The 57,671-nt window shown below is 66.0% G+C and carries 52 protein-coding genes and 1 pseudogene (1 of these 53 running past the window's edge); 33 read left to right on the top strand and 20 right to left on the bottom strand.

Annotated elements, in window-relative coordinates:
* Positions 1-276, top strand: partial view of an ABC transporter permease gene (locus M2319_RS18515; protein WP_264602951.1) — the end only. 846 nt of this gene lie to the left of the window's left edge; only the last 276 of its 1,122 coding nucleotides appear in the window; the start codon falls outside the window, past its left edge; the stop codon is at positions 274-276.
* Between the two features lie 88 nt (positions 277-364).
* Here the strand turns inward: M2319_RS18515 and M2319_RS18510 are convergent, their stop codons facing one another.
* From M2319_RS18510 to M2319_RS18485, 6 genes are all read right to left on the bottom strand, one after another.
* On the bottom strand, positions 365-2,722 hold the full coding sequence (locus M2319_RS18510; RefSeq protein ID WP_264602950.1) for a pyrroloquinoline quinone-dependent dehydrogenase: 2,358 nt from the start codon (positions 2,720-2,722) through the stop codon (positions 365-367).
* Positions 2,723-2,769: 47 nt separating this feature from the next.
* A complete protein-coding gene (locus M2319_RS18505; protein WP_264602949.1) occupies positions 2,770-3,168 on the bottom strand; it encodes a hypothetical protein in 399 nt (132 codons plus the stop codon).
* A 215-nt stretch (positions 3,169-3,383) separates the two neighbouring features.
* Positions 3,384-3,632 (bottom strand): hypothetical protein, encoded by a 249-nt coding sequence (locus tag M2319_RS18500; protein WP_264602948.1) that lies wholly within the window; start codon positions 3,630-3,632, stop codon positions 3,384-3,386.
* A gap of 91 nt (positions 3,633-3,723) precedes the next feature.
* Entirely contained in the window at positions 3,724-4,236 is a 513-nt protein-coding gene (locus tag M2319_RS18495) for an MgtC/SapB family protein (RefSeq protein WP_319801798.1), read from the bottom strand.
* Between the two features lie 24 nt (positions 4,237-4,260).
* On the bottom strand, positions 4,261-4,719 hold the full coding sequence (locus M2319_RS18490) for a DUF305 domain-containing protein (protein WP_264602947.1): 459 nt from the start codon (positions 4,717-4,719) through the stop codon (positions 4,261-4,263).
* Between the two features lie 181 nt (positions 4,720-4,900).
* Positions 4,901-5,161 carry a hypothetical protein gene (locus M2319_RS18485; RefSeq protein ID WP_264602946.1) on the bottom strand — a complete coding sequence of 87 codons (261 nt, stop codon included), beginning with the start codon at positions 5,159-5,161 and terminating at the stop codon, positions 4,901-4,903.
* A gap of 153 nt (positions 5,162-5,314) precedes the next feature.
* Here M2319_RS18485 and M2319_RS18480 point away from each other — a divergent pair, with 153 nt between their 5' ends.
* The 3 genes from M2319_RS18480 to M2319_RS18470 all read left to right on the top strand — a co-directional run bounded on the left by M2319_RS18480 (position 5,315) and on the right by M2319_RS18470 (position 8,965).
* Positions 5,315-6,148, top strand: coding sequence for an SDR family oxidoreductase (locus M2319_RS18480; protein ID WP_264602945.1), 834 nt, complete (start codon positions 5,315-5,317; stop codon positions 6,146-6,148).
* A gap of 175 nt (positions 6,149-6,323) precedes the next feature.
* Positions 6,324-8,489, top strand: coding sequence for a malate synthase G (locus tag M2319_RS18475; protein WP_264602944.1), 2,166 nt, complete (start codon positions 6,324-6,326; stop codon positions 8,487-8,489).
* Positions 8,490-8,545: 56 nt separating this feature from the next.
* On the top strand, positions 8,546-8,965 hold the full coding sequence (locus tag M2319_RS18470) for a GlcG/HbpS family heme-binding protein (protein WP_264602943.1): 420 nt from the start codon (positions 8,546-8,548) through the stop codon (positions 8,963-8,965).
* 468 nt (positions 8,966-9,433) lie between these two features.
* On the opposite strand, the gene M2319_RS18465 is transcribed toward M2319_RS18470, so the two are convergent.
* Entirely contained in the window at positions 9,434-10,417 is a 984-nt protein-coding gene (locus M2319_RS18465; RefSeq protein WP_264602942.1) for a 2-hydroxyacid dehydrogenase, read from the bottom strand.
* A 621-nt stretch (positions 10,418-11,038) separates the two neighbouring features.
* Between M2319_RS18465 and M2319_RS18460 the strand changes: the two genes are divergently transcribed.
* The 3 genes from M2319_RS18460 (at position 11,039) to M2319_RS18450 (ending at position 15,362) form a co-directional block, all read left to right on the top strand.
* Positions 11,039-12,307: a porin gene (locus M2319_RS18460; protein ID WP_264602941.1), complete on the top strand. Its 1,269-nt coding sequence runs from the start codon at positions 11,039-11,041 to the stop codon at positions 12,305-12,307.
* A gap of 296 nt (positions 12,308-12,603) precedes the next feature.
* A complete protein-coding gene (locus M2319_RS18455) occupies positions 12,604-14,403 on the top strand; it encodes an OmpA family protein (protein WP_264602940.1) in 1,800 nt (599 codons plus the stop codon).
* Positions 14,404-14,531: 128 nt separating this feature from the next.
* Entirely contained in the window at positions 14,532-15,362 is an 831-nt protein-coding gene (locus M2319_RS18450; RefSeq protein WP_264602939.1) for a hypothetical protein, read from the top strand.
* Between the two features lie 36 nt (positions 15,363-15,398).
* Here M2319_RS18450 and M2319_RS18445 read toward each other — a convergent pair whose 3' ends face one another.
* Positions 15,399-16,382 (bottom strand): alpha/beta fold hydrolase, encoded by a 984-nt coding sequence (locus tag M2319_RS18445; RefSeq protein ID WP_264602938.1) that lies wholly within the window; start codon positions 16,380-16,382, stop codon positions 15,399-15,401.
* A 47-nt stretch (positions 16,383-16,429) separates the two neighbouring features.
* The gene (locus tag M2319_RS18440) at positions 16,430-18,670 is read right to left on the bottom strand and encodes a transglycosylase SLT domain-containing protein (protein ID WP_264602937.1); all 2,241 of its coding nucleotides are present in this window, start codon (positions 18,668-18,670) and stop codon (positions 16,430-16,432) included.
* 303 nt (positions 18,671-18,973) lie between these two features.
* Here M2319_RS18440 and dapA point away from each other — a divergent pair, with 303 nt between their 5' ends.
* Positions 18,974-19,852 (top strand): 4-hydroxy-tetrahydrodipicolinate synthase, encoded by an 879-nt coding sequence (gene dapA / locus M2319_RS18435; RefSeq protein WP_264602936.1) that lies wholly within the window; start codon positions 18,974-18,976, stop codon positions 19,850-19,852.
* 23 nt (positions 19,853-19,875) lie between these two features.
* Positions 19,876-20,349, top strand: coding sequence for an SsrA-binding protein SmpB (gene smpB / locus M2319_RS18430; protein ID WP_264602935.1), 474 nt, complete (start codon positions 19,876-19,878; stop codon positions 20,347-20,349).
* A gap of 9 nt (positions 20,350-20,358) precedes the next feature.
* On the opposite strand, the gene M2319_RS18425 is transcribed toward smpB, so the two are convergent.
* Positions 20,359-21,000 carry a uracil-DNA glycosylase gene (locus M2319_RS18425; protein ID WP_264602934.1) on the bottom strand — a complete coding sequence of 214 codons (642 nt, stop codon included), beginning with the start codon at positions 20,998-21,000 and terminating at the stop codon, positions 20,359-20,361.
* Between the two features lie 196 nt (positions 21,001-21,196).
* Positions 21,197-21,787: a LabA-like NYN domain-containing protein gene (locus tag M2319_RS18420; protein ID WP_264602933.1), complete on the bottom strand. Its 591-nt coding sequence runs from the start codon at positions 21,785-21,787 to the stop codon at positions 21,197-21,199.
* Positions 21,788-22,175: 388 nt separating this feature from the next.
* On the opposite strand from M2319_RS18420, the gene rpoZ reads away from it, so the two are divergent.
* The 10 genes from rpoZ to parC all read left to right on the top strand — a co-directional run bounded on the left by rpoZ (position 22,176) and on the right by parC (position 33,896).
* A complete protein-coding gene (rpoZ, locus tag M2319_RS18415) occupies positions 22,176-22,586 on the top strand; it encodes a DNA-directed RNA polymerase subunit omega (RefSeq protein WP_264602932.1) in 411 nt (136 codons plus the stop codon).
* A gap of 142 nt (positions 22,587-22,728) precedes the next feature.
* Positions 22,729-24,939 (top strand): RelA/SpoT family protein, encoded by a 2,211-nt coding sequence (locus tag M2319_RS18410; protein ID WP_264602931.1) that lies wholly within the window; start codon positions 22,729-22,731, stop codon positions 24,937-24,939.
* Positions 24,940-25,204: 265 nt separating this feature from the next.
* The gene (gene pyrE / locus M2319_RS18405) at positions 25,205-25,786 is read left to right on the top strand and encodes an orotate phosphoribosyltransferase (RefSeq protein WP_264602930.1); all 582 of its coding nucleotides are present in this window, start codon (positions 25,205-25,207) and stop codon (positions 25,784-25,786) included.
* A gap of 165 nt (positions 25,787-25,951) precedes the next feature.
* On the top strand, positions 25,952-26,503 hold the full coding sequence (locus tag M2319_RS18400) for a DUF2062 domain-containing protein (protein WP_264602929.1): 552 nt from the start codon (positions 25,952-25,954) through the stop codon (positions 26,501-26,503).
* 137 nt (positions 26,504-26,640) lie between these two features.
* A complete protein-coding gene (gene lepB, locus M2319_RS18395) occupies positions 26,641-27,402 on the top strand; it encodes a signal peptidase I (protein ID WP_264602928.1) in 762 nt (253 codons plus the stop codon).
* Positions 27,363-28,118, top strand: coding sequence for a ribonuclease III (rnc, locus tag M2319_RS18390; protein ID WP_264602927.1), 756 nt, complete (start codon positions 27,363-27,365; stop codon positions 28,116-28,118). Before lepB ends, rnc begins: the two co-directional genes overlap by 40 nt.
* A complete protein-coding gene (gene era / locus M2319_RS18385; protein WP_264602926.1) occupies positions 28,115-29,038 on the top strand; it encodes a GTPase Era in 924 nt (307 codons plus the stop codon). The genes rnc and era overlap by 4 nt, the downstream gene beginning before the upstream one ends.
* A gap of 388 nt (positions 29,039-29,426) precedes the next feature.
* Complete coding sequence (recO, locus tag M2319_RS18380) at positions 29,427-30,146, top strand: DNA repair protein RecO (protein WP_264602925.1); 720 nt, start codon at positions 29,427-29,429, stop codon at positions 30,144-30,146.
* 85 nt (positions 30,147-30,231) lie between these two features.
* A complete protein-coding gene (locus tag M2319_RS18375) occupies positions 30,232-31,185 on the top strand; it encodes a proline dehydrogenase family protein (RefSeq protein ID WP_264602924.1) in 954 nt (317 codons plus the stop codon).
* Positions 31,186-31,628: 443 nt separating this feature from the next.
* Positions 31,629-33,896, top strand: coding sequence for a DNA topoisomerase IV subunit A (parC, locus tag M2319_RS18370; RefSeq protein ID WP_264602923.1), 2,268 nt, complete (start codon positions 31,629-31,631; stop codon positions 33,894-33,896).
* A gap of 347 nt (positions 33,897-34,243) precedes the next feature.
* Here parC and M2319_RS18365 read toward each other — a convergent pair whose 3' ends face one another.
* The 9 genes from M2319_RS18365 to M2319_RS18325 all read right to left on the bottom strand — a co-directional run bounded on the left by M2319_RS18365 (position 34,244) and on the right by M2319_RS18325 (position 43,468).
* The gene (locus tag M2319_RS18365; RefSeq protein ID WP_264602922.1) at positions 34,244-35,710 is read right to left on the bottom strand and encodes a protein adenylyltransferase SelO; all 1,467 of its coding nucleotides are present in this window, start codon (positions 35,708-35,710) and stop codon (positions 34,244-34,246) included.
* 162 nt (positions 35,711-35,872) lie between these two features.
* Positions 35,873-37,012: an FAD-dependent monooxygenase gene (locus M2319_RS18360; protein WP_264602921.1), complete on the bottom strand. Its 1,140-nt coding sequence runs from the start codon at positions 37,010-37,012 to the stop codon at positions 35,873-35,875.
* An 88-nt stretch (positions 37,013-37,100) separates the two neighbouring features.
* Complete coding sequence (locus tag M2319_RS18355) at positions 37,101-37,838, bottom strand: arginyltransferase (RefSeq protein WP_264602920.1); 738 nt, start codon at positions 37,836-37,838, stop codon at positions 37,101-37,103.
* An 82-nt stretch (positions 37,839-37,920) separates the two neighbouring features.
* Complete coding sequence (locus M2319_RS18350) at positions 37,921-39,747, bottom strand: SLC13 family permease (protein WP_264602919.1); 1,827 nt, start codon at positions 39,745-39,747, stop codon at positions 37,921-37,923.
* Between the two features lie 198 nt (positions 39,748-39,945).
* Positions 39,946-40,467 (bottom strand): RDD family protein, encoded by a 522-nt coding sequence (locus M2319_RS18345; protein WP_264602918.1) that lies wholly within the window; start codon positions 40,465-40,467, stop codon positions 39,946-39,948.
* Between the two features lie 84 nt (positions 40,468-40,551).
* Positions 40,552-40,815 carry a hypothetical protein gene (locus M2319_RS18340; protein ID WP_264602917.1) on the bottom strand — a complete coding sequence of 88 codons (264 nt, stop codon included), beginning with the start codon at positions 40,813-40,815 and terminating at the stop codon, positions 40,552-40,554.
* Between the two features lie 27 nt (positions 40,816-40,842).
* The gene (locus M2319_RS18335; protein WP_264602916.1) at positions 40,843-41,631 is read right to left on the bottom strand and encodes a hypothetical protein; all 789 of its coding nucleotides are present in this window, start codon (positions 41,629-41,631) and stop codon (positions 40,843-40,845) included.
* 167 nt (positions 41,632-41,798) lie between these two features.
* Entirely contained in the window at positions 41,799-42,761 is a 963-nt protein-coding gene (gene hemB, locus M2319_RS18330; protein WP_264603085.1) for a porphobilinogen synthase, read from the bottom strand.
* Between the two features lie 206 nt (positions 42,762-42,967).
* Positions 42,968-43,468 (bottom strand): protoglobin domain-containing protein, encoded by a 501-nt coding sequence (locus M2319_RS18325; protein ID WP_264602915.1) that lies wholly within the window; start codon positions 43,466-43,468, stop codon positions 42,968-42,970.
* Between the two features lie 716 nt (positions 43,469-44,184).
* On the opposite strand from M2319_RS18325, the gene M2319_RS18320 reads away from it, so the two are divergent.
* The 14 genes and pseudogenes from M2319_RS18320 to nusB all read left to right on the top strand — a co-directional run bounded on the left by M2319_RS18320 (position 44,185) and on the right by nusB (position 57,412).
* Positions 44,185-46,122, top strand: coding sequence for a methyl-accepting chemotaxis protein (locus M2319_RS18320; protein WP_264602914.1), 1,938 nt, complete (start codon positions 44,185-44,187; stop codon positions 46,120-46,122).
* Between the two features lie 145 nt (positions 46,123-46,267).
* Entirely contained in the window at positions 46,268-47,407 is a 1,140-nt protein-coding gene (locus tag M2319_RS18315; RefSeq protein ID WP_264602913.1) for an isobutyryl-CoA dehydrogenase, read from the top strand.
* 100 nt (positions 47,408-47,507) lie between these two features.
* Positions 47,508-48,560, top strand: coding sequence for an enoyl-CoA hydratase/isomerase family protein (locus M2319_RS18310; RefSeq protein WP_264602912.1), 1,053 nt, complete (start codon positions 47,508-47,510; stop codon positions 48,558-48,560).
* A 15-nt stretch (positions 48,561-48,575) separates the two neighbouring features.
* Positions 48,576-48,995 (top strand): DUF6163 family protein, encoded by a 420-nt coding sequence (locus M2319_RS18305; RefSeq protein ID WP_264602911.1) that lies wholly within the window; start codon positions 48,576-48,578, stop codon positions 48,993-48,995.
* A gap of 54 nt (positions 48,996-49,049) precedes the next feature.
* A pseudogene (mmsB, locus tag M2319_RS18300) lies at positions 49,050-49,967 on the top strand (3-hydroxyisobutyrate dehydrogenase); the annotation flags it as partial.
* Positions 49,968-50,135: 168 nt separating this feature from the next.
* Positions 50,136-50,648 carry a transcriptional regulator LdtR gene (gene ldtR / locus M2319_RS18295; protein ID WP_264602909.1) on the top strand — a complete coding sequence of 171 codons (513 nt, stop codon included), beginning with the start codon at positions 50,136-50,138 and terminating at the stop codon, positions 50,646-50,648.
* A gap of 397 nt (positions 50,649-51,045) precedes the next feature.
* Positions 51,046-52,314, top strand: a complete 1,269-nt coding sequence (locus tag M2319_RS18290) for a L,D-transpeptidase family protein (protein ID WP_264602908.1) — start codon at positions 51,046-51,048, stop codon at positions 52,312-52,314.
* Positions 52,315-52,350: 36 nt separating this feature from the next.
* Positions 52,351-52,596: a DUF6898 family protein gene (locus M2319_RS18285; RefSeq protein ID WP_264602907.1), complete on the top strand. Its 246-nt coding sequence runs from the start codon at positions 52,351-52,353 to the stop codon at positions 52,594-52,596.
* Between the two features lie 195 nt (positions 52,597-52,791).
* On the top strand, positions 52,792-54,057 hold the full coding sequence (gene glyA, locus M2319_RS18280; RefSeq protein WP_264603084.1) for a serine hydroxymethyltransferase: 1,266 nt from the start codon (positions 52,792-52,794) through the stop codon (positions 54,055-54,057).
* Between the two features lie 4 nt (positions 54,058-54,061).
* A complete protein-coding gene (gene nrdR / locus M2319_RS18275; RefSeq protein ID WP_264602906.1) occupies positions 54,062-54,544 on the top strand; it encodes a transcriptional regulator NrdR in 483 nt (160 codons plus the stop codon).
* 22 nt (positions 54,545-54,566) lie between these two features.
* The gene (ribD, locus tag M2319_RS18270; RefSeq protein WP_264602905.1) at positions 54,567-55,703 is read left to right on the top strand and encodes a bifunctional diaminohydroxyphosphoribosylaminopyrimidine deaminase/5-amino-6-(5-phosphoribosylamino)uracil reductase RibD; all 1,137 of its coding nucleotides are present in this window, start codon (positions 54,567-54,569) and stop codon (positions 55,701-55,703) included.
* Position 55,704: 1 nt separating this feature from the next.
* A complete protein-coding gene (locus tag M2319_RS18265) occupies positions 55,705-56,310 on the top strand; it encodes a riboflavin synthase (RefSeq protein ID WP_264602904.1) in 606 nt (201 codons plus the stop codon).
* A gap of 110 nt (positions 56,311-56,420) precedes the next feature.
* Positions 56,421-56,873 carry a 6,7-dimethyl-8-ribityllumazine synthase gene (ribH, locus tag M2319_RS18260; RefSeq protein WP_264602903.1) on the top strand — a complete coding sequence of 151 codons (453 nt, stop codon included), beginning with the start codon at positions 56,421-56,423 and terminating at the stop codon, positions 56,871-56,873.
* Positions 56,874-56,893: 20 nt separating this feature from the next.
* Positions 56,894-57,412 (top strand): transcription antitermination factor NusB, encoded by a 519-nt coding sequence (nusB, locus tag M2319_RS18255; RefSeq protein ID WP_264602902.1) that lies wholly within the window; start codon positions 56,894-56,896, stop codon positions 57,410-57,412.
* Positions 57,413-57,671 lie beyond the last annotated feature (259 nt).

The raw sequence follows: 57,671 nt of genomic DNA, 5'->3' as shown, positions 1-57,671 counted from the left end.
ATGCCCCAGTTCGGGCTCCTGATGCTGCTGACGCTGTTGCCGCTGCAGATGCTTTCCGGCAGCACCACGCCGCGCGAGAGCATGCCCGACTTCGTCCAGGCGATCATGATGGCGGCGCCCAACACCCATTTCGTCATCATCGCCCAGGCGGTGCTGTTCCGCGGCGCGGACGGCTCGGTGATCTGGCCGAACCTCCTGGCGCTGGCGGCCATCGGCACGGCGCTGTTCACCTTCGCGCTCGCCCGCTTCCGCAAGGCCATCGTGACGATGGCGTAAGCGGGAGGCCGAAACGCAAACGGCCCGCACGGCGCGACCGATATCGCTTCCGTGCGGGCCGCGGTTTTCCGCCGGCGTTGCCGTTCCGTCAGTCGCCGTTGGGCAGGGCGTAAGCGATAACGTAGTCGCCGACCGGCGTTTCCATGAAGTGGTGGCCGCCGGCCATGATCAGCACGTATTCGCGGCCGTCCTGCTCATAGACGATCGGGTTGGCCTGGCCGCCGGCCGGCAAGACGTCGCTCCAGACCACCTTGCCGGTCTTGATGTCGATCGCGCGGAACAGGTTATCGGTTGCCGCGCCGATGAAGACGAGGCCGCCCGCGGTGACGACCGGGCCGCCATTGTTCGGCGTGCCGATCTGGAACGGCAGCATGCTGGAGATGCCGAACGGGCCGTTGCGCCGTGCCGTGCCGATGGGCTCGTCCCAGAGCGTCTTGCCGGTGGCGAGGTCGATCGCCTGGATGCCGCCATAGGGCGGCTTGGTGCAGGGCACGCCGGTGAACGGCACGCGCCAGCCGGCATTGACCTCGATGGCGTAGGGCGAGCCGGTCTGCGGGTCGCCGTCGCCTTCCGCGTTGCTGCCGGAACTCTTCTCCTGGTCCTCGTAGATCGGGCGCAGGTTCCGCTTGTCGGCTTCGTCGCGGGAGAGCAGCCGGTTGTGGTTCGGGATGTGATTGTAGTTGGCGATGATGACGCCGCGGTCGGGATCGACGGCGATCGAACCCCAGTCCGAGCCGCCATTGTAGCCCGGATACTGGATCCAGTGCTTGTCGACGGTCGGCGGGGTGTAGAGCCCGTCATAGGTCGCCTCGCGGAACTGGATGCGGCACCAGAGCTGGTCGATGGGGCTGAACCCCCACATGTCCTTTTCCGTAAGGCGTTCGCGCGGCAGCACGTGGTAGCCGGAGACCGGCTGGGTGTCGGAAAGGCTGCTCGTCTCCACGCCGCCCTTCGGCGCCTTCATCGCCTTGACCGGGAACAGCGAGTCGCCGGTCCTGCGGTCCAGCACGTAGATGTCGCCCTGCTTGGAGGGCAGGATCACCGCCGGCACCTTCTCGCCGCCGACCGGCACGTCGACCAGCGTCGGCTGCGAGCCGAGATCGTAGTCCCAAAGGTCATAGTGGACGGTCTGGAAGTGCCAGACCGGCTTGCCGGTGGTGACGTCCAGCGCGACCAGCGAGCTGGCGTATTCGTTCTCCGCGTCGGTGCGGTTGCCGCCATAATAGTCGACGGCGGAGTTGCCGAGCGGCAGGTAGACGTAGCCGAGGTCCTCGTCGCCGACCGGCGCGGTCCACATGTTCGGGGTGCCGCGGGTATAGGTCTCGCCCTCCGGCGGCAGACCGGTCAGTTCCGGATTGCCGAGGTCCCAGGCCCAGGCAAGCTCGCCGGTGATCGCGTCATAGCCGCGGATGACGCCGGACGGCGCGTCCTCGGCCTGGCCGTCCTTGACCTGCGCCCCGGTGACGACGATGCCACGCACGATTGCCGGCGGCGCGGTGACGGCGTACCAGCCGGGCACCTTGTCGCCGATGCCGGCCCAAAGGTCGACGGAACCGTTCTCGCCGAAGTCCTCGCACGGCTCGCCGGTTTCCGCGTCGACAGCGATAAGGCGCGCGTCGAGCGTGCCCTCGATGATGCGGGTGGCGCAGGCATCGCCCTCGGCGGCCTCAGGATTGGTGTAGGCGGAAACGCCCCGGCAGGTCGCGCCATAGGGGATGGCGTCGGGCGAGACCTTCGGATCGTAGCGCCACTTTTCCTTGCCCGTGGCCGCATCGAACGCGACCATCTTGTTCATGGCCGTGCACATATAGAGCGTGCCGCCGATCTTCAGCGGCGTGTTCTCCGGCGAATACTTGCCCTTGGTCTCCTTGGTCGGCATGTCGCCGGTGCGGTAGACGAAGGCGCGCTTCAGCTTGGAGACGTTGTCCGGGGTGATCTGGTCGAGCGGCGAATAGCGCGTCGCGCCCGGGCCGCCGCCATAGAACGGCCAGTCGGCGCCGGCCTCGGGAAGCGTTGCCGGCTCGCTGCGGGCAAGGCTTTCCGGGGCGGCCGCCTCGTTGGTCTCGGTATCGGAGGCTTCCTGCTGCTCCGTGCCGGTCTCGCTCGCTGCCGGGGCGGCGGCATCCGTCTGGGGCGTAGCGTCCTCAGTCGCGGTGTCGTCGGACGCTGGATCAACGACATCGGAGGTCGGGGCAGGGACCGGCGGCGTGTTCGCGTCGTCCCCGGTTTCAGACGCAGCCGTATCGCCGCCCTCCGCCGCGGGTTGGCTGTCGGGCCGCATCTCGGCCGAATCCGGGCTCGACGGCGTTGCCGGCGCCTCGGACTCCTGCATCTGGGTTTGGTTCTGCGGCGCTTCGGGCGTCTGCGATTTCGCCGCCCCGGCCGCGGCGCCGACGAACAGCGTGCCGGCGATCAGAATCCGGGAGATATTGGAAAGCGGTAACATGGGGTCACCTTTCGGTCGGTCGTTCGGAAAATATGTCGGAAAGCGCGTCAGAGCGTGGTCTCGGCCGGCGGCCGGTAGGGCCTGCGCAGAAGCGCCGGGATCGTCAGCAGCACAAGGATGAGGAGGACGGTCGGCGCGACGATGCGCGGGACCTGCGCCCACCAGTCGGTGCCGACCTCCCAGAACGCCCACAGCACCGTGCCGCACCAGACGGCGGCATAGATCCACACGCCCGTGATCGACAGGCGGAACAGGAAAAACGCGGAGAGGAGAAGGCCGACGCCGGCGACGAGGTAGTACCAGGAGCCGCCGAGGCTGGCGAGCCAGATGCCGCCGACGAGAAGGATCGCGCCGCAAACGGCAAGGACGGCGCCGAGGACGATGGTCGCCCATTTCGCCGCCGCGGACGGCTTTCGATAGACGTGGATGTGGGGGTCGTGGGTCATGGGGCTCTCCCGCCTTTGATTATTGGGAGGAGCGCTCTGGCGGAGTCAGTTGGTCGACCGGGCAACAGCGCTCTTGCGAGGGCCAACGCGCCGGATCGGGCAATGTTCCTGAAGAAAATGTGAATTGTCTGTAACGTTTGACCGTCCCCAAAGGCAGCGGGCCGGCGCTCGAAACGGCGCCGGCCCGGCTCAAGTCGTCAGGCTCTCGTCTGCGATCAGCTATCGGTTTCGCTCTTGCGGTTTCCTTTGCCGAGGTCGCGGCGGGCACGCGTTTCCTTGTCCAGCTTCTCGAAGGATTCGATGACGCCGTCGGTCTCCGTCTTCACGTCGGGCTGGCTGTGGCGCTGGTTGCGCACGCTTTCCTGGTCGTTGCCCTGGAGCCGGTTGTTGCCCATGCGCTCGTTTGCGAGATCGGCTTCGCTGATCGTCTCGGTCCGGTCGGACTTTTTGGCCTGTTCGCCCATGTGAACCTCCTCCTGGTTGCCCGGCCGCATGTCGTGCCGGCTTCAGGGGAAAACGAGCCGCCGCGGAAATCGTTCCTCGGGAGGGGGAGTGCTATTCCTCGGTCTTCCTGGAGCGCCGGCCCTTGAACTTCAGCCGGACTTCGAGCCGGCGCAAAAGCACGACGACGATTGCCCCGGCAATACAGGCAAGGAACGCCAGCGCGAAAAGGCCGAGCCCTGAGGCAAGCCCGATACACGCCGCCAGCCACATCCCGGCGCCGGTCGTCACGCCGTGCACCTCGCCCTTGTGGAAGATGATGAAGCCGGCGGCGAGGAACGCGACGCCGGAGGTGATCGCTTCGACGAGGCGCAGCGGATCGGCGCGCATGTTGTCGCCGGAAAACAGTGGCAACTGCACGATCTCGATCGTGATCATCGCGAAGGTGGCGCTGGCGATCGCCACCAGGATGTGGGTCCGGAGCCCGGCCGGCCGGTCGCGCCATTCGCGCTCGAACCCGATGACGGCCGCAAGGGCCGCCGCGACGACGAGCCGGACCACCATTTCGACCGGCGGAATGGCGGACGCAAAGCCGTCGCTCAATATTGTCTGGACTGTATCGATCACCTGGCGCGCTCCGCCGTTGGGACGTCAGCGGCTTTCTTTGCTTTCCAGATCTGCGATCAGCGCCTTCATTTCGGCGATCTCGCGCCGCTGGGTCGCAATGATGCCGTCGGCGAGCTCGCGCACCCGCGGATCGGATATGTTCGCCCGCTCACTCGTCAATATGGCGATGGAGTGGTGCGGAATCATCGCCTTCATCCAGCTGACATCGGCAACGGTGTCCTGGCTTCGCACCAGATAGAGCGCGCCGGCAAAAACAACGATCGCCGCGACGACGATGCCGATATTGATGCCCGTGCTCGGATACATGCCGCGCATGAAGCCGAGCATGACGATGGCCATGGCCGCCCCCATCACCAGCGCCATATAGGCCCGCGTTTCGCTCCAGAACACGTGGTCGAGGGCGTAGGTGTTGAGATACATGAGCACCAGCATGACCGCTGTCGACGTGGCGATCATGGCGGCAAAACGCAGATATTTGGTCATGTCGGGTGTTCCTGGGCGGTAAGGGGCTGTGGCGAGAAGAGGCGTTGTCGTGGAGACGAAAAGCCCGCCCGCCGGGTGAAGCCATGGACGGGCGGGCCGCTGCGATGACGAACCGGCGGCACCGGAAGTCTTTCGGTACCGCTCAGGGCCTATCCGCCGGGCGCAGTGTTGTTGCGTAGTGTCAGCGGGCGCCGCGATGGGCATGCATGTGCTCGCCCGAGCCGTGGTCGCGGTCCTCGTCCCGGTCGGACTGCAGATAGGGGGCGATGCGCCAGGCGAGGGCGGGTGTTGCGGCGATCGCCACGATGATTCCGATCGGCAACAGATAAGCGGCAAAGACCTCCAGCGCCGGAACGCTGTAGAGAAGGCCGATGGCGATCCCGACCAACACCGCATTCACGACCAGCGCCAGTGCGAGCGTCAGATAGGTGTGGGGTCTCATCTCGGAGTCCTTTCGTCTTCCGGCTGTCTCCCGGGACCAACGCAACAAAGTTAATGCCGGTTCCGCCGATTACCGGAACAAATCCCCGGTAATGGCCGTTTGCCCCTGAAATATCTGGCAAATACCGCCATGAAAAAGGGAGGGAAAAACACCATGGGAACGGCGCAGGCCCGCCAGCCCGGCTACGAATATGTGATGGATCCGCTGCCCGACTACCGGCCCCGCTACGCCGGGGCGGGACGGCTGAAGAACAAGGTGGCGCTGGTCACCGGCGGCGATTCCGGCATCGGCCGCGCGGTCGCCGTGCTCTTTGCCCGAGAAGGCGCAAGGCTCGCGCTCTCCTACAAGGACGAGCGGCGCGACGCGGAGGAAACGCGCAAGCTGGTCGAGAAGGAGGGATCGACGGCGATCCTCCTTCGCGGCGATATCGGCGACAAGACGTGCTGCGAGAGGATCGTAGAGGAGACCGTGGAGGCGTATGACCGCCTCGACGTGGTCATCGGCAACGCGGCAGAGCAGCATGCTCGCGAGAATGTGGAGGATATCTCCGAGGAGCAACTGCGCAGGACCTTCGACACCAACATCTTCGGCAATGTCTTCCTCGTCCAGGCGGCGCTGCCGCATCTGAAAGAGGGATCGTCGATCATCCTGACGACGTCCGTCACCGCCTATCGCGGCCAGGATGTCCTTCTCGACTACGCCTCGACCAAGGGAGCGATCCTCTCGCTGGTGCGGGGGCTGGCGTCGAAGCTCGCCGACAAGGGCATCCGCGTGAACGGCGTTGCGCCGGGGCCGATCTGGACGCCGCTGATCCCGGCCTCCTTCCCGCCGGAAAAGGTGGAGACCTTCGGCACCAACACGCCGCTCGGCCGCCCCGGCCAGCCGAACGAGGTGGCGCCGTCATATCTCTTTCTCGCCTGCGAGGACGGCAGCTACATGAGCGGCCAGGTGCTGCATCCGAACGGTGGCGAGGCGGTTTCCAGCTAGCCATGGCGGCATTGCAAACGACGGTCTGAAACGGCGAGGGCGGCATCCGGCGGGTGCCGCCGCAACGCATTCAGGTTTGACAATCCGGCAAAAATCATTGAACCAGCGGAGATGCGCAGTTTCCCGTAAGCAGGGGAGATCGCCGCGCGTCATGATGAGAAGCGGGACGGACAGAATGAGCGAACGGATCGATATCGGCGGCCTCCACGTGGCGCCGGAGCTGCACGCCTTTATCGAGAACGAGGCCCTGCCGGGAACGGGCGTTGCGCCGGAAAAATTCTGGCAGGGACTGGTCGGCCTCATCCGCGACTTCGCCCCGAAGAACCGCGAGCTCCTTCAGGTTCGCGAGCGCCTGCAGGCCGAGATCGACGCATGGCACGTCGCGCGCCGCGGCAAGGAGCACGACGCGGCGGCGTACAAGACCTTCCTGGAAGAGATCGGCTACCTGAAGCCGGAGGGCGCGCCGTTTTCCGTCGAGACAAGGAACACCGACAGCGAGATCGCCGACGTCGCCGGCCCGCAGCTCGTCGTGCCGGTGATGAACGCCCGTTATGCGCTGAACGCCGCCAATTCCCGCTGGGGCAGCCTCTACGACGCGCTCTACGGCACCGACGCCATCCCCGGCGAGATCGGATCCGGCTACGATCCCGAGCGCGGCGCCAACGTCATCGCATGGGCAAAGAGCTTTTTGGACGACGCCGCGCCGCTCGCGGGCGGATCGCATGCGGACGCCACCGGCTACCGGGTCGAAAACGGCGCCCTCGTCGTCTCCATGCCGGAGGGTGAGACCGGCTTGAAAGAGCCGGAAAAATTCGCAGGCCACCGGGGCGATGCAGCGTCTCCCGACGCGATTCTTCTGAAGAACAACGGCCTTCACATCGAGATTTCCATCGACCGCGGCCATCCGATCGGCAAGGACGATCCGGCCGGCGTTGCCGACATCGTCCTGGAGGCAGCGCTCTCCACCATCATGGACTGCGAGGATTCCGTCGCCGCCGTCGATGCCGAGGACAAGGTCGTCGCCTACCGCAACTGGCTCGGCTTGATGCGCGGCGACCTCACCGACACTTTTGAGAAGGGCGGCAAGACCGTCGAGCGCAAGCTCAATCCCGACCGCACCTATGTGGCGCCGGACGGCAGCGAATTGCGCCTGCAGGGCCGCAGCCTGATGCTGGTGCGCAATGTCGGGCACCTGATGACGACGCCGGCCGTCGTCGATGCGGATGGCAACGAAGTCCCAGAAGGCCTTCTCGACGGCTTGATGACGACGCTGATAGCCCTGCACGACCTGAAGAAGGCGCCGGACGCGGCCATGCGCAATTCGCGCCGCGGCTCGGTCTATATCGTCAAGCCGAAGATGCACGGCGCCGACGAGGTGGGGTTTGCCTGCGCGTGCTTCTCGCGCATCGAGGAGGTCCTCGGCCTTCCCGCCAACACCATCAAGGTCGGCATCATGGACGAGGAACGGCGCACGACCGTCAACCTGATGGAATGCATCCGCGCGGCCAAGGACCGGGTGTTCTTCATCAATACCGGCTTCCTCGACCGCACCGGCGACGAGATGCACACATCGATGGAAGCCGGCCCCATGATCCGCAAGGGCGAGATGAAGGCCTCGACCTGGATTTCCGCCTATGAGGACTGGAACGTCGACGTCGGCCTCGCCTGCGGCCTGCGCGGCAAGGCCCAGATCGGCAAGGGCATGTGGGCAATGCCGGATCTGATGGCGGCGATGCTGGAGCAGAAAATCGGCCACCCGAAGGCCGGCGCCAACACCGCCTGGGTGCCGTCGCCGACGGCCGCCACCCTGCACGCCACCCACTATCACCGCATCGACGTCGCCGCCCGCCAGGAGGAGATCGCGACGGGCGGGCGCCGCGCTGGCCTCGACCAGCTCCTCACCGTCCCGCTCGCCGACCGGCCGAACTGGTCCGACGAGGAGATTAAGGCCGAGCTCGACAACAACGCCCAGGGCATTCTCGGCTATGTGGTGCGCTGGATCGACCAGGGCGTCGGCTGCTCCAAGGTGCCGGACATCCACGATGTCGGCCTGATGGAGGACCGCGCCACCCTGCGCATCTCCAGCCAGCACATGGCCAACTGGCTGCACCACGGTGTGGTCGGCGAAGACAAGGTCAAGGAGACGATGCAGCGGATGGCCGAGGTCGTCGACCGCCAGAACGCCGGCGATCCGGCCTATGAGAATATGGCGCCGGGCTTCGACGGCGTCGCGTTCAAGGCCGCCTGCGACCTCGTCTTCAAGGGCCGGGAACAGCCCTCCGGCTATACCGAGCCGATTCTCCACGCCCGCCGCCGCGAAAAGAAGGCGGAAAAGGGCTGAGTCGACCGAACGTCACTGAACATCCGGGCAGCGATCCGGGGAGGGGAGCAAGAAACATGCAGACCATCAAAAGGCTGTCGCACGCCGAGGCCCGGATCCTGATCGCCGGCGCCCGCGACAAGGCCATGCAGATCGGCGTGCCGATGTGCATTTCCATCGTCGACGAGAGCGGCAACCTGATCGCCTTTGAGCGCATGGACGGCGGCAAGGTCCATTCCATCCAGCTTTCCATGGACAAGGCCTTCACGGCCGCTTCCGCCCGAAAGGCGACCCACGAATACAACGCCGCCTGCACGCCGGGCAGCCTCGTCTTCGGCATCCATACCGCGCTCGGCGGCCGCATTTCCGTGGTCGGCGGCGGATTTCCGGTGGTCGTCGACGGCGAAGTGGTCGGCGGCATCGGCCTCTCCTCCGGCACGCCGCAGCAAGACATGGAATGCGCCGAGGCGGGCCTGGCGGCGTTCGCGTCGGCTTAGGGCCTATCAGGTAAGGGCAGATCCAGATCAGAGAATCCCGTCATCGCGAGGAGGCCGCAAGGCCGACGCGGCGATCCAGGAGCCGTTGGCTAAGGAGCGTGCGGCGCCTGGATTGCCGCGCTCGCTTCGCTCACTCGCAATGACAGCAGAGGTCTTTTTCTGCCTTTGCCACAACTTCTCCCCGTCATCCCGGCCGCAGCGAAGCGGAGAGCCGGGACCCATTGTCCGTCTCCGCCCTGTAGCCCGCTACGGTTCTTGAACTGACCGAAAACCACGCCAGGACTTTCTTCCGACAACCGAAGACATACCGTGTCGACAGGGGCAATAGGCCCCGGGTCAAGCCCGGGGTGACGGCTGAGTGGCAGGCGCGAATTCCGGCCGGCCACTTTGCTCGATCCACCCCGAGGATCGCCGCGCTCGCTCAGCCCGCGCGCGATGACGACGCTGCACCATCGCGACGCGCTGCCGTCAAGCCACCCGATCCGGCGGCGTCTTGCCGGCAAAGAACGCATCGAGATTGTCGACGGCGCGAAAGCCCATGGCGTCGCGGGTCTCCACCGTGGCGCTGCCGAGATGGGGCAGGAGGAAGGCGTTCTCCAACTCCCGGTAGCCGGGATGGATGTCCGGCTCATTGTTGAAGACGTCGAGCCCGGCGGCGGCCAGCTTGCCGGATTTCAGCGCCGCGATCAGCGCCTCGTCGTCGACGACGCCGCCGCGCGCGGTGTTGACGACGATCGCCCCGTCCGGCAGCAGCGCCAGCCGTTCCGCATTGAGGAGGCCCGTCGTCTCCGCGGTCAGCGGGCAGTGGATCGAGAGCACGTCGCAAAGCGGCAGCATCTCTTCCAGGCTCTCGTGAAAGACGGCATCGCCGGCAAGGTCCGCATCGAGCGGGCGGCGATTGTGATAGTGGATCTCCATGTCGAAGCCGCGCGCGCGCCGCGCGGTGATCTGGCCGATCCGGCCCATGCCGACGAGACCGAGCCGCTTGCCGGTGATTTCCGTGCCGAGGTGAAAGGTCGGGCTCCAGCTATTCCAGCGGCCGGACCGCACGAGGCGCTCGCCTTCTCCGGCCCGCCGCGCCGCGCCGAGCATCAGGAGAATCGCTATTTCCGCCGTGGCGTCGGACAGGACGTCGGGCGTATTGGTGACGATGAGGCCGCGCTTTTTCGCGGCGGCAAGGTCGACATGGTCGACGCCGACGGAAAAGCACGCGACCATCTTCACCCGCTCCGGCAGCGCCGCGATCACCTCCGCCGTCATCTTTTCCGTCGGACAGATAAGGAGCGCGTCGGCCGCTTCGGCGCGCCGCAGCAGTTCCTCGCGCGACAGCACGACGTCCTCCTCGTTGAGGTCTGCCGAATAATCCCTGGCAAGCCGCGCCCGGACATTGTCCGGCAGCCTTCGGGTCGCGAGAACGGATGGCAATTGGGATTCGGGCGCGCTGGACAGCATGGTCGACCTCTTTTTCCGAACGGGATGATGGGCGCTCCGGGAGCGCCGCGTGCATCTTGACCGAGCCCGGCGCGGAAATCGATCCCTGGCGGGCCGCGGCCGCAGGTCCCCGCCCGATTCCCGCACCGGGACCGTCTGCGGCCCTGATTCCGTCTCCCGGCAAGCCCGATTCCTTAACGCCCGGCAACGCGCCCCGGTCGCCCATGTTGCGATTCGGCAACAGCAACCCTTTCCGGCGTGGCCCGGCCCGAATTTTCCGCCCCTCGGGTGTTCGTCCCGTTAGGATTTTGTTAGGAATTCGAGGTCCTGAGGTATTGAAATTCCGGGCTTTTTCGCCGGAACAGGGTAAAAGCCTACGCATAAAGACGTAGGCCGGTCCGCACCTCGTGACATTCCTGCAACATAGGGGTCCAAAAGCCGAAAACCGGCCCTGTTGTATGTTGATCGGAAAGAACGTTCAGATATGTTGACCCTGCGACTGACGCGAATGAGCGTTGGGTGCCGTTACGCTTATAAGCCGAACAGGTGGACCGCGGGCGGCAGTTTCGCGGGGAATAGGGACAGGTTTCGGTCGACAGACATCAACCTCTTCCTGGTAACTTTGACTTTGGAGGTCAGGAAATGAAAATCAAAAGCCTTCTCCTCGGTGCTGCGGGCGCGCTCGCCATCACTGGGGCCCAGGCGGCAGATCTTCCGGTCGCCCCGGAACCGGTCGACTACGTTCGTGTCTGCGACGCGTTCGGCACCGGTTTCTTCTACATCCCGGGCACCGAGACCTGCTTGCGCGTCGGCGGTCGTATCCGCGCCGACTACTATGTGTGGGGCACCGATGTGACCTACGATCGTTCCGCCAACGCCCTCGGCGTTTTCGGTTCGGCTCGTGGCCGCAACAACAACTACAGCTCCACCCGCGCTCGCGCCTATCTGCGTCTGGATAGCCGCACCAACACCGAGTTCGGCCTGCTGCGCACCTACGCCCAGGTTTACTGGACCGCTGACTCCTACGGTGGCACCAACACCACCATGGATTACGGCTTCATCCAGTGGGGCGGCCTGACGGCTGGTCGTACCGACAGCTTCTTCCAGTTCTACACTGGCGCCACCTACGAGAAGCTCGACAACTCCTTCCAGGATTCCGACACCAACGTCCTGGCCTATACCGCTGCCTTCGGCAACGGCTTCTCGGCCTCGATCTCGGTTGAAGACGGCACCTACTCCCGTCGCGGCGTCCTCAACGGTCGTTGGTCGCGTTTCGTGTCCGCCACCGGCGCTATCCCGGCTGGTGTTCCGATGGACGCCTACGGCGGTCATTGGTGGCCGGATCTCGTCGCCAACCTGAACGTCAGCCAGGGCTGGGGTTCGGCTCAGGTGATGGCCGCTCTGCACGACGTGCGTGACGGCATCGGTGGTCGTGACGACTCCGAGCTCGGCTGGGCAGTCGGCGCCGGCGTGATCTTCAACCTGCCGATGATTGCGGCTGGTGACACGATCGCCCTGCAGGCCGCCTACGCTGACGGTGCCACCTCCTACGTCGCTCCGTCGACCAACGGCTGGCGCACCGCTTACGACGCAGCCCGTCGCCTCGGCGGTACCTTCGTCACCACGCAGGCTTGGTCCATCGGTGGTGGTATCACCCACTACTGGATGCCGAACCTGTCGTCCGGCCTGACCGTCACCTACGCTGACTTCGATCAGTGGGATGGCATCTGCGTCGCTCCGCGTCGTGGCTGCGGTGACTTCCAGGAATGGGACATCCAGGGCAACCTCGTCTGGTCGCCGGCTTCCGGTTTCGAAATCGGCGTCGAAGTTGACTACGAGTACGTTGAGCCGGATGTTGGCGACGAGCATGATGACGTCGTCGGCCTGCTGCGCTTCCAGCGCACCTTCTAATCAGACGATCATCTGATCGTTGGGAACCCGGTGGAGCGATCCACCGGGTTCTTTTTTTGCCCGGATGGCTGTCCGTCCTCTGCCTGGGGCCTCCGGCGCGGCGATTTGCAGGCTTTTTCAAGGCCTGCCTTCCTTGCCCGCTCTTTCCCGAGTCACTAGTGTGAGTTCCCGCGAATGGCGGTTTTCCGGCCCCGGCCGGGGGAATGCGGTGGCAACGCCGGCGCATCCACAGCACGGCTCGGTGAGGCACCCGGCAGGGGCGATCGCGCCGGGGCAAAGAGGAGCGTGAAGACGGAATGGCGAACCCGTGGAAACGCGCCCTTGTCGGGATCGGCGCGGCGGCCCTCCTGACGGCATTGGGCGACCTGGTCCTGCTCGGGGATGTCGAACAGGATCTGACCGCACGGGCCAAAAGCGCGCTGATGCAGGACGGCCAGGCCTGGGCCGACGTCTCCCTGTCCGGCCGCGACGCGACCCTGACCGGCACGGCGCCCAGCAAGGAAGCGCTGCTGCTCGCCCTGAAATCGGTCGACCGGGTCTGGGGCGTGCGCATCGCCATCGACAAGACCGACATTCTTCCCGGCCAGTCGCCCTATCCCCTGACCTTGACCCGCAAGGAGGACGCGCTGTCCGTTTCGGGCTACGTTCCGCGCCGCGGCGCCAGGGACGGCATCCTGGAGGACGTGCGCAAGATATTTTCCGACGAGAAGCTCACCTACGACCTGCCGCTGGCGAGCGGCGCGCCGCCGGGGCTCGACAATGCCGCCCGCTTCGGGCTCGACCTTCTGAAGGACATGACGGCGGGTGAGGTGGCGATCCGCGATCGCGCGATCGCCGTGTCGGGGACGGCGGCAACGGCGGGAACCTACGAACGGCTCCTGCGCACGCTGAAGACCGAACTGCCGCTGGGCTACACCCTGGAGACGACCGACGTTGCGGCGCCGCCTGCCAAACCCTATGTCTGGTCGGCGGAAAAGTCCGGCGACGCGATCGTTCTGAAGGGCTATGTCGGCTCTAACGAAGAGCGCCAAGCCCTTGCAAAGAAAGCGGAAAGCACGCTTCGGGGCGCCAGCTTGGACGACACGACGACCTATGCATCGGGGCCCCCGAAGGGTTTTGACGCGTTCGTCGCCTTCGCGCTCGACCGGCTGTCGGTGCTGGATCACGGATCGGTGTCGCTGACGGACGCAGCGCTCGCCATCACGGGCGAAGCAAAGACGATCCCCGAGCATGAGGCTCTCTTGGAAGCCCTGAAGTCGGACCTGCCGGACGGCCTGACGCTCGGCAAAGTCGATTTGTTGCGGCCGCTGCCGCCTCTGCCGGAAAGCGATGCCGATCTTGCCGAGGTGCCGCCGGCGACATGGATCGCGCGGCGCACGAAGGACAATCTTATCCTCGCCGGTGCGATCCCCGATGCGGCAACCAAGGAGGCATTGGACGACCTGGTGTCGGAGCGCTTCGGCGCCGTGCCGGTGATCGACCGCCAGCGCCCGGCCGAAGGCATGCCGGAGCGATTCCTCGATGCGGTCCGCGCCGGCCTTGCGGCCCTTGCCCGGCTCGGCGAGGGCCAGATCGAGATTCGCACGGACGAATTGACGCTGTCCGGCGCCGCCTACCACGCGGCGGCGGCAGAAAGCATCCGCGACCGGGTTCTGGCCGATCTTCCGGCTGGTTTTTCGGGAAATTTCAATGGCTTGCGCATTCGCGAGCCGGGCGCGCCGGTTTCCGCCTCAAGGTGTCAGCAGCTCTTTTCCAGCATCCTGAGGGGCAACCGCATCCGTTTCGAGACCGGCAGCACGCGAATAGACCGTGACAGCTTCGGCATCCTCGACCATCTTGTTTTCGTTGCCCAGCGCTGCCCGCAGAGCCGGGTCGTCATTGAAGGCCACACCGATTCCGACGGCAGCGAGGCGGACAATTTGCGTTTGTCCGATTGGCGCGCGGCTGCCGTCGTCGAGTATCTCGTTCGTGCCGGCGTCGAGGCCGGCCGTCTGGACGCCGTCGGCTTCGGGGAGGACCGTCCGGTCGCCTCGAACGACACGGAAGAGGGCAAGGCGCTTAACCGCCGCATCGAGTTTCGCATCGTTCCGGAATAGGGGGGAGGCCCATGTGGTATATGATCACCCATCACTGGTTGTTGTTGTTCTTCGCACTTGTCGTCGGCACCGGGATCGGCTGGTGGCTCTGCCGCCCGCAGAGCGATAGCTGAGCGAGGGAGGCAAGCATGACCTGGTACAATGTCCAGCTGTTTTTCCTGATGCTGGTTGCCGTCTTCATCGGCCTGTTCATCGGCTGCCGCCTGCGCGCCTGGTGGGAACCGCAAGACGCGGAAAGGCGCAACGTCTTCAAGGGGCTCTCGAACGCCTTCTCCGGTGGCGCCGCCAAGCTCAGCAGCGGCGCCGACGCAGTGAAGGACAAGGCGGCGGACGCCAAGGCCGATGCGGCAAAGGCAAAGGCCGCCGCCGAGGCCAAGGCGAAATCGGAGGCCAAAAAGGCGTCCGATGCCGCCAAGAAGGCGAAGGACGAGGCTGCCGCGAAGGCCAAGGCCGCCGCGGATGCGGCCAAGAAGAAGGCCGCGGACGCCAAGGACAAGGCGGCCGACGCGGCCAAATCGGCAACGGCCAAGGTCAAGGACGAGGCGAAAGCGGTCGCCAAATCCGCCACGACCAAGGTCAAGGACCTGACCGACGAAGAGGCGGCCGAGCGGCTTGCGGCCCTGCCGGAAGATGCCACCCCTGAACAGAAGGCCGACGCCGTTGGCGCCCGCCCGGCCGGGCTGGTCTCTCCGGACGCCGGCGGTGCCGACGACCTGAAGCGGATCCGCGGCATCGGCAAGGTCAACGAGAAGAAGCTCAACGACCTCGGCATCTACCATTTCCGCCAGGTCGCCGCGTGGACCGGGCCGGAGACGCGCTGGGTCGGAACCTTCCTCGCCTTTGCCGGGCGCATCGAGCGCGAAGACTGGATCGGCCAGGCCAAGGTGCTGGCGGAAGGCGGCGACACCGACTTCTCAAAGCGGGTCGACGACGGCGACGTGCCGACCAGCAAGGGCTGATCGGCGACCGGCAAAGAAAAAGTCCCCGCTGGTGCCTCAGGGCGCCGGCGGGACCGCCGTGTCGGGGGCTTTCGCGTCGCATTCCCTCAGGAACGCGGCGATCGGCGCGATCACCGCGTCTTCCCACAACACCGGCGCATGGCCCTGCCGCGGCACCGTGACGACCCGAAGATCGCTGCGCCGGGCCGCCATTTCCGCGACCGTCTCGGCCGAGAGAATATCGGAGAGCGCGCCGCGGAGGGCCATCAGCGGGACCCCGGCGAGCGCATCGAAGAACTCCCAGGCGTCGGGCTGCGGCTTGTCGAAGGAGATATCGGCGAAGGTCGCGCCGAGCTGAGGATCGAAGCCGAAAGCCGGCCTGCCGTCGACGTCGGCATAGATCTGCAGGGCGAAGCGCATCCAGTCCTCGTCGCCGAAGTCGGGAAAGAAAGCCTCGAGCTGGCGCTTCTGGCCGGCGGCCGCGGCCTCCCAGGTCGACGGCACCCAGGGCGAGACGATGTAATCCGATATCCGTTTGAGGCCCGCCGTTTCGATCACCGGCCCGACATCGTTGAGGATGAGACCGGCGACACGGGCCGGATGGCCGAGCGCGATCAGCGTTCCGACGAGCCCGCCGCGCGAGGTGCCGAGGATGACGGCGCGTTCGATGCCGAGGCTGTCGAGCCCCTTGATGACGTCCTCGGCCTCCACGGGCGGAGCGTAGTTGCGGGCATCGGCATCGGAGGCGGAGACGCCCCTGCCGCGCAGATCCAGCGTGACGACCCGGCGGGCCCCGGCGTCGCGGGCCGACAGCGCCCGGGCGAGAACATGGAAATCCTTGGAATTGCGGGTCAGGCCCGGCAGGCAGAGGAGGGGGAGGGCGTCGTCATCCGCCGTGCCTTGCGCCGGCCGGTAGTCGCGGCCGCCGAGCGCGAGACCGTCGGCGCTCTCGTAGCGGACCGGCGTCCAGCCGGTCTCCAGGTCCTGGCGCAGGCGCTCCAGAAGCGCTTTCCGGTCGTCATCCCGATCCCTGGCAGTCACCGTTTCCCCCGTCGTCGGCGTTTTCCCCGCGCGGGCCACGGTCGTTGTCAGCCGCCGCGCCGCAAATCCTTTTCGATCTGCAGGCCGGAGCCGTTCAGCCTTGTGCGATACACCTGCAGGTTTTCGGTAATACGTTGAACATAGTTCCGCGTTTCCGTAAACGGGATCCGCTCGATCCAGTCGATCGCGTCGACCTTGCTGGAGCGTGGGTCGCCGAACCGGCTGACCCATTCGTCGACGCGCCGGCTGCCGGCGTTGTAGCCGGCAAAGGTCATGATGTACGAGCCGTCGAACCGGCCGACCAGTTCGCCGAGATGGGCCGCGCCGAGGGTCGCGTTGTAGGCCGCATCCTGCGTCAGCCGGCTCTTGGAATAGGGCAGGCCGTTGCGCCGCGCCGTCGCCTTGGCGGTCGAGGGCAGGAGCTGCAACAGCCCGCGCGCGCCGGCATGGCTGACGGCGCCCGGATCGAACGCGCTTTCCTGGCGCGCGACCGCATAGACGAGCGGCTTTTCAACGCCTCTGGTGATCTTGGTCTTGGCCGGGATCGCCTTCATCGGGAAGGCGATGGCGGCGGCCTCGGGCCAGCGATTGGCGGCCTCCTTGCCGACGATGAGGGCGTAGCGGTGCTTGCCGTAGTCCTCGGCAAGGTCGGTCAGCAGCGCTGCCTGTGCCGCATTCGGCAGGGTCCTGGAAAGATGCATGAAGAGCGGCAGCGTCAGGTCGACATGGCCGGCATCGGCCATCGCCTTGATCGCGCGAACCAGTTCGTTGCGGGAAAACGCCGTGCGGTCGTCCGCGCTCGCCGCCGGCGGATGGCCGAGGCCGAGCGACGACTTGCCGAGCCGCGCCCGGGCAAGCTGGCCGTAAAAGGCCGAGGGGTAGGCGGCCGCGCGCTCGAACGCCGTCTTGGCCGCGTCCTTGTTGCCGAGGTCTTCCTCGGCCCGGCCGAGCCAGTAATAGCCGCGCGAGCGGGTGATCGGCGTCTCGCCGATCTCCAGGATCTTCTTGAAATGCGGACGGGCAAGGCCCGGCTTCTTCAGGAACCGCAGCGCATACCAGCCGGCATGGAACTCCGCCTCGGCGCGCTTTGCCGGGCTTTCCGCGCTGTGCCGGGCTGCCACCTTGTAGGCAAGGTCCGGCTTGCCGAGCTCCAGCAGCTTGCGCGAGACGATCTTGCGCTCCACCCACCAGGCGTCCGGATCGATCAGTGCCTGCGGGTCGCGGGGGGCGCCGGCCAGCAGCGTGCCCGCCTCGGTCCAATGGTCTTTCCGGCGCAGATACTGGGCCCTGGCATAGAGATAGCTCGGATCGCGCTGCAGGCTCTTCGGCACTTTCTTCAGCAGCGTTCCGGCATTGCGCTGGCGCCGAATGACGGCGCCGCGCGCCTTGACGAGGGCGCGCTCCGAACTGCTGAGGTGGCCGGCCAGCCGTTCCGCCTCGGTGACCCGGTCGTGGTAGAGCATGGCGTCGGCCCGCGCCTTGTGGTCGGCACGGTTGAGGAGCCGGCCAAACTCGCGAAGGATCGTCGCCTGCTGCTTTTTCGACATCCGCTTGCGCCGCCAGACATCGCGGATCAGCCGGCGGGCATCGTCGCGGCGGCCGAGCTCGCGGTGGGCACGGGCAAGCGCAATGGTGCCGTCGGTGGAAACCGGCCAGGCGCGCCCGAAGACGCCGATCACCTTCGCCGGAGCCGGGTTCTCGCGAAGGAGCGCCGCCTCGGCACGGATCTTCAGGAGCCGGCTGTCCGGCCAGCCGGGCGCGCTCGCCGCGAACCGGGTGATGAACGCGCTCGGCACCTCGCGGCCGCCGGAGCGGGCGATCTGCCATTCCAGGATTTTGCGATTAAGGGAATTGCGGCCCATGCCGTTGTGGATGGCGATGGCGGTGCCGACGCGGCCCTTGCGCAGGGCGGCAAGGCCGTCCTTCAGCGAGCCCTTGGCCGCAGCGACCCGGTCGGCCGCGTTCTGGCCGACGGTCGCGGCGAGCGGCAGGGCGGTTTCCGTTGCCGGCGGCGGGGCGGGCGCCGGAGAGTGGGAGATCGCCGGCGGCGTCGGCTTCGGCTGCGGCACCGGCGCCTTGAGGGGCACGGTGTCGGCGATCGTCGCTGCGATCGGATCGCGCGCGGGCTTGGGACGCGGCACGGAGATGCGGATCAGCGACGCGGCGCCGGGCGGGGCGATCTCGACCTTCGGAAACGTTCCGGCGCGCACCGTCGCGCCGAGCGGCAAGGCGACGAGCCCTGCCAGCAAGAGCACTGCGACTGCACGGCGATGCCGACCGGCTGTCATCGACGTTGCGTTCCCCATTCCGAAAATGCCCGTACCGCCCAACGGCAAAACGCGGCCGGGAACGGATGCGTTCCGGTCGCGCGAGGCCTGTGTGAAACGAAAGAATCCTGCAGCAACAGGATGAACGAAGAATTGCGGCATTAGTTTGAATCGCGCCCGGGCACGGACGGCGTGAATAAAGGGCATGCGATGACTACCGCTTGCCGCCGCCCGGCTTGCGGTCTATGGTCCGCGGCGTTTGGAAAAGGTCCGCGCGCTGCCGTTTTGCGCCGGCCGCAACATGCGTTGAAAGGCGATAGAGAGATGTTCAAGGGTTCGATCACCGCGCTCGTGACACCGATGAAGGGTGGCGCGGTGGACGAAAAGGCGTTCCAGGATCTGATCGAATGGCAGATCGCGGAAGGCACCAACGGGCTCGTTCCTGTGGGAACGACGGGTGAATCGCCGACCTTGAGCCATGCCGAGCACAAACGCGTGGTCGAGCTTTGCATCGAGACGACCGCCGGCCGGGTGCCGGTGATCGCCGGCGCCGGCTCCAACAACACGGCCGAGGCCATCGACCTTGCAAAGCATGCCGAGAGCGCCGGCGCCGACGCCGTCCTCGTCGTCACGCCCTACTACAACAAGCCGAGCCAGGAGGGCCTCTACCGGCACTTCATGGCCGTCGATGCCGCCATCGGCATCCCGATCATCATCTACAACATCCCGCCGCGCTCCGTCGTCGACATGTCGGTGGAGACGATGGCCCGGCTTTACAACGACGGCAGCAACATCAAGGGCGTGAAGGACGCGACCGCCAATCTCGGCCGGGTCAGCGACCAGCGCCGCGTGCTCGGCACCGACTTCATCCAGCTTTCCGGCGAGGACCCGACCGCCCTCGGCTTCAACGCCCATGGCGGCCAGGGTTGCATCTCGGTGTCGTCCAACGTCGCCCCGCGGCTCTGCGCCCAGTTCCAGGCGGCATCGCTGTCCGGGGATTTCGCCGGTGCGCTGACGCTCCAGGACCGGCTGCTGCCGCTTCATCGGGCGCTGTTCCTTGAACCGAGCCCGGGAGGGGCCAAATATGGCCTGTCGCTGCTCGGCAAATGCGAGAACGAGCTGCGCCTGCCGGTAACGCCGATCTCCAAGACGGCCGAAAAGGCCGTCGCCGAGGCGATGCAGCACGCCGGCATTTTGAACTAGCTCGCGAATACCGGAGTTCCGGCATGGCCGCCGACAAACCGGCTCCCGGCAAGCTCGTTGCCGAGAACCGAAAGGCACGATTCAACTACGAGATCCTGGAGACCTTCGAGGCCGGCCTTTCGCTGACCGGCACGGAGGTGAAGTCGTTGCGCCAGGGCAAGAGCAATATTGCCGAGTCCTATGCGACAGAGCAGAACGGCGAGATCTTCCTGATCAACGGCCATATTCCGGAATACTTGCAGGCCAACCGGTTCAACCACGAACCGCGGCGCCCGCGCCGGCTTCTTCTGCACAGGAAGGAGATCAACAAGCTGATCGGCGCCATCCAGCGCGACGGCATGACGTTGATCCCGCTGAAGCTTTATTTCAACCAGCGCGGCATCGCCAAGCTGTTGCTCGGGCTCGCCAGGGGCAAGAAGGTCCACGACAAGCGCGAGACGGAGAAGAAGCGCGACTGGGAGCGGGAAAAGGGCCGTCTTTTGCGCGAAAAGGGCTGAGCACGGCCGCTATTTCGCGTCGACCGCCGCCCTTATGTCGGTAAAGACCGAGCGGAACATCTCTTCGGTCAGCCGCCCCGTGTTCGTGTTGTAGCGCGAGCAGTGATAGCTGTCGAAGAGGGTGAGGCCGTCAAGGTCGTGCCGGGCGCCATGGCCGAACGGGTGCGCGGCGCGGCGCTCCCCCAGCGTCGTCAGCATCGTGTCATGGGCGATCCGGCCGAGCGCCAGCACCGCTTTCAGTCGCGGCATGGCGCCGAGCGTCGCGATCAGGAACGGCCGGCATTCCTTGATTTCCGGTCCGGTCGGCTTGTTTTCCGGCGGCACGCAGCGCACGGCGTTGGTGATGGCGGCCCCCATCAGCGTCAGGCCGTCGTCGGGTCGGGCTTCGTACGACCCCTTCGCAAAGCCGAAATCGATCATCGTGGCGTAGAGGAGATCGCCGGCATAGTCGCCGGTGAACGGCCGGCCCGTGCGGTTGGCGCCGCGAAGGCCGGGGGCAAGGCCGACGACGAGGAATTCCGCGTCCAGGTCGCCGAAGGTCGGCACCGGCGCGTTGAACCAGTCCGGCTCGCGGCCGCGCCAGGTGTTCCGGAAATCGACCAGCCGCGGACAGCGCGGGCAGTCGCGGTCGGGGTCGGTGGCAGGGTTCATGGCGGACCTGGATCGGCGCGGCGGAAGGAAGGGCAAAGGCGAGGGGGAGCCTATCCCAGCCGGCCTGGGGATTGAACCGCCCGGGCCATCCGGCCATACGCCGTCAACAGGAAAGCAGCCGAGTGCTTCGCTATGAGACGAAAACGGCGCCGAATCCTGTCGGCGCCGCCTTGTCCTGATCCCGGAAGGCCTGGGCTCAGTAGTCGTCGAACTCGTCTTCTTCCTCGACCCGCGGGGTGCGATCGCGCTGCGGACGGTCGTTCGGGTCGCGGCCCACCTCCTTGATGAGGTCGGCAAGGTCGATGAAATGGTCCGCCTGGCGGCGGAGGTCATCGGCGATCATCGGCGGCTGGGTGACGAGGGTCGAGACCACGCTGACCTTGCGGCCGCGCCGCTGCACCGTCTCCACCAGCGAGCGGAAATCGCCGTCGCCGGAGAACAGCACCACGTGATCGATGTGTTCGGAGAGTTCCATGACATCGACGGCAAGCTCGATGTCCATGTTTCCCTTGATCTTGCGGCGTCCGGAGGAGTCGAAAAACTCCTTCACGGGCTTCGTCACCACCTTGTAGCCGTTGTAATCGAGCCAATCGATCAGCGGCCGGATGGAGGAGTATTCCTGGTCCTCGATCAGAGCGGTATAATAGTACGCTCGGAGGAGATACCCCTTCTTCTGAAATGCTGCCAGCAGTTTCTTGTAGTCGATATCGAACGAGAGCGACTTGGCGGTGGCATACAAGTTTGCCCCGTCAATAAAGAGGGCTATCTTTTCGCGCGGGTCGAACATGAACTGGTCTTTCTGGTTTTTGTTATCCAAACGGAATGTTGAATCAGATCAATCGCCACACTCATCGCGAGTGCTTTCCAATTTCCTAAGACGTTTTTTCTATCGTCAAATTTGCCTAGGAGATCGAAGTTTTAAACGGCATGTTGAATTGGCCGTATCTACCACAATCAGACGTGTTGACAACGCAATGTCGCTCTCGATCTGAAACGATTCCATGATATTGTCTTGCTAGCATGAATTTTCCAGTGCTTGTAGAAAATAAATCGTATATTTTCACGAACAATTGTTGCGGAATTTTAAGGGAAGAAACGCGCCGGGCAAACCTTGCATTTTTGGGGGTTCCGTCTTATGGGTGCGGTTGAATTCCAAAAAACCTGGAGAAGTTCAGATGGCGCGCGTCACCGTCGAGGATTGCATCGACAAGGTGGATAACAGGTTCGAGCTCGTATTGCTCGCCGCCCACCGGGCCCGCATGGTTTCCAGCGGCGCCCCGCTGACCGTCGATCGGGACAACGACAAGAACCCTGTCGTTGCCCTTCGCGAGATCGCCGAGCAGACGGTCAGCCCGGAGGACCTGAAGGAAGATTTCATCCATTCGCTGCAGAAATATGTCGAGGTCGACGAGCCGGAGCCGGAAGCGGTCCCGATGATCGCCTCCCAGCCGGGCGGCGATGCCACGGCCGATGCCGCCCCGTCCGGCGAGGACGATGCGGAGATCACCTTCGACCGCATGTCGGAGGAGGAGCTGCTGCGCGGCCTGGAAGGCCTCGTTCCGCCGGACAAGAGCGACGACGTCTAGGCCCGATACCGTCCCGGTTGCGGCATGGCTTTGACAAGCCGCGACGGGAACACGATATTTGGCGGTGGCAGGCAATCGTGCCGGCCACCGCTTTTGATTCCGGCAACGCCCGGAACGCCGTCAGGATGCGTATCAACCGGCCATGATGCGGCAGTATGAACTCGTCGAACGGGTAACGAACTACAATCCGAACGCCAACGAGGCGCTGCTCAACAAGGCCTATGTCTATGCCATGCGCAAGCACGGCACCCAGAAGCGCGCCTCGGGCGACCCCTATTTCTCCCATCCCCTGGAAGTCGCCGCGATCCTTACCGACATGCGGCTCGACGACGCCACGGTCTGCGTCGGCCTCCTGCACGACACCATTGAGGACACCGACGCCACCCGCCAGGAGATCGACACCTCCTTCGGCCCGGAAATCGGCAAGCTCGTCGAAGGTCTGACCAAGATCCAGAAGCTCGATCTGGTTTCCCGCCGCGCCAAGCAGGCGGAAAACTTCCGCAAGCTTCTGCTGGCGATTGCCGACGACGTCCGCGTCCTCCTCGTCAAGCTCGCCGACCGCCTCCACAACATGCGCACGCTGCACCATGTGCCGCCGCACAAGCGGTTCCGCATCGCCGAGGAGACGATGGACATCTATGCCCCGCTCGCCGGGCGCATGGGTATGCAGGACATGCGCGAGGAACTGGAGGACATCGCGTTCCGGCACATCAACGCGGAAGCCTACCGCACCATCACCGAGCGGCTGGAACGGCTGAGGGAAAAGAACCAGACGCTGATCTCCGACATTCGCGCCAGCCTCGGCGCGCTCCTCAAGGAGGCCGGCATCGAGGCGGAGGTGCGCGACCGGGAAAAGCGGCCCTATTCGATCTTCCGCAAGATGCAGCACAACTCGGTGGCGTTCGAGCAGCTTTCCGACATTTACGGCTTCCGCCTCATCGTCGGCACGGTCGAGGACTGCTACCGGGTGCTCGGCCTCGTCCACACGACGTGGCCGACGGTGCCGGGCAAGTTCAAGGACTACATCTCGATCCCCAAGCAGAACGACTACCGCTCCATCCACACCACGGTGGTCGGCCCGAGCAGCCAGCGCGTGGAACTGCAGATCCGGACCGAGGAGATGAACCGCATCGCCGAATACGGCATCGCCGCCCACGCCATCTACAAGGACGGCGAGAGCGGCGGGCGCAACATCGTCAAGCGGACCGAGGAAAGCCGCGCCTATGAGTGGCTGCGGCGCACCATCGAGACCATCTCCGGCGGCGAGACGTCGGAAGACTTCCTGGAAAACACGCGCCTGGAGCTGTTCCACGACCAGGTCTTCTGCTTCACGCCCAAGGGCCGCCTGATCGCCCTGCCGCGCGGCGCGACGCCCATCGACTTCGCCTATGCGGTCCACACCAATGTCGGCAACACCTGCGTCGGCTGCAAGATCAATGGCCAGATGGCGCCGCTGGTAACGGAACTCTCCAACGGCGACGAGGTGGAGATCATCCGTTCCGATGCCCAGGAGCCGCAGCCGGCCTGGGAATCGATCGCCGTCACCGGCAAGGCCCGCGCCGCCATCCGCCGCGCCACCAAGGATTCGGTGCGCCGGCAATATGGCGGCCTCGGCAAGCACATCCTGGAGCGCGCCTTTTCCCGCGCCGAGCGCAAGTTCGACGAGGAGATGCTGGCCGTCGTCATGCCGCGCCTCGGCCACACGGACCAGGCCGACCTCCTGGCCGCCGTCGGCCGCGGCGAACTGCGCGCCGACGATGTCGTCAAGGCGGTCTATCCCCAGTACCAGGAAGAACGCGCGACCGCAGCCGGCAGCCGGCCGGACGAGGGCTGGTTCGGGCTCACCCGCGCCGTCGGCGTCAAGTTCCGCATTCCCGGCCGCAAGCGCCAGGACACCCAGCCCTCGCTGCCGATCCGCGGCCTGAAGGGCGACCTGCCGGTCAGCTTCGCACCGGAGGGCGGGGCGCTGCCCGGCGACCGCATCGTCGGCATTTTGAAGCCGGGCGAGGGGATCACCATCTACCCGATCCACTCGCCGGCCCTGAAGGATTTCGACGACCAGCCGGAGAACTGGCTCGACGTGCGCTGGGACATCGATGCGGAACAGCAGGAACGCTTTCCCGCCCGCATCGCCGTCAACGTCATCAACGAGCCCGGCACGCTCGCCCAGCTCGCCCAGGTGATCGCAGAGAACGACGGCAATATCGACAACGTCTCCATGCACCGCCGGGCCAACGACTTCCACGAGATGCTGATCGACCTGGAGGTCTGGGACCTGAAGCACCTGAACCGCATCATCAACCAGATCCGCGCCAAGCCCGTGGTCTCCAAGGTCTCCCGCGTCAACGGCTAGGCGTAACTGGCGGCGGTGCGAGGTTCGCCGGCCGGTGCCGCGTAAAGCCTGCGGGACGCCCGAACGCGAGACCCGACGCCGTCAGGCGTCGCAAGCCCGAACGGGCGCCGCCGCCGATGCGGCGTAAAGCCCGCGTGGCGCCTGAACGCTGAAAGAATCAAACCCTTCTGGCAAAGGCCGGCGCGATGCTGTAGCTCTGCCGCGGGGAGATTCATGACGATATCGGCCGGCCCGGTCCGGTCTCCGCAAAAGGGGGGAGCACCCTATGGATCGCGACGAGGTCCTCGACATTTTCCGCTCATGCGACGCCATCCTGGAGGGGCATTTTATCCTCACCTCCGGCCGGCGCAGCCCGATCTTCCTGCAGAAAGTCCGGGTGTTTCAGTTCCCCGACAAGACGGAAAAGCTCTGTGCCGGCCTTGCCGAGCGCATCCGCGAGGCCGGCTATGGCGACGTCGATGCCGTCATTTCGCCGGCAATCGGTGGCATCGTGCCGGGCTATGAGACCGCGCGCCAGCTCGGCAAGCCGGCGCTCTGGGTCGAGCGCGAGGACGGCGTGTTCAGGCTGCGCCGGTTCGAGCTGCCGAAGGGCGCCCGGGTCGTCGTCGTGGAAGACATCGTGACCACGGGCCTGTCGGTGCGCGAGACCGTCGAGGCACTGGGCAAGGAGGGCATCGAGGTCGCCGCCTGCGCCTGCATCATCGACCGGTCCGCGGGCAAGGCGGACGTCGGTGTCCCGCTGATTGCGCTTGCCGAATATGAGGTTCCGTCCTATTCGCTCGAGGAACTGCCGCCCGAGCTGGCCGCGATTCCGCCGGTCAAGCCGGGAAGCCGGGGGCTCGCCTGAGAATCCGGGGAGGGGGGCCCGCGCCTGCGGCTGGCGGTCGCACCACAGCGACCCCATATGACCGGGCGGGAGCGAACGTTTGAAGCGTAGGGATCTGCGTTTGAGGCGGAGAAATTAGTGCTGTTCGCAAGGCGAAGGAAACCCGGCTGGCGGGAACGGCTGCGGGTGTCTGTCTGGCCCCGCCATTCCTGGCGGCGTTCGCTGAAATATATCGGCAAGCGCATCGTCCGCCTGTCGGCGACGCCCCATGCGGTGGCGGCCGGCGTCGCCGCGGGCGTGTGTGCCTCCACGACGCCGTTCCTCGGCCTTCAGTTCATCCTCAGCTTCCTCATCGCCGTCCTCATCGGCGGCAACCTGATCGCGGCGGCCTTCGGCTCGTTCTTCGGCAACCCGCTGACCTATCCCTTCATCTGGGCCTCCACATTCCGTCTCGGCAGCGGCCTTCTCGGCGAAGACGCAAGGGCGCGCGAGGCAATCGTGCTCAATCCGGACAATTTGCGCTCCGTCGACGGCCTGATGCCGATCCTGAAGCCCATGGTCGTCGGCTCGATCCCCCTCGGCCTCGCCACCGGCCTCGTCTTCTATCTCCTCGTCTACGTCGCGGTGACGAGCTACCAGCGCCGCCGCCGGCGCTGGCTGCAGGAGCGGCGCCAGGCGCGGAGCCTTGCCGCGGGCGCCGATGCCGCGTCCGGCCCGGCCCCTGTCGGCAGCGCCTGAAGGACGGCCGGATGCTCCGATTGCCCGCAAAATCGCCGAAATCCCGGCGCTCCATTGCGCCATTGCGAGGCAAGCGCTAATTAGTGCCGGAGTCGCCGCAGCCCGGCGCCCGCCCTTTCGATTGGATTGGACACTTTATGGCAGAACGTGAAAGCCGTTCGCAGACCGACGACGACGCAAAGAAGAGCGGCGGATTTGGCGAGGCCGTCAAGGTCGTCGTCCACGCGCTGATCCTTGCCCTCATCGTGCGCACCTTCCTCTTCCAGCCGTTCAACATTCCCTCCGGCTCGATGATGGAAACGCTGCTCGTCGGCGACTACCTGTTCGTCTCCAAATACAGCTACGGCTATTCCCGCCACTCCTTTCCCTATTCTCTGGCGCCGTTTTCCGGCCGCATCTGGAGCGCCAAGCCGGAGCGCGGCGACATCGTCGTCTTCAAGCTGCCGCGGGACAATTCCACCGATTACATCAAGCGCGTGATCGGCCTTCCCGGCGACCGCATCCAGGTCATCGGTGGCCTGTTGCACATCAATGGTGAGCCGGTGAAGAAGGTGCCGGACGGCGAATTCTCCGGCGACGATCGCGGCTACCGGGTCAACGCCCGGCGCTTCATCGAGACCCTTCCGAACGGGGTCAGCTACCACGTGCTGGAACTGAGCGATCACGCCCGGGGCGACAACACAAAGGTGTTCGAAGTGCCGGAAGGGCACTATTTCATGATGGGCGACAATCGCGACAACTCCAGCGACAGCCGCGAGTCCGTCGGATATGTGCCGTTCGAGAACCTGATCGGACGGGCGGAGATCATCTTCTTTTCTGTAAAATCCGGCGAGAGCGCCTGGATGGTTTGGAAATGGCCATGGATCGCAAGGTGGAATCGGTTCTTTCAGACGCTGTAAGGGCCAATAGCGGGCGTGGCAGCCTGACGAGCATCGAGGACCGCCTTGCCTACTGCTTCGCCGATCCGGCGTTGCTTGAGCAGGCCCTGACCCATGCCAGCGCCCTGACGACGCCGGGCGACATGTCCGGCAGCTACCAGCGCATGGAGTTCCTCGGCGACCGTGTGCTGGCGCTTGCCGTTGCCAACATGCTCTACGAGACCTTCACCGACGCCGACGAGGGGGAACTCGCCCGCCGGCTCAACCAGCTCGTCAAGCAGGAGACCTGCGCCAATGTGGCCTCGGCGCTCGACCTCGGCACGGCGATGCGCGTCGGCGAGGGCGAGGACCAGAGCGGCGGCCGCCACAAGCGCGCGCTGCTCGCCGATATCTGCGAGGCGGTGATCGCCGCGATCTATCTCGACGGCGGCTTCGGTGCGGCGAGCGCCTTCGTCGAGCGCCACTGGCGCGACCAGATGGTCAATTGGGAAGGCCCCCTGCGCGACGCCAAGACGACGCTGCAGGAATGGGCGCAGGGCCAGGGCCTCGTCGCCCCGAGCTACACCGTCACAAACCGCGCCGGCCCCGACCACGCGCCGGAATTCACCACCCGCGTCGACGTCGTCGGCTACGCCCCGGCGAGCGGGCGCGGCCGCTCCAAGCGCGAGGCCGAGCAGATGGCCGCAACGACGCTCCTGGAGCGCGAGGGCATCTGGAACGCAAAGGGCGCCTCGTGAGCGCGGCTGAAGCCGGCGCAACGCCGGACGCGCCGCGCTGCGGCTTCGTCGCCCTGATCGGCGCGCCCAATGCCGGCAAGTCGACACTCCTCAATGCCCTTGTCGGCGCCAAGGTCTCCATCGTCACCCACAAGGTCCAGACGACCCGCGCCATCATCCGCGGCATCGCGATCGAAGGCGCCTCGCAACTCGTCTTCGTCGACACGCCGGGCATTTTTCAGCCCAAGCGCCGGCTCGACCGGGCCATGGTGACGACCGCCTGGGGCGGCGCCATGGATGCGGACCTCGTCGTGCTGGTGGTCGATGCGCGCAAGGGCGTGACCGACGAGGTCGGCGACATCCTCGACAAGCTCGCCGACGTCCCCCACCGCAAGGTGCTGGCCCTCAACAAGATCGACACCATGCGCCGGGAAGACCTCCTCGCCGTTGTGGAAAGCATCAATGCCCGCGGCAGCTTCGAGGAGACGTTCATGATCTCCGCCTTGACCGGCGACGGCGTTCCGGACCTTGGCAAATACCTTGCCGCCAACATGCCTGAAGGCCCGTGGCACTATCCCGAGGACCAGATCTCCGACCTGCCGATGCGCTCGCTCGCGGCCGAAATCACCCGCGAGAAGCTGACCCTGCGCCTGCACGAGGAACTGCCCTATATGGCGACGGTCGAGACCGAGAGCTGGGAGGAATTCCGCAACGGCTCGGTCCGCATCCAGCAGACCGTCTATGTCGCCCGCGACAGCCACAAGAAGATCCTGCTCGGCAAGGAGGGCCGCACCATCAAGGCGATCTCCAAGGCCGCCCGCGAGGACATCGCCGAGGCGATCGGCCAGCCGGTGCACCTGTTCCTGTTCGTCAAGGTGCGCGAGAAATGGGTCGACGACCCGGAGCGCTACCGCGAGATGGGGTTGGAGTTTCCGAGGTAGGTTTTTCGCTCACGGCCCGCACCGCGCATTGCGGGCGCGGCGCAACGGCGCCGGGCCGCGGTCGCAGCCTGATGGAGCGACCTCGCGGCGGTCGGACGAACAAGGTCAAAACACTCTCTGCGTCATTGCCGGGCTTGACCCGGCAATCCATAGGGCGTTTCATTTCAAGCGGTTAGGTCGTTTTGGGTTTGGAGTGCAGGCGAGCTGCGGCACGACGCGCAGGACGGTCCCTCGGGCGGGCCGCCGGACTGGATTGCCGCGTCGGCCTAACGGCCTCCTCGCAATGACGACGAAAATGTAATGCGTCATTGCGAGCGCAGCGAAGCAATCCAGTCCTTTCGGCAGCCCCGCGAAATAGGGCGAAGAGAAGGGCACGAGTGCCAGAAAAATGGAATGGAGCGACGAGGGAACGGTCATCGGCGTGCGCCGCCACGGCGAGACCAGCGTCATTCTGGAGATGATGACCGTCGCCCATGGCCGGCACCTGGGGCTGGTGCGCGGCGGCCGCTCGCGCCGCATGCAGGCGGCCCTGCAGCCCGGCAACGACCTCGTGGTCACCTGGCGCGCGCGCCTCGACAGCCACCTCGGCCTCTATGCCGTGGAGCCCGTAAAACTGCGCGCCGCCGGCGTCATGGAGACCGCCTTCGGCGTCCATGTGGTGCAGACCGTGTCGTCCCTGCTGCGCCTGTTGCCCGAGCGCGACCCGCATGAGCGCCTGCACCTGATGGCCGTCGCCATCCTCGACCATCTCTCCGATGCCCCGCTCACCGGCGAACTTCTCGTCCGCTTCGAAACGCGCCTTCTGGAAGAGCTCGGCTTCGGCCTCGACCTTTCCTCCTGCGCGGCGACCGGCACGCGCGAGGACCTCGTCTACGTCTCGCCGAAATCCGCCCGCGCCGTCTCCCGCGAGGCGGGGGCACCCTACAAGGACAAGCTCCTTGCCCTGCCGCCCTTCCTGCTGACCGATCCCGGCGAGCGCCCGCCCGCCGCGGATATCTCCGCCGGCCTCGCACTCACCGGCTTCTTCCTCACCCGCCACATCTTCGAGCCCCGCGGCCTGCCCCCCTTGCGCGAACGCGACCGCATCGTGGAGGAACTGAAGGGGTGAGGGCGTGCGCGCTCGTGTCCCGCGCTTCTGACCCCGTCCATCTGCTAATCCTTGGCGAAAATCATCCCAAGCCGGAGTTCTTTCGATGCTGAGACGTCTGTGGCAGTCGGCAATGATCGGCCTTGCGCGCTCCTCTTCGCTGAAGGGCTGGATCCAGAAGAACCGCACGGCCGCCGCCATGATGCAGCGCTATGTGGCGGGCGGTACGGCCAAAGATGCCGTCGCCACCGCCCGAGACCTTGCCGCAAAGGGCATCTCCGTCTCCCTGTTCTATCTCGGCGAATATGTCGAGACCCGCGAGGGCATCGACGAGGCGGTCCGCGAAAAGCTCTCTGCGATCAAGGCGCTTTCGGAGGCCGGCCTCGATATCCACGTCTCCGTCGATCCGACCCAGATCGGCCTCGGCGTGTCGTCCGACCTGATGACGGAGAACGCGCGCGTTATCGGCAAGGCGCTGGCAAACGCCGCCCGCGGCCCCGGCCGCCATTGCCTGATGCTCGACATGGAAGACCACACAACAGTCGACGCCACGCTCGCCCTCCACGACGACCTCGCCGCAGACGGCGTCCCCGTCGCCGTCACCATGCAGGCCTATCTGAAGCGCACCGAAGCGGACCTTGCAGCCCGCATCCGGCCGGGCGGCATGGTCCGCCTCGTCAAGGGCGCCTTCGTCGCCGGCCCCGAGATCGCCCATGTCGGCAACGCCGCCATCAAGGAGAACTCGCGCCGGCTCATCGACCTCATGCTGTCGGAAAAAGCCCGCGACCGCGGCTTCTATCCCGTCATCGCGACCCACGACGACCGCCTGCAGGCCTACGCCATCGAACGCGCCGAGGCCAACGGCTGGGCCCTCGACGCCTACGAATTCGAAATGCTCTTCGGCGTGAGAACCAAGCTCGCCGAAACCCTCGCCGCAAGCGGCCACCGCATCCGCCTCTACACCCCCTTCGGCCGCGACTGGTGGCCCTACGGCATCCGCCGCATCGGCGAAAACCCCGCGAGTTTGCCGCTGCTGGTGAGGTCGGTCGTCAGCGGGTAGGACACGTCGCGCCGGCTTCCGTTGGGCGCCCACCACTGGCAACTCTCCGAACCTCACGATTGCGTTTCTTTTTCGACGTCTGCGAGAAAGGAACACTCCCGCAAGCCGGGAAGATTGCCGTCACCCCGGACTTGATCCGGGGCCTATTGCCCGTCTCAAAGCGGTATGTCGTTGGTTGGTAGGATAAAGCGGTTGCCAAGAGCCCAGGCCGCCCCCCGGTCGGTGCGGTATACCGTGTGGAAAGGGGCAATGGATCCCGGCTCTCCGCTACGCTACGGCCGGGATGACGGGGAGAAGGTGGTGCGCCCGGAAGCATCGCAACGTCGCTTCCGAAAAACCGAGAGCGTGGTAGCTACGATGCGCACGCCGGAATCCTTGGAAATCGGGGCCGCTACGCGGTCAACTCCCTTGCCAGCCGCCGTCCCCGCCGGTACTGAAATCCCATGGGAAACGAGGTGATTCCCCCGTCCGGCGGGGTTGAGAGCGTCAATCTGCGCGAGGCGCTGGAAGAGCGCTATTTGGCCTATGCGCTCTCCACGATCATGCACCGCGCCCTGCCGGATGTGCGCGACGGGCTGAAGCCGGTCCACCGGCGGCTGCTCTATGCCATGCGGCTGTTGAAGCTCGACCCCGGCGCCGGCTTCAAGAAGTGCGCCCGCGTCGTCGGCGACGTCATGGGTAAGTTCCACCCGCATGGCGACCAGGCGATCTACGACGCCATGGTGCGCCTCGCCCAGGATTTTTCCGTCCGCTATCCGCTGGTCGAGGGCCAGGGCAATTTCGGCAATATCGACGGCGATAACGCCGCCGCCATGCGCTACACCGAGGCGCGGCTGACCGAGATCGCCCATCGCCTGCTCGACGGCATCGACGAGGACGCGGTCGACTTCCGCGAGACCTATGACGGCGAGGACAGGGAGCCGATCGTCCTGCCGGGCGGTTTTCCGAACCTCCTCGCCAACGGTTCGGCCGGCATCGCCGTCGGCATGGCGACCTCCATCCCGCCGCACAACGCGGCCGAGCTGTGCATCGCCGCGCGCCACCTGATCAAGCACCCGAACGCCACCATCGACAAGCTGGTCGACTATGTGCCGGGCCCCGATTTCCCGACCGGCGGCATCATCGTCGACAGCCGCGAGAGCATCGTCGAGGCCTACACCACCGGCCGTGGCGGGTTCCGCGTGCGGTCCCGCTGGCACCAGGAAGACCAGAAGCGCGGCACCTGGGTCATCGTCGTCACCGAGATCCCCTATCAGGTGCAAAAGGCGCGGCTGATCGAAAAGATCGCTGAACTGCTGCAAGCCCGGCGCCTGCCGCTGCTCGCCGATATCCGCGACGAGTCGGCCGAGGACGTGCGCATCGTGCTGGAGCCAAGGGCGCGCACGGTCGATCCCGCCCTGATGATGGAGTCCCTCTTCAAGCTGACCGACCTGGAAAGCCGCGTTCCGCTCAACATGAACGTCCTGTCCCGCGGCCAGGTGCCGAACGTCCTGGGCCTCCGCGATGTGTTGCAGCAATGGCTCGAACATCGCCAGGAAGTGCTGGTCCGCCGCGCGCGCCACAGGCTCGGCAAGATCGAGCACCGGCTGGAGGTCCTCGGCGGCTACCTCATCGCCTATCTCAATCTCGACGAGGTCATCCGTATCATCCGCGAGGAGGACGAGCCGAAGAAGGAGCTGATGCGCACCTTCGAGCTGACCGACGTCCAAGCCGAAGCGATCCTCAACATGCGGCTGCGCGCGTTGCGCAAGCTCGAAGAGCTGGAAATCCGCAAGGAACACGAGGCGCTGACGGCGGAAAAGGCCGAGATCGAGGCGCTGCTCGGCTCCGAGGACGCCCAGTGGAAGAAGATTTCCGACGAGCTGACCGAGATCGCCAAGGCCTACGGCCAGAACACGGACCTCGGCAAGCGCCGCACGGATTTCGGCGAGGCGCCGGAGCACCAGGACGCCGACATCAAGGAGGCGATGATCGAGCGCGAGCCGATCACCGTCGTCATTTCCGAAAAGGGCTGGATCCGCGCCCTGAAGGGCCACGGCCAGGACCTTTCCAGCCTCGCCTTCAAGCAGGGCGACAAGCTGGGCCACGCTTTTCCGGCCGAGACAACCGACAAGATCCTCGTCTTTTCCACGGGCGGGCGCTTCTACACGCTGTCGGCCGACCGCCTGCCCGGCGGGCGCGGCCATGGCGAGCCGGTGCGAATCATGGTCGACATGGACCAGGACCAGGACGTCGTCGCCGTCTTTGTTCACCGCCCGGGCCGCAAGCTGCTGGTCGCGGCGACGGACGGGCGCGGCTTCGTCGTGCCGGAGGACGACGTCATCGCGAGCACGCGAAAGGGCAAGCAGGTCCTGACCGTCACCGGGACGGACGAAGCGAAAATCTGCCGCCCGCTGTCGCGCGACGGCGCCTCGGGCGACACGGTCGCCGTCGTCGGCCAGAACAGAAAACTCCTGATCTTTCCGCTGGAACAGGTTCCGGAAATGGGTCGCGGCCGCGGCGTCCGCCTGCAGCGCTACAAGGACGGCGGCATATCGGATGTGCGCGTGTTCTCCGGCGACGCGGGCCTCACCTGGTCGGACTCCGCGGGGCGCACCCACACAAGAAGCCTCGACGAACTCGCCGAATGGCGCGGCGAACGCGCCCAGGCCGGCCGCATCGCCCCGACGGGTTTTCCGCGCGGGAACCGGTTCGGGGATGAGGGGCTTTAGAGGCGTTTCTGGCGTTCGGACCGCAGGGTTTTCTCCCCGGTCCCGCCCCTCTCCTGCGTCATGCCGGGCGGAGCGCAGCGCAGACCCGGTATCCAATGCCCATGTCGCCACGGTATGCCGGGTGCTGGTTGCGGAAAGCCCCTCGATCGATGCCGTGCCAAGAGCCGTGACGGGCTACAGTGTCGATGCGGGCAATAGGCCCCGGGTCAAGCCCGGGGTGACGTCAGAGTATGCGGAAAGGTACCCGAGCAACGTTCCCGAAAAGAACGTTGATTGGCAGGCGCGGAGGACATGGCAAGGAGGGCTTTGCCGCGCAATCCGGCGCCCCGGTCAATGCCTGTCCAGCATCAAGTTCCGCAAAAGGTCTGGCGGACTTCCTCGCCCGGCTCCGGCGGCAGCGAAAAACGCTCCAGCCCCTCCCGCTCGGTGAAGGGATCGGCCAGCACCTTGAGCAGCGTCTCGAAGGGCTGCATGTCGTCGCGGTCGACGGCGGCGTGAAGCGCCTCCTCGACCATGTGGTTGCGCGGAATGTAGATCGGGTTGGCGGCGTTGAGCCGCGCGGCGATCTCGGAGAGGGGAACGCCTTCTTCGTCGAGCCGCGCCCGCCATTTCCCCGCCCAGCGGTCGAACTCGGTCGGATCGACGAAGAGCGACCGCGATCCGCGATCCGTATCCGCTTCAAGGCTTTGGGCAAGCCGGCGGAAGGTTAGGGTGAAGTCCGCCTCGTTTCGCGACATCGCCTCAAGCAGTTCCTGCAACAGCTCCCCGTCGCCCTGGCGCGGCCCGGAAAAGCCGAGCTTCGCGGCAAAGACCTCCAGCTTTTCCCGCTCGAACAGCGCCGGGAAGGCGTCGATGGCCGCTTGCGCCGGCACGACGGCCGCCTCCAAGTCCCGGTCGATCAGCGGAAGCACGCACTGGGCGAATTGCGCCAGGTTCCATTGCGCCATGGCCGGCTGGTTGCCGAAGGCGTAGCGGCCGTAATGGTCGATGGAGCTGTAGACCCGGCCGGGATGATAGAAATCCATGAAGGCGCAGGGACCGAAATCGATGGTCTCGCCCGAGATCGCCATGTTGTCGGTGTTCATGACGCCATGGATGAAGCCGACGGACATCCACCGGGCGATCAGCCGGGCCTGGCGCGCGACGACGGCCTCAAGCAGGGCGAGGGCAGGCCGTTCCGCTGCGGCCAGTTCCGGATACAGTCGGTCGATGACGTGCCGGCCGAGCCGGGCGATGGCGTCGACGTCCTCGCGCGCGGCGAAATACTGGAAGGTGCCGACGCGCACGTGGCTCAAGGCCACGCGCGCAAGCACCGCGCCGGGCAGCCGCGCCTCGCGATAGACCGGCTCGCCGGTACTGACGGCCGCGAGCGCTCGCGTCGTCGGGATCCCGAGCGCGTGCATCGCCTCGGCGACGATATATTCGCGGAGCACCGGTCCGACCGCGGCGCGCCCGTCGCCGCCGCGCGAAAACGGGGTTCGGCCCGAGCCCTTGAGGTGCAGATCGAAGCGAATGCCCTCCGGGTCCACCACTTCGCCGACGAGCACGGCCCGCCCGTCGCCGAGCTGCGGCACGAAATTGCCGAACTGGTGGCCGGCATAGGCCAGGGCGATCGGATCGGCCGTTTCCGGAAAGCGATTGCCGGACAGCATGTCGACGCCCTCGGGCGAGGACAGCACGACCGGGTCGAGCCCGAGGGCCTCGGCCAAACCCTCATTCAGCCGGATCAGCGCCGGCGCTTTGACCGGCGACGGCTCCATGCGGGCAAAGAAGCGGTCGGGGAGTTCGGAATAGGTGTTTTGGAAGGGAAGCAAGACGGTATCCCGGCAAGGTGAATGTGAGGCGCCACCGACGGGCACGCGGCTTCCGGGATTCTAGGGTCTTGCCGAGGCAATGACAGGTGCGATCGGGGCGGGTGCCGGGAAGAATTGCGCGAGCACGCCCGTCACCGGCGATCGTTCCTGATATGCCGGGCCTCACGCTGCGCGCTTCAGCCTCGTCGCTGCTTCTTTCCAGACCCGCCGCTTGAGCCGCCGTGCGGTGCGCCTCAGGCGCCATTTGAGGGCGGTGTCCTTGGCGGTCCGGCGCATGCGCATGGTGAGGGCGGCGGTTTCCGCATCGACCTCTCGCTTTCGGTCGTCGCCGTAGAAGCGGGCGACGTCCGCGGCCGAGATGGTGCCGGCTTTCAGCCATTGCGGCGCGTAGGTGCCGGTCAGGATCTCCACGTCGTTGAGCACCTTGGTAAGGCCTGTGCCGGTGGTCGGACAGACGGCGGAATAGGCGTCGCCGGTCAGCACGATGCCGGGGAGGGCCGGCCCTTCGGTGCGGTAGAGGTTGAGGGCGAAGCGGTCGATCCGGCCGCGGACGCGGAAGTCGCCGGTGACCCGTTTGAGGCCGGGCATCAGGCGGAAGAGGGTTTCGGCCGGGGCATTAGCGATTTCCGCGATGCGCGGGTCGTCGCCGGTCCAGTAGGCGAAGATGTTGAGGCGCATGCCTTCCGCGACCGGAAAGAAGGTGGCAAGCGCGATGTCGGAGTCCTCGCGGTCGCCCCAATAGGTCATGTCCTGGAACGAAAAGCCGTCGGCCTCCGTCGCCTCGATGGTCATGCCGAGCGAGACGCTGTGCGACGGGCTGATTATGTTGCGGGTGAGGCCGAGACGGGTGAGGAGTTTTGGGGCATGGCCGGTGGTCAGGACCACGAGCTTTGGCCGAAGTGTCTCGCCCTGATCCAGTTCGACCATGGGTCCGTCCTCGCCGGTCGCGATCGAGGTGACCCGTGCGGTGCGGAAGTCGATCGCCTCCGGCAGGGCGCCGCGCAGAAGATTTACGAGGTCGTGGTAGAGGATGCCGTAGTGCTCGGTCGGCCCGGTGCTGACGGCCGTGCCCATCCAGGCGTCGGTGACGCGCGTGATCGGCGTTGAGTGCGCGGCAACAAGGTCGAGGAACCCGAGCCGCTTCAGTCGCTCGGCCTGGTCCACGCCGACGAACTCGCATTTGAAGGTCGGCGGGCAGGGGTGCCGCGCGTCGATCAGGGTGACATCGATGCCCTGGCGGGAGAGCAGCGCCGCCGTCAGCGTGCCACAGACGCCGGCGCCGACAATGACAACATCGGCCATCGTTTCGCGCATCCTTTTGAAACGGTTTTCTCGTCGAGGATGCGGGTTAGCAAGTTCCGTGCCGGCTGGGCAGGGACACAGCCGCGGACTATTCCCAGCCGTGCGGGCCGAGCTTTTCCTGGGGCTGGAAGCGCGTCTTGTAGTCCATCTTCGGCGAGCCATCGACCCAGTAGCCGAGATAGACGTAAGGAAGGCCCCGCGCCCGCGCCCGGGCGATGTGGTCGAGGATCATGTGGGTGCCGAGGCTGCGGTCGGGCATCTCCGTGTCGAAGAAGGAATAGACCATGGACAGGCCGTCGGAGAGCACATCGGTGAGGGCGGTCGCCACCAGCGGGCCGTCGCCGGCCTCCGTGATGCCGCTGTCGGGGCCGCGCAGGCGGTATTCGATGACCATGGTGTCCACATGGGTGTCCTCGACCATCATGGCGTAGTCGAGCACGGTCATGTCGGCCATGCCGCCGTCGGCGTGGCGCGCATCCAGATAGCTGCGGAACAGGGAGTACTGCTCGGAAGACGGCTTTGGTCCGCCCTCGCGGCCGATCAGGTCGGCGTTGCGGTTGCGGATGCGCCGGAACGAGCGGCTGTCCTCGAAGTGTTCTGTGTCGACACGCACGGAGACACAGGCCCGGCAGCCCTCGCAGGCCGGCCGGTAGGCAATGTTCTGGGAGCGCCGGAACCCGCCCTGGGTGAGGATGTCATTGAGCGTGGAAGCCCGGGCGCCGACGAGGTGGGTAAACACCTTGCGCTCCTGGCGCCCCCGCAGATAGGGGCAGGGAGACGGCGCCGTCAGGTAGAATTGCGGATTGTCGATATATTGCCGTGTCATTCGCCGTCGTCCGGACGCCCCCCGAAGCGCCCCTTCACGCTGGCCACAAATGGTCCCCGTGTCCAGCCCGATCCAATACGGATCACAGACCATAAACCATTGGCGCGACCAGTGTGAAGACAATCCACATCAGGAGCACGAGGGGAATGCCGGCGCGCAGGAAATCGGCGAAGCGGTAGTGCCCCGGTCCCATGACGAGGAGGTTGGTCTGGTAGCCGATCGGCGTCGCGAAGGAGCAGTTGGCGCCGAGGATGACGGCGACGACGAAGGGCTCGGACGGAAGGCCCGCGCGGGCGGCGATGCCGATGGCGATCGGCGTGAAGAGCACGGCCGTCGCATTGTTGGAAAGGACGTTGGTGAGAAGGGCGATGAGGAGGAAGAGGCCGGAGAGCAGCACCGTCGCCGACTGGCCCTCCATGGCAGCGACCATCGCCGCGGCGACGGTTGCCGCGCCGCCGGTCGCCTCCAGCGCGGTGGCGTTGGCGAGTGCCGCGCCGACCAGCATGACGATGCGCCCGTCGATGGCGCGCACGGCCTGGCGCACATTGAGGCAGCGGAACGCCAGCATGGCGAGCGCTCCGGCAAGCGCGGAGGTGATGATCGGAACGACGCCGGTGGCGGCAAGGACGACGACGGCGGCGAAGATGAAGAGCGCCCGGCCGGCGAACTGGCGCTGCGGCACCTCGCTTGCCGACCATTCCATCAGGATGACGTCGTGGTTGGCGCGAAGGCCCTCCACATCGTCGCGCCGGCCGGCAAAGAGCAGCACGTCGCCGGCCTCCAGCCGGATATCGCGCATCGGCATGCGCGGCATGCGCGAGCGCCGCTGGATGCCGAGGACGACGCAGTCGGTGTCGGAGGAAAGGCCCGAATTGGTGATGGTCCGCCCGGTCAGGCGCGAACCGGGGGCAACGATCGCCTCGGCGAGCGTCAGCTCGTCCGGCTGGCCCTTGCGCTCTCCCGGGTCCATCGGCGGGTGGCGGCCGGAGATCAGCGTCGTCCTGCCGGTGAGGGCGGCGGAAAGGGTCGAGCGCGTGGCGGCGACGATGACGGTGTCGCCGACGCCGAGCGTCACGTTCTCGAACGGCGGCAGGATCGGGTCGCCGCCGCGCTGGACGAGCCGCACGGTCATGTCCTTGAGCGCCGGGAAGAAGCCGGCGACGGCTTTCTGGCCGACCAGCGGATGGCCGGAGCGGATCTCGATCTGGGCGATGAACTGCTTGCCGGAGGCGGAGCGCAGTTCCTCGGCCATGTTCTGGCGCGGCTTCAGGAGCCGCGGCATGACGGCCAGCACATAGATTGCGCCGGAGACCGCCATGATCGAGGCGATCGGCGTGAAGGAGAAGAAGGAAAGGGTGACGGCGCCGGCATGGGCGGCGACATCGGCCGCAAGCAAGTTGGTGGACGAGCCGATCAGCGTCGTCATGCCGCCGAGGATGGTGATGAAGGACAGCGGCATCAGGATGCGCGAGGCCGACACGTTCTGGATCGCGGCGATCGCCGTCATCACCGGCAACAGCATGACGACGACGGGCGTGTTGTTGAGGAAGGCGCTGATCAGGCCCGCCCCGCCGAGTGCGACCAGCATCGCCAGCATCTTGCGGCCGCGGGCGAACCGCGCCATGGCGCGGACCGGCTTTTCCAGCGCGTCGGTGTGGAACAGCGCCTGGCCGACGATGAGCAGCGAGAGCACAGTGATGAGGGCAGGATTGGCAAAGCCCGCGAGCAGGTCCGCCGGCGTCACCTGAACCGGCCCAGGCATCGGAAAGATCGTGAAGACGAGGATCAGCGCGACGATCGAGCCGAGCGAGACGACCTCGATGGAGAGCTTTTCCAGCGCATAGAGGATGACCGTCACGCCGATAACGGCGAAAGTCAGCCACATCTGAATGTCGGGCGCGAACGCCATCCACCACTCCACCGGGACGCAATCGGTCCAGTGGTAACCGAGAATGGCGCGGCTGTCTTCACGTCAGCAAGCCGCATCCAGAGGAAATTCGCTTTCAGATCACAGGAATCGGAACGCGGGCCTTGAAGTGTTCCAGAAAGAAGCGCTCCGGGGCGGCTTCAGGGGCAGGCGATTTCGGCTCTGACCGGCGGTCTACGCCTAACGTTCAAACCGGCCGAAGCGTCCGTATTCCGCATCGCCCGGCGAATTGATGACGACGGTGCCAAGCAGCATGTCGTGCAACAGGCGCTTGCGGTCGGAGATCAGCGACACCAAGAGCACGAAGGGCGTCAGGAACACCACCGACAGCCAGTAGCCGAGGGCGTGGACCGCGGCGAGCAGGGGGTACATCGGCGCGCCGTCCCAAAGCCGCATCTCCAGCCCCATCGCCCGCATGCCGGGGGTGGCCGAGTTCGGCCCGCCGAGCGTGAAGGCGGTGTAGAGGAGGGCGACGGCCTGCCAGAGGAAGGCGTAGATCAGCCAGCCGAGGCCGAAGGTGAGGAGCCCGAGCACGAAGACGGCAACGCCGGTAACGAAGGTCAGCGCGGCAATGGCGACGACGTCGAGGAGAAAGGCGAAGATGCGCCGCCGGCGCACGTCGTCGAACAGTTCCGGCTGGCGCACGGGATCGAAGACGAAATCGCGGTTGTCGTATCTCGAACGGTCGGTGGTGTCGCTCATCTTGCGTTGCATCCGGTTGCAGGGGTGCGTCGGGTTCACGCCCATAGCTGGGGATTCAACGCCGTCTTTTCAAATGGGTTCCGGTCAAAGAACGCCGGACCGGGGCTCCGCTGGCGCCCGTTGCGGCGCCAGTTGCGGTGGCGGTGCGCCCGGTTGCGGGGCGCCCGGTTTCGGCGCCGGACCCCAGCTTCCGTCCTTGCGGCAGACGAGGTCGCCGAGCGTCGTGCCGGTCGGATAGAGCGCGCCGTTGTAGTAGCAATCGGCAACAGCCGGTGTCGCCGCAAGGAGCGCCGCGGCCGCAGCGACGGCGGCAAGGAGCGGGCGGAACAGGTGTCTCGGCTGTGTCATCGGACCATGTCCCCGGCGCTCCTTCGGTTACTGCGTCGAGGCCAGGAAAGTGTTCGGGTTGCGGCTCGGGATCGGACTGATCAGGCGGATCTGGACCTCGATGTCGCCGACCTCCTCGCCGGCGCGCACGGCGGCGCGGCGCGCCTCGATTTCCGCCACAAGCGCTTCCGGCGTGCGGTCCGGGTCCGGCCGCACCAGCGCGTCGGTGGAGGCGATCGCGACCACGTCCCGGTGCACCCAGAGGCGCCGGTTGCGCTGTTCGGCGTCGGTGCAAGTGCGGCTCTGCACGCCGAAGACCGTGGTCACCAGCATGCGGCCGCTGCCGTTGCCGCCCGGCGTCGGCCGGGCAAGGGTCAGGCTGCGCCGGGAAAAATCGCTGCCGGCGCAATAATGGGCGGTGCTCGGCTGGATGTCGTCCGCGGCGATCATGGTGACGCCGGCAAAGACGCGGGTCTGGAACGGCCCGATGCCTTCCTGGGCCATGTCCTGCAGGGCCCGGGCAAGGCGCGCATTGTTGTCGAGGCCGCGCATTGCCTCGATGATCGCCGGGTCCTGAAGCGAATAGAACGAGCGCAGGCGCAGCAGCGCGACCAGTTCCTCCTTCTCGTCGGAACGCTCGTCCGCGTCGAGCAGCCCGACCAGCTCCGTGGTCGAGCGCACATCGTCGGACAGGCCGATGGTGAAGCTGCCGTCGGTGGTGAAGCCCGCATTCAGCTTCTTGTCGGCCAGCACGACGATGATGACCGACGCGCCGATGACGAGAGCGACGAGGCTGAGAAGCACCAGCTTCCATTCTTCCAGGAGTTTTTTCAGCATTCGCGGACTCCGGAAAGACTTCCACGCACCGAGTGTCAGTCGCACACCTCAGGGAGTCAATCGAAATACGCCCGCAACGCCAGGTATAAAAAAGATGTGAGCGGTCATTTGCTACCGCTCACAGTAAAAACGTCAGGAAATGTCGTGCTTCCGGAGATCGCCGGGGCTCAGGCCTTCAGCTTTTCCGCCACCATGGGGGCGAAATAGGTGAGGATGCCGTCGGCGCCGGCGCGCTTGAAGGCCATCAGGCTTTCCAGCATCGCCCGGTCGTGGTCGATCCAGCCGTTCTGGCCGGCCGCCGCGATCATCGCGAACTCGCCGGAGACCTGATAGGCGAAGGTCGGCATCGCGAAGGCATCCTTCAGCCGGCGGATGATGTCGAGATAGGGCATGCCGGGCTTGACCATGATCATGTCGGCGCCCTCGGCGACGTCGAGTTCGGCCTCGCGGATCGCCTCGTCAGTATTGGCCGGGTCCATCTGGTAGGTGCGCTTGTCACCGATCAGCGTGGCGTTGGTGCCGACCGCGTCCCGGAACGGACCGTAGAAGGCCGAGGCGTATTTCGCCGTATAGGACATGATCTGGACGTTCCGGTAGCCGCCATTGTCGAGGCCCTCGCGGATGGCGCCGATGCGCCCGTCCATCATGTCGGACGGACCGATGATGTCGGTGCCGGCCTCGGCCTGCACCAGGGCCTGGGTGACGAGCTGGTCGACGGTCTCGTCATTGAGGATTTCCTCGCCCGACATCAGCCCGTCATGGCCGTGGCTGGTATAGGGGTCGAGGGCGACGTCGGTCATGATGCCGATATCGCCGGTCTCCTCGCGGATTGCCCGGCAGGCCTGGCAGACGAGGTTGTTGGCGTTGAGGGCTTCGGAGCCGGTGGCATCGCGGAGCGCCGGATCGGTATAGGGAAAGACCGCGACGGCCGGAATGCCGAGTTCCGCTGCCCTGGCGGCGTCGCGGCGGATCTCGTCGATCGACAGCCGCTCCACGCCCGGCATGGAGGCGACGGGCTGGCGCACATTCGACCCGGCGATAACGAACAACGGCCAGATCAGGTCGTCGACGGTTAGCGTGTTCTCGCGGACCATGCGCCGCGCCCAGTCGGACTTGCGGTTGCGGCGCATGCGGCGCCGGCCGACGATCTCGTCGACGCTGGTGCGGTCGGGATTCGAAGAGGGGCGCGATTGAAAGGTCATCGGACTGTCCGTAGCGACTTTTTGAATGGGATATGTCCTGTCTAGCACGCGCTACGGAGCGGTTAAATCAGGATTGGTCGGGATACACCGACGCAGGGGGGGCGGGGCCCGATGCAGTGACGGGCGGCAACGGCCTAGAGTTCGATGATGTTCACTTCCACGTCGAGGGCACGCACCATGTCGTCGGTGATGATGCTGTTCATGGCCACGATCAGCTCATAGGCCTCCCGCGGGCCGGACGAGTGGCGCAGGATTTCCTTCTGGAAGGCGTTGAGCAGGTACATGTAGGACGAGATGTAGAAGCTGTGCTTCATGCCGATGTTGAGGTGCAGCACATGCATGTTGCGCAGCCGGCTCTCGTAGTCCTCATCGACCGGATAGAGCACCAGTTGGCGCCAGTGGTTGATCTGTTTGTGCTTGATCAGGCTGCGGTCGAGCTTCTCGATCATCCATTGGTTGGAAGAGTTCTCGATGCGGTCGTAGAACCGGTCGAGGATCTGCTCGAACTCCAGGGAAATGATCGACCAGAGCTTCTCGCGCAGGTCCGGGCCGATCTCCTCGTTCTGGAACCAGATGCCGGCATCGCCGCGGTCGTCGTCGCCGGCATCCGGCATATCGGGATTTCGAATGTCCATCTATCGCAGGTCCGTGGGATGGTGCGGTCACGTCTTGGGCCCTTGGTAAATTTTATGGATGTTGCGCCTGCGAGTCGATGCGAGCAAACCACTACATGCAGTGAATACAGCCCGGTGGCCGGCCAGAACTGCCCGATGACGGGATGAATTGCCGACAATGGTTGAGTGACCTTGGTAGCGGTAACCGGTAACCACTTGAGAACATTTCCAGAATGAACATTCCCCCGGCGCAGCGCGAAACGGTGCAACCTGCTGAGGTTGCCGGTATCATATTACTGTTGCGACAAGATACCATCGTGTGCGGCCCTGTCCGGGCGCCGGTTTTCGCACAGTCCGGGCGAATCACCCGGGCCTTGCCGTATGCACGTTGTTCCGGCGGCGGGGGATGGTGATTCAAGTAAAAGTGGACGAGATAAAAAGATAGCTACTTTAGGGTGTTGTATTCGGCCCGAGTTGTTGCGGACGGTTGAACAACCATGCGATCGTTCCTCCCCGCACGGAGGCGCGCGGGATGTTTAACTCCGTAAAAAACACCATCGTATAGTTGCAGAGACCGGTCGATTAACTTCGCAGGAAGGGGAATCTTAACCAAAAAAGGGTCTCCTGTGGTTGGCCCGGCAGCATGCACTGCAACCTTCAGCAAAGCGTTCCGCCGCAGGGCCGACCCAGAGCCGGACGGGGGAGTTGATCCGGCCTGTACGTCGGAGATTTCGATAATGAAAACAATTCGCGCCCGCATGATGTTGGCGATCGGCGCCCTTGCCGTGCTCGGGGCAGTGTCCACGATCGCCATCGCGCAATGGGTTTCCAGCGACCTCATTTCCACCGCGCTTCGCCACGAGGTGGACAGCACCAAGCAGCAGCTCCGGGCCCGCATCGAGGCCGACAGCCGCCAGGCCCTGGTGCTGGCCGAGGTCGTCGCCGGCCAGACCCGCATCCAGCAGCTTTTTGCCGCCGGCGACCGGGAGGCGCTGGCGGCCGAGTTCCTCGCCGCTTTCCCTGAGCTGAAGAAGCAGTACGGCATCCGCCAGTTCCAGTTCCATCTGCCGCCGGCGACCTCGTTCCTGCGCGTCCACAAGGCGGAAAAGTTCGGTGACGACCTGTCCGGCTTCCGCAAGACCGTGGTCGAGACCAACGCCAAAAAGGCGCCGATCTCGGGCCTGGAAAAGGGCGTTGCCGGCATCGGCATCCGCGGCGTTGTGCCGGTCTCCTATGAGGGGCGGCATGTCGGATCGGTCGAATTCGGCCTCGGCTTCCACGATCTCTTCGTCAAGGAATTCGTCGAGGAAACCGGCCACCCGGCCGCCATCTTCCGCCTCACCGATAACAGTCCGGAAATCATCGGCAACCAGCTGCCGGAGGGCATGGACGCCGCGGCGCTCCTGGAAGAGACCGCCGACGACGGCATCACGGCGGCGTCGGGCGATTATTTCGTCGAGCAGATGCCGATCCCGGACTTTTCCGGCAATCCGGTCGCGGTTGCCGTCATCGCCGTCGATCAGACCGGCTACCGGGCGACGGCCGCGGCCGCCCGCAATGTGGGCATCGGCGTTGCCGTCCTGTTGCTGCTGATCGCCGGCGGTACGCTCTTTTTCTCCAGCCGGTCGATCTTCGGCCCCTTGCGCACCGTCACGGACCACGTGGTGGAACTGGCCGACGGGCGCACCGGCTTTGAGGTGGAGGGCGAACACCGCCACGACGAGATCGGCGAGATCGCCCGCGCGGTGTCAATCTGCCGGGCCAACCGGGTGGAGCAGGACCGGCTGGAACACGAGCAGGTCAACGAGCACCACGAGCAGGACGTCCGCCAGAAGCGCATCGAGGCGCTGATTGCCGGCTTCCAGTCGACCTCGCAGCAGCTCCTTTCCGGCGTCGAGAACGCCAATGCCAGCCTCAAGGCGACGGCGAGCACGCTGGAGCAGGTGGCGCGATCGAGCGCCGAACAGGCCAATTCGGCGACCGATGCCTCCAAGCACGCCTCCGACAATGTCCAGTCGGTGGCCGTGGCGGCCGAGGAACTGGCCTCCTCGATCGAGGAGATCTCCAACCAGGTCGAGCGCACCACGGGCATCGTCGAAAAGGCGACCAGCGGCGCCAAGGCGACCAACGAAAAGGTGGCAGGGCTCGCCCAGGCGGCCTCCAAGATCGGCGAGATCATCACGCTGATCCAGGCGATCGCCGAACAGACCAACCTTCTCGCGCTCAACGCCACCATCGAAGCGGCGCGGGCGGGCGAGGCCGGCAAGGGCTTTGCCGTGGTCGCCGCCGAGGTCAAGGAACTGGCCAGCCAGACCGCCAAGGCAACCGAGGAGATCAGTGCCCAGATCGGCGCCATCCAGTCGTCGACCGACGAGGCGGTGGAGTCGATCGGCGGCATTACCGCGACCATGGGCGAGGTCAACGAGTACACCAACGCGATTGCCGCGGCCGTCGTCGAGCAGGGCTCGGCGACCAACGAGATCAGCCACAATATCGGCAACGCCGCCAGCCGCACCCAGTCGGCGGTGGCCGGCATCGGCGAACTCGACGAGGCGATCACCGAGACCAACCGCTCGGCGAGTTCCGTCCTCGCCGCGACCGAGGAGGCGGCCCGCAACACCGAAGCGTTCCGCACCGAGATCGAGAAATTCCTCGCCGACGTCGCCGCCGCCTGACCGGCTGCTGCCCGGCAACGACCTTGCGAGCGGCGGTCCCATCGGGGCCGCCGTTTGCCGTTGCGCCTTCCGCGCCCCCAACCGCCGATTGACGCGCCTTGCGGCGTCACCTATCCCAATTGAAAACGATAAAGAGGAAACGCCGATGGATTTTTCCTTCAGCGAGGAGCAGCGCGCCTTCCAGGAGATGGCGGGTCAGTTCGCCCGCGAGGAGATGGAGCCCGAGGCCCGCCGCTGGGACGAGGAGGCGATCTTTCCGGTCGAGCCGTTGAGGAAGGCGGCCGCGCTCGGCTTCGGCGGCATCTATGTGCGCGACGACGTCGGCGGCTCCGGCCTCGGCCGGCTCGATGCCGCGATCATCTTCGAAGAGCTCTCCAAGGGCTGCACCTCGACGGCCGCCTACATCTCCATCCACAACATGGCCGCCTGGATGATCGACAGCTTCGGCAACGACGAGCAGCGCCGGCGCTTCCTGCCGAAGCTCTGCACGATGGAGCATTTTGCCAGCTACTGCCTGACCGAGCCGGGCTCCGGCTCCGACGCGGCCGCCCTGCGCACCCGCGCGGAACGCGACGGCGACGACTATGTGCTGAACGGCGCCAAGGCGTTCATTTCCGGCGGCGGCGTTTCCGACGTCTATGTCGTCATGGTCCGCACCGGCGGCGACGGCCCGAAGGGGATTTCGTGCCTGGTGGTGGAAAAGGGAACGCCCGGGCTCTCCTTCGGCGCCGAGGAGATAAAACTCGGCTGGAAGAGCCAGCCGACCGCCATGGTCCAGTTCGACGATTGCCGGGTGCCGGTGGCGAACCGGATCGGCGCGGAAGGCGAGGGGTTTTCCATCGCCATGGCCGGGCTCGACGGCGGCCGCATCAATATCGGCGCCTGCTCCCTCGGTGCCGGGCAGATCTGCCTGGAACGCGCCATCGACTATATGAAAGAAAGAAAACAGTTCGGCCGCGCCATCGCCGAGTTCCAGGCCCTGCAGTTCCGCGTCGCCGATATGGCGGCCGACCTGGAGGCCGCCCGGCTGATGCTCCACAAGGCGGCGATGATGGTCGATGACAAGGCGCCCGGCGCCACCCGCCAGGCGGCGATGGCCAAGAAGATCGCCACCGACGTCGGCTTCGACGTCGTCAACGGCGCCTTGCAGATGCATGGCGGCTACGGCTATCTGCGCGACTACCCCATCGAGCGGCACCTGCGCGATGTGCGCGTCCACCAGATCCTGGAAGGCACCAACGAGATCATGCGCCTGATCATTGCCCGCGACCTGTTCAAGGAGTAGCCGCCGTCCGGGCCGATGAATTTGCCGCCTTGATGTTGCGGGGCGATGGCCTGATCGTTACGAAAATCGATGTGTTCGGTAAAAGGGTAGTGCGTCGGCGATGTCGAGTGTCGAAATCTTCTTTGAAAAGCGCGGCCATGCCGGCCTGGTGACCCTGGCCCGCCCGCAGGCCCTCAACGCGCTCACCCATGAGATGACCAACGAGCTGCAGGCCCAGCTCGATGCCTGGCGCGACGACGACAGCGTCCGCCACGTCGTCGTCGAGGCGCTCGGCGACAAGGCCTTTTGCGCCGGCGGCGACATCCGCCACATCTACGACATGGGCAAGGCCGGCGATCCGCGCCAGATCGACTTCTTCCGCGACGAATACCGGCTGAACGCCACCATCAAGCATTATCCCAAGCCCTACATCGCGCTCATCAACGGCATCGTCATGGGCGGCGGCGTCGGCATTTCCGTGCACGGCTCGCACCGCGTCGCCACCGAGCGCATCGGCTTTGCCATGCCGGAGGTCGGCATCGGCTTCTTCCCCGATGTCGGCGGCACGTATTTTCTGCCGCGGCTGCCGGGCGAGACCGGCATGTACTGCGCGCTGACCGGCGCCCGGCTGAAAGAGGCCGATGCCCGCTGGGCCGGCATCGCCACCCATACCGTCGCTTCCGACGACCTTAGCGCCATCATCGAGGCGCTCGCCGAGGCCGACGACGTGGATGCGGCGCTCCACCGCTTCGCCCGCGATCCGGGACCGGCACCGCTTGCCGAAACCGCTCCAGTGATCGACCGGCTGTTTGCCGGCGACTCGCTCGGCGGCATTCTCGCCGCCCTCGACCGGGAGGAGGGCGAACACGCCGAATTTGCCGCAAAGACTGCGGCGACGATCCGCGAAAAATCGCCGACCAGCCTCCACATCGCCTTCCAGCAGATGCGCCGCGGCGCCAGGCTTTCCTTTGACGATTGCATGCGCCTGGAATACCGCATCGTCAGCCGGGTCTTGCACGGCCACGATTTCTATGAGGGAATCCGCGCCGCGATCATCGACAAGAATTCCGTGGCGCGCTGGGACCCGCCGGAATTCTCCCACGTCGACAGCATCGACATCGACGCCCATTTCCAGGTGCCGCCCGGCGGCGACCTGGACCTTCCAGACGCTTGAGGCAGGTCACACCCGTTGTCCATCACCCCTGAGGAAACCGATACGACAAGGTCGCGCCCGCCCTGGCGCGACATCCTCGTCTGGTACATGCGCCTGCTCGCCATCCACCTGATCGGCGCCGGCATCATCCACTGGGGCCGCATCGTCGGCTACTCCAAGTGGCGCGGCCTGTGGATCTGGGAAATGCCGGTGGAATGGCAGACGGTGACGGCGTTCTTCGCCGTCATCGACCTCGTCGCCGCCATAGGCCTGTGGCTGACCGTCTCCTGGGGCGTCGTCATCTGGCTGGTGCGCGTGCTGACCCAGGTCGTCATGCACGCGATCTTCTGGGAGACCTTCGGAAAGCGCCCCTGGGAAATCACCTTCCTGTTGACGACCGTCGCCATCTATTTCGTACTGACCTGGCTCGCCGAGCGCGAGCGCCAGCGGGAATGAGGCCCGCCTGAAGAACGTAAAAAAACGGCTGCCAGATCGGCTGAAAACGGAAAAAAAACTTTGAGGGAGGCAACGACAATGGCATCGATCGGGTTTATCGGGCTCGGCAATATGGGCGGGCCGATGGCCGCCAATCTGGTCAAGGCCGGACACGAGGTCTCCGGCATCGACCTTTCCGAGGCGGCGCGTGAGCGCTTTGCCGAGGCCGGCGGCAGCATCGCCGCGAGCGTTCCCGAACTGGTCGCCGGCGCCGACGTCGTCGTCACCATGCTGCCGGCAGGACGGCATGTGGAGGACGTCTATTGCAGCCCGGACGGCGTCCTCGCCCATGCCCGGCCGGAAAGCCTCCTCATCGATTCCTCCACCATCGACGTCGCCACCGCACGGCGCGTCGCCGAGGCTGCCGCAGCGGCCGGCATGATGATGGTCGACGCCCCGGTCTCCGGCGGCGTCGGCGGCGCGGAGGCCGGTACGCTCACCTTCATGGTCGGCGGCCCGGACACGGCGTTCGCGGCGGCCAAGCCCTTCCTCGACATCATGGGCAAGTCGATCGTCCATGCCGGCGGCGCCGGCAACGGCCAGGCCGCCAAGATCTGCAACAACATGATCCTCGGCATTTCCATGATCGGCGTCTCGGAGGCCTTCGTGCTCGCCGAAAAGCTCGGCCTCGACAAGCAGAAGCTGTTCGAGGTGTCGTCCACCGCCTCCGGCCAGTGCTGGTCGCTGACCACCTATTGCCCGGTGCCGGGGCCGGTGCCGACCTCGCCGGCCAACCGCGATTACCAGGCCGGGTTTACCGCGGCGATGATGCTGAAGGACCTGAAGCTCTCCCAGGATGCGGCGATGGCCAATTCGGCCGCGACCCCGCTCGGCGCCGAGGCGGCCGCGCTCTATTCCCTGTTCTGCAATTCCGGCGCCGAAGGCACGGACTTTTCAGGCATTATCAACTTCCTGCGCGGTAAGGAGGGCTGATTGATGACAAAGCGATCGGCTTTGCACACCAAGAATTAACGCTGCCGCCAAGAGCTCTGATTTTAATAAAATTTTCAGCCTGCCGTTTAAGCCGATGTTCAATGGCTACGGTTACTGTCGACCGCGAGTGGGAAAAAAGCCACCGCAATGACAGTGAGGCGTAACACTATGATCAGTGCCAAAAGGGCAGTCGATGTGCTCGACGAAACCGTCGAGGAAACAGACATCAAGCCCCTTTACATGGAAGCGTTGACGCTCGTCGAACGGCTGCACCGCCGTCTCCTCGACGTCATCAAGGACGAATTCGACCGCATGGGCTGGTCGGACATCAACAGCGTCCAGGCGTTGCTTCTGTTCAACATCGGCGACGCGGAACTGACGGCTGGCGAGCTGCGCACGCGCGGCTACTACCTCGGCTCCAACGTGTCCTACAATCTGAAGAAGCTGGTCGACATGGGCTATGTCCACCACCAGCGCTCGCGCGTCGACCGCCGTTCGGTTCGCATCAGCCTGACCGACAAGGGCCACAAGGTCGCTCACGTGATCAACGATCTCTATGAGCGCCACATGGCCTCGATCGAGCCGGTGGGCGGCATCAACGCCGAAGACTTCCGCCAGCTCAACAAGTCGCTGCAGCGGCTCGAGCGCTTCTGGACCGACCAGATCCTCTACAGGCTCTGATCGTCGGCACCTCCAGACGAAAAAAAACGCTCCGGCTTTCTAGGGCCGGGGCGTTTTTCGTCGTTGCCGCGATGCGTTGAAAAACGAGGGCATCTTTCCCCGTGACATGAAGACGCCATATTGCTTTGACTTTAGAGGGGTGGCGTGTGCGGTGGAACCGTTTCGCCGCCCGAGTGTTCGTTTCAGTGAACGCGTGTTCGTTTCAGTGAAAAGGTCGGTTGCCCGGGCCGGGATTGGCGCCTCGGGACGCGGCTCACCGAAATGTGTGAGCGCACGACCTCACCGGTCGGCTTCTGTTAACCATATCCATGGTATCAGAGCCGGGCATGCGACGGCGGGAATCCGCCAGTAAAGAAGAACGATACGAGAAACCGGAAAACCGAAGGACCGCGGATTGATGATCTCCAGGCGTGACTTTTCGTTGAAGGCAGTGGGTGCCGGCCTTGGCGCCGCCCTTGCCGCCAGCCCGTTCGGCGCGGCATTCGCGGGCGACGAGAGCCCCCTCAATGTGCTGATGGAGTACAAGCGCCAGAGCGAGTGGTCCGACCGGTTCGACGCCACCATCCGCGACCAGACGGCGGTCAAGTCCGACCAGCCGACCCTGTCGCCGGAGACGGCCGCCTATATCGAGCAGGCGATCCAGAAATACGCCCAGATTTCCGCGCGCGGCGGCTGGCCCCGGGTGCCCGGCGGCAGCAAGCTGCGCATCGGCGCCCGCGACCGCCGCGTCGTCACCCTGCGCAAGCGCCTGATGGTGACCGGCGACCTGGAGCAGAGCGCCGGCCTCTCGGACACCTATGACTCCTACGTTGCCTTTGCCGTGCGCCGGTTCCAGCTTCGCCACGGCTTCCAGCCCGACGGTGTCGTCGGCAATTACACGCTGGCCGCCCTCAACGTGCCCGTTGCCGTGCGCCTGCACCAGCTTGAGACCAATCTCATCCGCGTGCGTTCCATGTCCGGCTTCCTCGGCGACCGCTACGTGATGGTCAACATCCCGGCCGCCGAGATCGAGGCGGTGGAGAACGGCCGCGTCCATTCGCGCCACACCGCCGTCGTCGGCAAGATCGACCGCCAGACGCCGCTGCTGGCCTCCAAGATCCACGAGCTCAACTTCAATCCCTACTGGCACGTGCCGGAGAGCATCATCCGCAAGGACCTGATTCCGAAGATGAACCAGGATCCGACCTATCTCGCGGACAACAAGATCCGGATCTACGACCAGTCCGGCAACGAGCTGACCGCCGAGCAGATCAACTGGCACACCGACGAGGCGGTCAACTACCGCTTCCGCCAGGATCCGGGCGCCATCAACTCCATGGGCTCGGTGAAGATCAATTTCTACAACAAGCACTCGGTCTATCTGCACGACACGCCGGCCAAGACCCTGTTCGGCACCGACCGGCGTTTCCACTCGTCGGGCTGCGTGCGTGTCCAGAACGTGCGCGAGTTGATCGGCTGGCTCCTGGAGACGACGCCTGACTGGGACCGCGCCCGCGTCGACGAGGTGATCCGTTCCGGCGAGCGCATCGACGTGCGCATCAAGCATCCGGTGCCGATCTACACCACCTACATCACCGCCTGGGCCACCGCCGACGGCATCGTTAACTTCCGCGACGACGTCTACAATCGTGATGGCGCCGGGAATCTCGCCCAGAACCAGAACTGACGGGCGCAGCCGCGCCTTGAAGCGGCGGGCGGCGGCATGACCGGCCGCCGCCGCAGCAGCGGCCGCACGGTCTATTTCGAGTTCATTCCCGTCGGCCGGCAGGTCCGGGTCGCCGCCATCGACGAGGAGACCGGGACCGAGGTCGTCATCTTCGGCCCGGCGTCGACCTCCCAGGCCGAACTGGAGCGCATCGCCATGGCGAAGCTCCGCCGGCGCCTTGAGGCCACGCACTCGGACGACGCGGACCCGGCGCCCGGCGTTCCCCCCAAGACATATATCTAGAGTCTGATCCCCGCCCGCTGCCATATCCCTTGGTGCCGCTCCGCATCTTGTGCTATGCGCGGGGCGAGGCTTCGCGCGCGCCGTTCGCAGATCGCAAGCGCGAGGGCAGCCGATTCTTTTGAAGGCTCAACAGGCGAGATCAGGACCAAGATGCTGAAAACAGAGACCCCGGCCGCCGCGCCGGCCAATGAGGACATGTTTGCCACGCCCCTGGCCGAGGCCGACCCGGCGATTGCCGCCGCGATCGCCGACGAATTGGGCCGCCAGCAACACGAGATCGAGCTCATCGCCTCGGAAAACATCGTCTCGCGCGCCGTGCTGGAGGCGCAGGGCTCGGTGATGACCAACAAATACGCCGAGGGCTATCCGGGCCGGCGCTATTATGGCGGCTGCGAGCACGTCGACGTGGCGGAAAACCTCGCCATCGAGCGCCTGACCAAGCTGTTCTCCTGCGAGTTCGCCAACGTCCAGCCGAATTCCGGAAGCCAGGCAAACCAGGCCGCCTTCATGGCGCTCGCCAAGCCGGGCGACACCATCCTCGGCATGAGCCTCGATGCCGGCGGCCACCTGACCCACGGCGCCCGCCCGAATCAGTCCGGCAAGTGGTTCAACGCGGTCCAGTACGGGGTGCGCCGCCAGGACCACCGCATCGACTTCGACGAGGTCGAGGCGCTCGCCCGCGAGCACAAGCCGCAGATCATCATCGCCGGCGGCTCGGCCTATCCGCGCCACATCGACTTCGCCCGCTTCCGCGCGATCGCCGATGAGGTCGGCGCCTATTTCATGGTCGACATGGCGCACTTTGCCGGCCTCGTTGCCGGCGGCGCCCATCCGAGCCCGATCCCGCATGCCCATATCGTGACGACCACCACCCACAAGACCCTGCGCGGGCCGCGCGGCGGTGCCGTCCTGACCAACGATGCGGACATCGCCAAGAAGGTGAATTCCGCGGTGTTCCCGGGCCTCCAGGGCGGTCCGCTGATGCATGTCATCGCGGCAAAGGCGGTGGCCTTTGGCGAGGCGCTTTCCGACGACTTCAAGGCCTATGCCCGCGCCGTCGTCGACAACGCGGCGATGCTTGCCGAGACGCTGTCGGCCAACGGCCTCGACATCGTCTCCGGCGGCACCGACACCCATGTGGTGCTGGTCGACCTGCGCCCCATGGGTCTCTCCGGCAAGGCTGCGGAAGCCGCCATGGGCCGGGCCTACATCACCTGCAACAAGAACGGCGTGCCGTTCGATCCGGAAAAGCCGACGATCACCTCCGGCGTGCGCCTCGGCTCGCCGGCCGCCACCACCCGCGGCTTCGGCACCGAGGAATTCAAACAGGTCGGCGAGATGATCATCGAGGTCCTGAAGGGCCTGAAGGAGAACGGCGAGGACGGTAACGGCGCCGTCGAGGCGGCCGTTCGCGAGCGGGTCAAGGCATTGACCGGCCGCTTCCCGATCTACCAGGGTTGACGCGATGCGGTGCCCGTTCTGCGCCGGCGACGACACCCAGGTGAAGGATTCCCGGCCGACGGAGGACAACACCGCGATCCGCCGCCGCCGGGTCTGCGCGACCTGCGGCGGCCGTTTCACCACCTTCGAGCGCGTGCAGTTGCGCGAGCTGACGGTGGTCAAGAGCTCCGGCCGCAAGGTCCCGTTCGAGCGCGAGAAGCTGTTGCGCTCGGTCCAGGTGGCGCTCCGCAAGCGTCCCGTCGATGCGGACCATATCGAACGCATGGTCTCCGGCATCGTGCGTCAGCTCGAAAGCTCCGGCGAGAGCGAGGTCAACGCCAAGGACATCGGCCTCCTCGTCATGGATGCGCTGAAGAGCATCGACGACGTCGGCTATGTGCGCTTTGCCTCGGTCTACCGGGATTTCCGCGAGGCCAGGGACTTCGAGGCCTTCCTCGGAGAGCTCTCCGGTGAGGGACATGACGACGCTGACAAGGCCGACGACTGACGCGGCAGCGCCTGGCGCCTCGATGCCACCTGCCGTAACCCGGCCCGACGCGGAGCGCGACCGCCGCTTCATGGCGGCGGCCCTCGGCCTTGCCCGCCGCGGCCTCGGCCGCACCTGGCCGAACCCGTCGGTGGCCGCGATCATCGTGGCGGAAACCGAGGACGGCCCGGTCGTCGTCGGCAGAGGCGTCACGGCTGCCGGCGGCCGTCCCCATGCCGAGATCGTCGCCCTTGCCGAGGCGGGCACCGCGGCCCGCGGCGCCACCTGCTACGTGACGCTTGAGCCCTGTTCCCACCACGGCAAGTCGCCGCCCTGTTCCGATGCCCTGAAGGCCGCCGGCATCGCCCGCCTCGTCAGCGCTATGGAGGACCCGAACCCGGAGGTCGCCGGGGGCGGGCACCGCGCGCTGGAAGCTGCCGGTGTTTCGGTTGCCGTCGGTATCGGCGGGGCCGAGGCCCGCGAAATCGTCCGCGGCCATATCCTGAAGGTGACCGAAGGCCGGCCCCTGGTGACGCTGAAGCTCGCCGTCTCCGCCGACGGCATGATCGGCCGCAAGGGGGAGGGGCAGGTCGCCATCACCGGGCCGGAAGCCCGCGCCCGCGTCCACCTGATGCGGGCCGAGCACGACGCCATCGCCGTCGGCATCGGCACCGTCCTTGCCGACGACCCGGAGCTCACCTGCCGGCTGCCGGGCATGGCCGACGGCTCGCCGGTGCGCATCGTCTTCGACACCAACGCCCGCCTGCCGCTCGGCGCAAGGATGGTGGAGGGCATCGCCGCTGCGCCCGTCTGGGCGATCGTCGGCAAGGCGGCGCCGCAGGAGCGGGTGAGGGCGCTGCAGGCCGCCGGCGTCGTCGTGATCGCGGCTCCCTCCGCTGAGGACGGTCGCATCGACCTTCGCATCGCGCTCACGCTCCTTGCCGCGCGCGGCCTCACCAGCGTCATGGTCGAGGGCGGGGCGGACCTCGCCTCGGCCCTTCTGTCCGCAGGTCTCGTCGACCGCGCCGCGATTTTTTCCAGCCCCGGCGAAATCGGCCCCGGCGGCATCGCCGCGCCCGACATGGTGCGCGCCGGCCTCGCCCTTTCCCGCTTCACCGAAACCGAAACCCGGGGCTTCGGCCCTGATCTTCTGCGCCTTTTTGCGCGCGAAGGAGACTGACATGTTCACAGGTATCGTTTCCGACGTCGGCACCGTCATTGCTATCGACAAGCGCGCCACCGGCGTGCGCATCCGAATGGCCAGCACCTACGATCCGGACAGCATCGCGATCGGCGCCTCCATCGCCCATGCCGGCATCTGCCTGACCGTGGTCGAAGCCGGCCGGCTCGACGACGGGGTCTCCTATTTCGACGTCGAGGCCTCCGACGAGACGCTTTCCTGCACCACCCTCGGCGGCTGGCAGATCGGCACCAGGGTCAATCTGGAACGGGCGCTGGCCCTCGGCGAGGAACTGGGCGGCCACCTGGTGACCGGCCACGTCGACGGCGTTGCGGAAATCATCGCCCGCGACAACGATGCCGACATGGCCAGGCTCACCTTCCGCGTGCCGGACAGACTGAAGAAATTCGTCGCCGAAAAGGGCTCCGTCGCCCTCGACGGCACCTCGCTGACCGTCAACGGCGTCGACGACGCAACCTTCGACGTCATGCTGATCCCGCACACCCTGGAAATCACCACCTGGGGCTGGAAGAAGGCCGGCGACAGGGTCAATTTCGAGGTCGACCTGATGGCGCGCTACGCCGCCCGGCTCGCCGAAGCCGGGTAGGCGCGGGCGGGTACCGGGCGGGTCCGGCATGCGCATTTAGTGGTGGACAAAGCCGGCGCGCCGTGGTTCCACTCCGCGCCGGACAACGGACAAGCCAGGACCCCCAAAGCATGCGCAAGGACAGCCCGCACATTCTCATCATCGATGCGCGGTTCTACGAGGATATCTCGGACGAACTGGTGAAGGGCGCGACGGAGGCTTTGGACGCCGCCGGGTCCACCTATGAGCGCATTTCGGTTCCCGGCGTTCTGGAAATCCCGCCGGCGCTTGCCATCGCCATGGAGGCGATGGACGAGGGCACGATCGATTTCGACGGCGTCGTCGTCCTTGGCTGCGTCATCCGCGGCGAGACCTCGCACTACGACATCGCGGCCGGCGAGTCCGCCCGCGGCGTCATGCAGATCGCCATCGACGAGGGCCTTGCCGTCGGCAACGGCATCCTGACCGTGGAGACCCGCGAGCAGGCCTGGGTCCGCGCCGGCACCATCGACCGCAACAAGGGCGCCGTTGCCGTCAATGCGGCGCTCGCGCTCTGCAAACTGCGCAAAGATCTCGAGCTTTGACCGGAGCAAACGCCGCCAAGATGGCAGACCCCGGAAAACCCGACCGTCCCGCCTCCCGTCCCCGCGCCGGCAAGGCCAACCGGCGCGGCGTCGCCCGCCTTGCTGCCGTCCAGGCGCTCTACCAGATGGAGATCGCCGGCACCTCGCTCAACCAGGTGATCGCCGAGTTCGAGACCTACCGCCTCGGCGGCCAGGAGGTCGACGGCAACCAGTTTCAGGCGGCCGATGCCGGCTGGTTCCGCGACCTCGTTTCCGGCGTCGTCGCAGAGCAGCGCGCCATCGATCCGGAGATCGACCGCGCGCTCGCCGTTGCCGAATGGCCGCTGAAGCGGGTCGACGCGACGCTGCGGGCGATCCTGCGCGCCGGCGTCTACGAGCTGAAGGCGCGCCGCGACGTGCCGGTGCGCGCCGTGCTGTCGGAATATATCGACGTCGCCAAGGCATTCTACGACGGCGACGAGCCGCGCATCGTCAACGGTGTGCTCGACCGCATCGCCCACCTCCTGCGCGGCGACGAGTTCGGCGAGCCATCGCCGTGAGCGACGACGACGACAGTTCGAGCGCGAAGCGTTCGCAATCCCGAACGGGCGTCGGCCGATCAGGCCGCCCCGCCGGAGGCGATGAGCGAAGCGAATTCGCCGCGAGTGATGATGGCGACGGTTCGAACGCAAAGCGTTCGCAAGCCCGAACGGGCGCCGGCCGGTCAGGCCGCCCCGCCGGAGGCGATGAGCGAAGCGAATTCGCCGCGAGTGATGATGGCGACGGTTCGAACGCAAAGCGTTCGCAAGCCCGAACGGG

The sequence above is a fragment of the Rhodobium gokarnense genome, from assembly GCF_025961475.1.
Classification (GTDB): domain Bacteria; phylum Pseudomonadota; class Alphaproteobacteria; order Rhizobiales; family Rhodobiaceae; genus Rhodobium; species Rhodobium gokarnense.
Note: the sequence above shows the minus strand (reverse complement) of the source record. Positions and strands in the feature narration are given on the sequence as shown.

Coding starts and splice junctions, on each gene's coding strand:
- M2319_RS18355 (WP_264602920.1), bottom strand. CDS start 37,838: ATGACACGGCAATATATCGACAATCCGCAATTCTACCTGACGGCGCCG.
- dapA (WP_264602936.1), top strand. CDS start 18,974: ATGTTCAAGGGTTCGATCACCGCGCTCGTGACACCGATGAAGGGTGGC.
- M2319_RS18470 (WP_264602943.1), top strand. CDS start 8,546: ATGCAGACCATCAAAAGGCTGTCGCACGCCGAGGCCCGGATCCTGATC.
- M2319_RS18310 (WP_264602912.1), top strand. CDS start 47,508: ATGTCGAGTGTCGAAATCTTCTTTGAAAAGCGCGGCCATGCCGGCCTG.
- ldtR (WP_264602909.1), top strand. CDS start 50,136: ATGATCAGTGCCAAAAGGGCAGTCGATGTGCTCGACGAAACCGTCGAG.
- rnc (WP_264602927.1), top strand. CDS start 27,363: ATGGATCGCAAGGTGGAATCGGTTCTTTCAGACGCTGTAAGGGCCAAT.
- glyA (WP_264603084.1), top strand. CDS start 52,792: ATGTTTGCCACGCCCCTGGCCGAGGCCGACCCGGCGATTGCCGCCGCG.
- rpoZ (WP_264602932.1), top strand. CDS start 22,176: ATGGCGCGCGTCACCGTCGAGGATTGCATCGACAAGGTGGATAACAGG.
- lepB (WP_264602928.1), top strand. CDS start 26,641: ATGGCAGAACGTGAAAGCCGTTCGCAGACCGACGACGACGCAAAGAAG.
- M2319_RS18505 (WP_264602949.1), bottom strand. CDS start 3,168: ATGACCCACGACCCCCACATCCACGTCTATCGAAAGCCGTCCGCGGCG.
- parC (WP_264602923.1), top strand. CDS start 31,629: ATGGGAAACGAGGTGATTCCCCCGTCCGGCGGGGTTGAGAGCGTCAAT.
- M2319_RS18465 (WP_264602942.1), bottom strand. CDS start 10,417: ATGCTGTCCAGCGCGCCCGAATCCCAATTGCCATCCGTTCTCGCGACC.
- ribD (WP_264602905.1), top strand. CDS start 54,567: ATGCCACCTGCCGTAACCCGGCCCGACGCGGAGCGCGACCGCCGCTTC.
- M2319_RS18475 (WP_264602944.1), top strand. CDS start 6,324: ATGAGCGAACGGATCGATATCGGCGGCCTCCACGTGGCGCCGGAGCTG.
- M2319_RS18460 (WP_264602941.1), top strand. CDS start 11,039: ATGAAAATCAAAAGCCTTCTCCTCGGTGCTGCGGGCGCGCTCGCCATC.
- M2319_RS18360 (WP_264602921.1), bottom strand. CDS start 37,012: ATGGCCGATGTTGTCATTGTCGGCGCCGGCGTCTGTGGCACGCTGACG.
- M2319_RS18485 (WP_264602946.1), bottom strand. CDS start 5,161: ATGAGACCCCACACCTATCTGACGCTCGCACTGGCGCTGGTCGTGAAT.
- M2319_RS18290 (WP_264602908.1), top strand. CDS start 51,046: ATGATCTCCAGGCGTGACTTTTCGTTGAAGGCAGTGGGTGCCGGCCTT.
- M2319_RS18340 (WP_264602917.1), bottom strand. CDS start 40,815: ATGACACAGCCGAGACACCTGTTCCGCCCGCTCCTTGCCGCCGTCGCT.
- nrdR (WP_264602906.1), top strand. CDS start 54,062: ATGCGGTGCCCGTTCTGCGCCGGCGACGACACCCAGGTGAAGGATTCC.
- M2319_RS18315 (WP_264602913.1), top strand. CDS start 46,268: ATGGATTTTTCCTTCAGCGAGGAGCAGCGCGCCTTCCAGGAGATGGCG.
- pyrE (WP_264602930.1), top strand. CDS start 25,205: ATGGATCGCGACGAGGTCCTCGACATTTTCCGCTCATGCGACGCCATC.
- M2319_RS18265 (WP_264602904.1), top strand. CDS start 55,705: ATGTTCACAGGTATCGTTTCCGACGTCGGCACCGTCATTGCTATCGAC.
- M2319_RS18335 (WP_264602916.1), bottom strand. CDS start 41,631: ATGCTGAAAAAACTCCTGGAAGAATGGAAGCTGGTGCTTCTCAGCCTC.
- hemB (WP_264603085.1), bottom strand. CDS start 42,761: ATGCGCCGCAACCGCAAGTCCGACTGGGCGCGGCGCATGGTCCGCGAG.
- M2319_RS18350 (WP_264602919.1), bottom strand. CDS start 39,747: ATGGCGTTCGCGCCCGACATTCAGATGTGGCTGACTTTCGCCGTTATC.
- M2319_RS18325 (WP_264602915.1), bottom strand. CDS start 43,468: ATGGACATTCGAAATCCCGATATGCCGGATGCCGGCGACGACGACCGC.
- M2319_RS18440 (WP_264602937.1), bottom strand. CDS start 18,670: ATGACAGCCGGTCGGCATCGCCGTGCAGTCGCAGTGCTCTTGCTGGCA.
- M2319_RS18420 (WP_264602933.1), bottom strand. CDS start 21,787: ATGTTCGACCCGCGCGAAAAGATAGCCCTCTTTATTGACGGGGCAAAC.
- nusB (WP_264602902.1), top strand. CDS start 56,894: ATGGCAGACCCCGGAAAACCCGACCGTCCCGCCTCCCGTCCCCGCGCC.
- M2319_RS18425 (WP_264602934.1), bottom strand. CDS start 21,000: ATGAACCCTGCCACCGACCCCGACCGCGACTGCCCGCGCTGTCCGCGG.
- smpB (WP_264602935.1), top strand. CDS start 19,876: ATGGCCGCCGACAAACCGGCTCCCGGCAAGCTCGTTGCCGAGAACCGA.
- M2319_RS18450 (WP_264602939.1), top strand. CDS start 14,532: ATGACCTGGTACAATGTCCAGCTGTTTTTCCTGATGCTGGTTGCCGTC.
- M2319_RS18410 (WP_264602931.1), top strand. CDS start 22,729: ATGATGCGGCAGTATGAACTCGTCGAACGGGTAACGAACTACAATCCG.
- recO (WP_264602925.1), top strand. CDS start 29,427: ATGGAATGGAGCGACGAGGGAACGGTCATCGGCGTGCGCCGCCACGGC.
- ribH (WP_264602903.1), top strand. CDS start 56,421: ATGCGCAAGGACAGCCCGCACATTCTCATCATCGATGCGCGGTTCTAC.
- M2319_RS18500 (WP_264602948.1), bottom strand. CDS start 3,632: ATGGGCGAACAGGCCAAAAAGTCCGACCGGACCGAGACGATCAGCGAA.
- M2319_RS18285 (WP_264602907.1), top strand. CDS start 52,351: ATGACCGGCCGCCGCCGCAGCAGCGGCCGCACGGTCTATTTCGAGTTC.
- M2319_RS18455 (WP_264602940.1), top strand. CDS start 12,604: ATGGCGAACCCGTGGAAACGCGCCCTTGTCGGGATCGGCGCGGCGGCC.
- M2319_RS18345 (WP_264602918.1), bottom strand. CDS start 40,467: ATGAGCGACACCACCGACCGTTCGAGATACGACAACCGCGATTTCGTC.
- M2319_RS18320 (WP_264602914.1), top strand. CDS start 44,185: ATGAAAACAATTCGCGCCCGCATGATGTTGGCGATCGGCGCCCTTGCC.
- M2319_RS18375 (WP_264602924.1), top strand. CDS start 30,232: ATGCTGAGACGTCTGTGGCAGTCGGCAATGATCGGCCTTGCGCGCTCC.
- M2319_RS18480 (WP_264602945.1), top strand. CDS start 5,315: ATGGGAACGGCGCAGGCCCGCCAGCCCGGCTACGAATATGTGATGGAT.
- M2319_RS18510 (WP_264602950.1), bottom strand. CDS start 2,722: ATGTTACCGCTTTCCAATATCTCCCGGATTCTGATCGCCGGCACGCTG.
- M2319_RS18490 (WP_264602947.1), bottom strand. CDS start 4,719: ATGACCAAATATCTGCGTTTTGCCGCCATGATCGCCACGTCGACAGCG.